Annotated in this window: 51 protein-coding genes and 2 pseudogenes; 15 read left to right on the forward strand and 38 right to left on the reverse strand. The window is 64.4% G+C overall.

Annotated features, from left to right (window positions below; genetic code table 11):
* The 5 genes and pseudogenes from LH475_RS03215 to LH475_RS03235 all read right to left on the reverse strand — a co-directional run.
* On the reverse strand, window positions 1-711 hold a 711-nt coding region (locus LH475_RS03215; protein WP_297412859.1), incomplete at its 3' end, for a molybdopterin-dependent oxidoreductase.
* 317 nt (window positions 712-1,028) lie between these two features.
* Window positions 1,029-1,355 carry a hypothetical protein gene (locus LH475_RS03220; RefSeq protein ID WP_196845319.1) on the reverse strand — a complete coding sequence of 109 codons (327 nt, stop codon included), beginning with the start codon at window positions 1,353-1,355 and terminating at the stop codon, window positions 1,029-1,031.
* A 168-nt stretch (window positions 1,356-1,523) separates the two neighbouring features.
* Window positions 1,524-1,790, reverse strand: a complete 267-nt coding sequence (locus LH475_RS03225) for a hypothetical protein (RefSeq protein ID WP_196845318.1) — start codon at window positions 1,788-1,790, stop codon at window positions 1,524-1,526.
* Window positions 1,791-1,807: 17 nt separating this feature from the next.
* Window positions 1,808-4,753 (reverse strand): EAL domain-containing protein, encoded by a 2,946-nt coding sequence (locus LH475_RS03230; protein ID WP_196845317.1) that lies wholly within the window; start codon window positions 4,751-4,753, stop codon window positions 1,808-1,810.
* Between the two features lie 333 nt (window positions 4,754-5,086).
* Window positions 5,087-5,496 (reverse strand): annotated as a pseudogene (locus LH475_RS03235) (recombinase family protein); the annotation flags it as partial.
* 396 nt (window positions 5,497-5,892) lie between these two features.
* Here LH475_RS03235 and LH475_RS03240 point away from each other — a divergent pair.
* Both LH475_RS03240 and LH475_RS14505 read left to right on the forward strand, forming a co-directional pair.
* On the forward strand, window positions 5,893-6,072 hold the full coding sequence (locus LH475_RS03240; protein WP_196845316.1) for a hypothetical protein: 180 nt from the start codon (window positions 5,893-5,895) through the stop codon (window positions 6,070-6,072).
* Window positions 6,069-6,269: an IS3 family transposase gene (locus LH475_RS14505; protein WP_366145583.1), complete on the forward strand. Its 201-nt coding sequence runs from the start codon at window positions 6,069-6,071 to the stop codon at window positions 6,267-6,269. Before LH475_RS03240 ends, LH475_RS14505 begins: the two co-directional genes overlap by 4 nt.
* Before the next feature lie 307 nt (window positions 6,270-6,576).
* On the opposite strand, the gene LH475_RS03245 is transcribed toward LH475_RS14505, so the two are convergent.
* From LH475_RS03245 to LH475_RS03265, 5 genes are all read right to left on the reverse strand, one after another.
* Window positions 6,577-7,338: a ParA family protein gene (locus LH475_RS03245; RefSeq protein WP_196845315.1), complete on the reverse strand. Its 762-nt coding sequence runs from the start codon at window positions 7,336-7,338 to the stop codon at window positions 6,577-6,579.
* Window positions 7,335-7,748, reverse strand: a complete 414-nt coding sequence (locus tag LH475_RS03250; RefSeq protein ID WP_297412860.1) for a Rho termination factor N-terminal domain-containing protein — start codon at window positions 7,746-7,748, stop codon at window positions 7,335-7,337. Before LH475_RS03250 ends, LH475_RS03245 begins: the two co-directional genes overlap by 4 nt.
* Before the next feature lie 196 nt (window positions 7,749-7,944).
* Window positions 7,945-8,325 (reverse strand): hypothetical protein, encoded by a 381-nt coding sequence (locus LH475_RS03255; RefSeq protein ID WP_196845313.1) that lies wholly within the window; start codon window positions 8,323-8,325, stop codon window positions 7,945-7,947.
* 414 nt (window positions 8,326-8,739) lie between these two features.
* Window positions 8,740-8,886 carry a hypothetical protein gene (locus LH475_RS03260; protein WP_196845311.1) on the reverse strand — a complete coding sequence of 49 codons (147 nt, stop codon included), beginning with the start codon at window positions 8,884-8,886 and terminating at the stop codon, window positions 8,740-8,742.
* A 112-nt stretch (window positions 8,887-8,998) separates the two neighbouring features.
* Complete coding sequence (locus LH475_RS03265) at window positions 8,999-9,343, reverse strand: cupin domain-containing protein (RefSeq protein ID WP_196845309.1); 345 nt, start codon at window positions 9,341-9,343, stop codon at window positions 8,999-9,001.
* Between the two features lie 411 nt (window positions 9,344-9,754).
* Between LH475_RS03265 and LH475_RS03270 the strand changes: the two genes are divergently transcribed.
* The 4 genes from LH475_RS03270 to msrA all read left to right on the forward strand — a co-directional run bounded on the left by LH475_RS03270 (window position 9,755) and on the right by msrA (window position 14,609).
* Window positions 9,755-11,878 (forward strand): phosphocholine-specific phospholipase C, encoded by a 2,124-nt coding sequence (locus LH475_RS03270; RefSeq protein ID WP_297412861.1) that lies wholly within the window; start codon window positions 9,755-9,757, stop codon window positions 11,876-11,878.
* A 158-nt stretch (window positions 11,879-12,036) separates the two neighbouring features.
* On the forward strand, window positions 12,037-13,110 hold the full coding sequence (locus LH475_RS03275) for a glycerophosphodiester phosphodiesterase family protein (protein WP_196845305.1): 1,074 nt from the start codon (window positions 12,037-12,039) through the stop codon (window positions 13,108-13,110).
* Between the two features lie 217 nt (window positions 13,111-13,327).
* Window positions 13,328-13,951: a LysE family transporter gene (locus LH475_RS03280; RefSeq protein WP_196845303.1), complete on the forward strand. Its 624-nt coding sequence runs from the start codon at window positions 13,328-13,330 to the stop codon at window positions 13,949-13,951.
* Between the two features lie 142 nt (window positions 13,952-14,093).
* Complete coding sequence (gene msrA / locus LH475_RS03285) at window positions 14,094-14,609, forward strand: peptide-methionine (S)-S-oxide reductase MsrA (protein ID WP_196845301.1); 516 nt, start codon at window positions 14,094-14,096, stop codon at window positions 14,607-14,609.
* Between the two features lie 209 nt (window positions 14,610-14,818).
* On the opposite strand, the gene LH475_RS03290 is transcribed toward msrA, so the two are convergent.
* Window positions 14,819-15,625, reverse strand: a complete 807-nt coding sequence (locus tag LH475_RS03290; RefSeq protein WP_297412862.1) for a pseudouridine synthase — start codon at window positions 15,623-15,625, stop codon at window positions 14,819-14,821.
* Window positions 15,626-15,881: 256 nt separating this feature from the next.
* Here LH475_RS03290 and LH475_RS03295 point away from each other — a divergent pair, with 256 nt between their 5' ends.
* The 4 genes and pseudogenes from LH475_RS03295 to LH475_RS03310 all read left to right on the forward strand — a co-directional run.
* Window positions 15,882-16,088, forward strand: coding sequence for a hypothetical protein (locus tag LH475_RS03295; protein ID WP_297412864.1), 207 nt, complete (start codon window positions 15,882-15,884; stop codon window positions 16,086-16,088).
* 2 nt (window positions 16,089-16,090) lie between these two features.
* Window positions 16,091-16,510 (forward strand): DUF1232 domain-containing protein, encoded by a 420-nt coding sequence (locus tag LH475_RS03300; RefSeq protein ID WP_297412865.1) that lies wholly within the window; start codon window positions 16,091-16,093, stop codon window positions 16,508-16,510.
* Between the two features lie 29 nt (window positions 16,511-16,539).
* Window positions 16,540-16,893, forward strand: a complete 354-nt coding sequence (locus LH475_RS03305; protein WP_196845296.1) for a metalloregulator ArsR/SmtB family transcription factor — start codon at window positions 16,540-16,542, stop codon at window positions 16,891-16,893.
* Window positions 16,890-17,271: pseudogene (locus LH475_RS03310) on the forward strand (cobalt transporter); the annotation flags it as partial. The gene LH475_RS03305 and the pseudogene LH475_RS03310, both read left to right, overlap by 4 nt.
* A gap of 315 nt (window positions 17,272-17,586) precedes the next feature.
* Here the strand turns inward: LH475_RS03310 and LH475_RS03315 are convergent.
* From LH475_RS03315 to LH475_RS03335, 5 genes are all read right to left on the reverse strand, one after another.
* A complete protein-coding gene (locus LH475_RS03315; protein ID WP_196845294.1) occupies window positions 17,587-17,952 on the reverse strand; it encodes a hypothetical protein in 366 nt (121 codons plus the stop codon).
* A 182-nt stretch (window positions 17,953-18,134) separates the two neighbouring features.
* Window positions 18,135-18,803 carry a DUF4386 domain-containing protein gene (locus LH475_RS03320; protein WP_196845293.1) on the reverse strand — a complete coding sequence of 223 codons (669 nt, stop codon included), beginning with the start codon at window positions 18,801-18,803 and terminating at the stop codon, window positions 18,135-18,137.
* Window positions 18,804-18,841: 38 nt separating this feature from the next.
* The gene (locus LH475_RS03325) at window positions 18,842-19,069 is read right to left on the reverse strand and encodes a hypothetical protein (protein WP_196845291.1); all 228 of its coding nucleotides are present in this window, start codon (window positions 19,067-19,069) and stop codon (window positions 18,842-18,844) included.
* A 152-nt stretch (window positions 19,070-19,221) separates the two neighbouring features.
* Entirely contained in the window at window positions 19,222-21,843 is a 2,622-nt protein-coding gene (locus LH475_RS03330) for a LuxR C-terminal-related transcriptional regulator (RefSeq protein WP_297412866.1), read from the reverse strand.
* 83 nt (window positions 21,844-21,926) lie between these two features.
* Window positions 21,927-22,178 carry a hypothetical protein gene (locus LH475_RS03335; protein WP_327012229.1) on the reverse strand — a complete coding sequence of 84 codons (252 nt, stop codon included), beginning with the start codon at window positions 22,176-22,178 and terminating at the stop codon, window positions 21,927-21,929.
* A 544-nt stretch (window positions 22,179-22,722) separates the two neighbouring features.
* Between LH475_RS03335 and LH475_RS03340 the strand changes: the two genes are divergently transcribed.
* The 5 genes from LH475_RS03340 (at window position 22,723) to LH475_RS03360 (ending at window position 28,033) form a co-directional block, all read left to right on the forward strand.
* Window positions 22,723-23,727: an extracellular solute-binding protein gene (locus tag LH475_RS03340; protein ID WP_297412867.1), complete on the forward strand. Its 1,005-nt coding sequence runs from the start codon at window positions 22,723-22,725 to the stop codon at window positions 23,725-23,727.
* A gap of 88 nt (window positions 23,728-23,815) precedes the next feature.
* Window positions 23,816-24,820, forward strand: a complete 1,005-nt coding sequence (locus LH475_RS03345) for an ABC transporter ATP-binding protein (protein WP_196845287.1) — start codon at window positions 23,816-23,818, stop codon at window positions 24,818-24,820.
* A 13-nt stretch (window positions 24,821-24,833) separates the two neighbouring features.
* A complete protein-coding gene (locus LH475_RS03350; RefSeq protein WP_297412868.1) occupies window positions 24,834-26,606 on the forward strand; it encodes an iron ABC transporter permease in 1,773 nt (590 codons plus the stop codon).
* Between the two features lie 165 nt (window positions 26,607-26,771).
* Window positions 26,772-27,743: an alpha-L-glutamate ligase gene (locus tag LH475_RS03355; protein WP_297412869.1), complete on the forward strand. Its 972-nt coding sequence runs from the start codon at window positions 26,772-26,774 to the stop codon at window positions 27,741-27,743.
* A 155-nt stretch (window positions 27,744-27,898) separates the two neighbouring features.
* Window positions 27,899-28,033 (forward strand): hypothetical protein, encoded by a 135-nt coding sequence (locus tag LH475_RS03360; RefSeq protein WP_297412870.1) that lies wholly within the window; start codon window positions 27,899-27,901, stop codon window positions 28,031-28,033.
* Here LH475_RS03360 and LH475_RS03365 read toward each other — a convergent pair.
* The 22 genes from LH475_RS03365 to LH475_RS03470 form a co-directional block, all read right to left on the reverse strand.
* Window positions 28,030-28,800 carry an SCO1664 family protein gene (locus LH475_RS03365; RefSeq protein ID WP_196845284.1) on the reverse strand — a complete coding sequence of 257 codons (771 nt, stop codon included), beginning with the start codon at window positions 28,798-28,800 and terminating at the stop codon, window positions 28,030-28,032. The two genes, LH475_RS03360 and LH475_RS03365, sit on opposite strands and share 4 nt — an antisense overlap.
* Entirely contained in the window at window positions 28,800-29,345 is a 546-nt protein-coding gene (locus LH475_RS03370) for a DUF3090 domain-containing protein (RefSeq protein ID WP_196845283.1), read from the reverse strand. Before LH475_RS03370 ends, LH475_RS03365 begins: the two co-directional genes overlap by 1 nt.
* Window positions 29,346-29,354: 9 nt before the next feature.
* Window positions 29,355-30,062 carry a histidine phosphatase family protein gene (locus tag LH475_RS03375; protein ID WP_196845282.1) on the reverse strand — a complete coding sequence of 236 codons (708 nt, stop codon included), beginning with the start codon at window positions 30,060-30,062 and terminating at the stop codon, window positions 29,355-29,357.
* Window positions 30,063-30,269: 207 nt separating this feature from the next.
* Window positions 30,270-31,598, reverse strand: a complete 1,329-nt coding sequence (locus tag LH475_RS03380; protein ID WP_196845281.1) for an NAD(P)/FAD-dependent oxidoreductase — start codon at window positions 31,596-31,598, stop codon at window positions 30,270-30,272.
* Window positions 31,599-31,963: 365 nt separating this feature from the next.
* A complete protein-coding gene (locus LH475_RS03385; RefSeq protein WP_297412871.1) occupies window positions 31,964-33,079 on the reverse strand; it encodes a lipocalin-like domain-containing protein in 1,116 nt (371 codons plus the stop codon).
* 463 nt (window positions 33,080-33,542) lie between these two features.
* The gene (locus LH475_RS03390) at window positions 33,543-34,925 is read right to left on the reverse strand and encodes a hypothetical protein (protein WP_196845279.1); all 1,383 of its coding nucleotides are present in this window, start codon (window positions 34,923-34,925) and stop codon (window positions 33,543-33,545) included.
* 209 nt (window positions 34,926-35,134) lie between these two features.
* Window positions 35,135-36,646 (reverse strand): ribosome biogenesis GTPase Der, encoded by a 1,512-nt coding sequence (gene der / locus LH475_RS03395; RefSeq protein ID WP_297412872.1) that lies wholly within the window; start codon window positions 36,644-36,646, stop codon window positions 35,135-35,137.
* Window positions 36,639-37,331 carry a (d)CMP kinase gene (gene cmk, locus LH475_RS03400; protein WP_196845277.1) on the reverse strand — a complete coding sequence of 231 codons (693 nt, stop codon included), beginning with the start codon at window positions 37,329-37,331 and terminating at the stop codon, window positions 36,639-36,641. The genes der and cmk overlap by 8 nt, the downstream gene beginning before the upstream one ends.
* 4 nt (window positions 37,332-37,335) lie before the next feature.
* Window positions 37,336-38,418, reverse strand: coding sequence for a prephenate dehydrogenase (locus LH475_RS03405; protein ID WP_196845276.1), 1,083 nt, complete (start codon window positions 38,416-38,418; stop codon window positions 37,336-37,338).
* Window positions 38,419-38,462: 44 nt separating this feature from the next.
* Window positions 38,463-39,212 carry a pseudouridine synthase gene (locus LH475_RS03410; RefSeq protein WP_297412878.1) on the reverse strand — a complete coding sequence of 250 codons (750 nt, stop codon included), beginning with the start codon at window positions 39,210-39,212 and terminating at the stop codon, window positions 38,463-38,465.
* Between the two features lie 71 nt (window positions 39,213-39,283).
* Window positions 39,284-39,925 carry an SMC-Scp complex subunit ScpB gene (locus tag LH475_RS03415; RefSeq protein ID WP_196845274.1) on the reverse strand — a complete coding sequence of 214 codons (642 nt, stop codon included), beginning with the start codon at window positions 39,923-39,925 and terminating at the stop codon, window positions 39,284-39,286.
* A complete protein-coding gene (locus tag LH475_RS03420) occupies window positions 39,915-40,724 on the reverse strand; it encodes a ScpA family protein (protein ID WP_297412873.1) in 810 nt (269 codons plus the stop codon). The genes LH475_RS03415 and LH475_RS03420 overlap by 11 nt, the downstream gene beginning before the upstream one ends.
* Window positions 40,708-41,595, reverse strand: a complete 888-nt coding sequence (locus LH475_RS03425; protein ID WP_297412874.1) for a ParA family protein — start codon at window positions 41,593-41,595, stop codon at window positions 40,708-40,710. Before LH475_RS03425 ends, LH475_RS03420 begins: the two co-directional genes overlap by 17 nt.
* Before the next feature lie 158 nt (window positions 41,596-41,753).
* Window positions 41,754-42,734: a site-specific tyrosine recombinase XerD gene (locus tag LH475_RS03430; protein ID WP_196845271.1), complete on the reverse strand. Its 981-nt coding sequence runs from the start codon at window positions 42,732-42,734 to the stop codon at window positions 41,754-41,756.
* Window positions 42,735-42,751: 17 nt separating this feature from the next.
* Complete coding sequence (locus LH475_RS03435; RefSeq protein ID WP_196845270.1) at window positions 42,752-43,387, reverse strand: NUDIX hydrolase; 636 nt, start codon at window positions 43,385-43,387, stop codon at window positions 42,752-42,754.
* Window positions 43,380-45,092 carry a CTP synthase gene (locus LH475_RS03440; protein ID WP_297412875.1) on the reverse strand — a complete coding sequence of 571 codons (1,713 nt, stop codon included), beginning with the start codon at window positions 45,090-45,092 and terminating at the stop codon, window positions 43,380-43,382. The genes LH475_RS03435 and LH475_RS03440 overlap by 8 nt, the downstream gene beginning before the upstream one ends.
* 31 nt (window positions 45,093-45,123) lie before the next feature.
* A complete protein-coding gene (gene recN, locus LH475_RS03445) occupies window positions 45,124-46,845 on the reverse strand; it encodes a DNA repair protein RecN (RefSeq protein WP_196845268.1) in 1,722 nt (573 codons plus the stop codon).
* 52 nt (window positions 46,846-46,897) lie between these two features.
* On the reverse strand, window positions 46,898-47,818 hold the full coding sequence (locus LH475_RS03450) for an NAD kinase (RefSeq protein WP_196845267.1): 921 nt from the start codon (window positions 47,816-47,818) through the stop codon (window positions 46,898-46,900).
* Window positions 47,819-47,822: 4 nt separating this feature from the next.
* Entirely contained in the window at window positions 47,823-48,623 is an 801-nt protein-coding gene (locus LH475_RS03455) for a TlyA family RNA methyltransferase (RefSeq protein WP_196845321.1), read from the reverse strand.
* A gap of 152 nt (window positions 48,624-48,775) precedes the next feature.
* Window positions 48,776-48,946, reverse strand: coding sequence for a hypothetical protein (locus tag LH475_RS03460; protein ID WP_297412876.1), 171 nt, complete (start codon window positions 48,944-48,946; stop codon window positions 48,776-48,778).
* A gap of 28 nt (window positions 48,947-48,974) precedes the next feature.
* Window positions 48,975-50,003, reverse strand: coding sequence for an HAD-IIA family hydrolase (locus LH475_RS03465; RefSeq protein WP_196845265.1), 1,029 nt, complete (start codon window positions 50,001-50,003; stop codon window positions 48,975-48,977).
* On the reverse strand, window positions 49,981-51,284 hold a 1,304-nt coding region (locus LH475_RS03470), incomplete at its 5' end, for a hypothetical protein (RefSeq protein WP_297412877.1). The genes LH475_RS03465 and LH475_RS03470, both read right to left, overlap by 23 nt.

The following is a 51,284-nucleotide window of genomic DNA, read 5'->3' on the forward strand; positions in this document are numbered from 1 at the left end:
CGGATGGTTCGTTCCCGGATTCTGGCCCATGATGATGATGAGATCGGCTTGGGCGAAGTCGTCGTAGCTGATCGTGGCCTTGCCGATGCCCAGCGTCTGGCCCATGGCCCATCCGGTTGACTCATGGCACATGTTCGAACAGTCAGGCAGGTTGTTCGTTCCGAAAGCGCGCACGAAAAGTTGGTACGCGAAGGCGGCCTCATTCGAGGCGCGCCCGCTCGTGTAGAAGGCGGCCTCGTCTGGGGACGTGAGAGCGTTGAGCTTCGTGGCCAAGACGGAGAACGCGTCGTTCCAGCTGATCGGTCGGTAGTGGTCAGCGCCGGCGGGCTTATAGACCGGCTCGGTGAGGCGCCCCTGCATTCCGAGCCAGTATTCCGACTTCTCCAGCAGGTCGTCAATAGAATACTGGGCCCAGAAGTCCGAGTCGATGGTGACCGGTGTGGCTTCCCAGGTGACGGCTTTCGCGCCGTTCTCACAGAATTCGAAGGTCTTGCGGTGAGTGGGGTCCGGCCAGGCGCAGCTGGGGCAGTCGAAGCCGTCTTTCTGGTTGAGGGCGAGCATCGTCTTGCCGGTACGGATGACGCCCAGATTCTCCAACGCCGGCTTCATGGAGTGGTATACGCCGGGCATGCCCGCGGCCCAGTCTTTGGGTTTTGTGACCTCGAGGTCGGATTCGTCTGGTTCTGCCGCCGAGAGATGCTCACGAGTCATGGGCCTTACCCTTTCCACACCCCGATTTGAGCTGTGTCCTCCAGACCTAACAGGCTTGGCGAGTTGTTGCGAGACCTCAACCCTACGTGTCAGGGTTGCCTGAAGCCAGCAGTTGATAGCAAGTTCGGCGTTTGACGTAGGGCGAGAATCAGGAATCATCACCATGCTCAGCCCGTCTGTGACCTGAGTGCTCGACGATAGTTTGGGCTGCTGGGTCGCCTCTGGTGACAGCGCGAAATCCTGCGCCATCACACCGGAATCGTAGGCCCGACAAAGGAACGACGAGAGCCCGCCCCCTCCAGGGCGAGCGCTCGTCGTTATGCCGTGCTGACCGCGCCCCATTCTGTCACCGTGACGATCCCCCCACAGATGAGGAAGACCATCACGATCAGCAGGGTGAGCGTCGCGAGGATACCGAGCTTGAGTCGCTTACGGCTCACGGCAAAGCGGATGACCACCATCGCCGCGTACAGCGCCACCACGATAACGAGTCCCGTCGTCGCGACCCCGGCTGGGCTGAGCCACTGCATAGCGAAGAGCAGGGCGCCGCAGAGGAGCGTGAGAGCGCCGCCCACCACAAGCCAGATAGCGCCCGTCGAGGTAGTCAGCGGTCGTTGATCGAATACTCGCTGTGACTCTGACACGATCGACACCCTCTCGTCTCGTCTTGCGCGTTATCCACGTTGCCACTCGCGAGAAGAAAGCGCCAGAGCCGAGAACGCATCCGCTCCATCTGCGCCCGTTCAAGTGCCACCCGGTTCTGGAGTAGTGCCCCGAACTGGGTCCAAACCAAAAAATAATAATTTGAATTTTCAACCCGGTTTGCCGTTGGCGTCACCGATGGTCCCAATCGACACCACGAGGCCCTCGTGGGCCACGGTCCCACGTGGCTTACGTCCGCGCACGAGGCCGTTCATACCCTCGAGGCGCATCAGCCGGTCGACCGAGACGGCGTCAAAAAGGGTGCGTTTGGGCGACAGCGCAGGTCTTCGAGGCACGAAGACCCAAGAAGTAACCAGGACACCCTGCGCGCGCAGGACCTCGCAGGTCACCTCGACTCCGTGGCCGTCGACTTTCATCCGAAAGATGAAAGCGACTATGGACGGTTTCGAGGATCAAGCTCCCCGTGCACGCCGCTCCCGGTTCGACCCGACAACGCCCGTTGCCCCCGGGCGGTGTCGTGTGCGGCCAACAACACCAGGTCGCGATTGCTGGATCGTTCGAGTGCTGCCGGGTCGAAGATCGCAGCAGGGCGGCCGAGCAGGTAGCCCTGCACCAGCGCGCAGCCCGATTCGGAGAGGGTGTCGAGCTGGTCAACGGTCTCCACGCCCTCGGCCACGACTTCGATATCGAGCTTCTGCGCAAGCGCGAGGATCCCCTGCACGAGGGCGACGGAGGACCGGGCAGGAATATCCATGATGAAGGTGCGATCGATCTTGATCTGATCGACCGGCAGGGAATTGAGCCACGCGAGCGTGGAAAACCCGGTTCCGAAATCATCGAGTGAGATCCGGATGCCGAGCTGGCGGAGCTCGGTGAGTCGTTCGACGACGCCGGGCAGGTCGATCAGTGCACGGCTCTCGACGACCTCGAGAATGAGGCGTCGGGGCGAGAGATGGTTTCTGGTGAGGGCGGCGCGCACCGTCGGCAGCAGCCGGGGGTCGACCAGCGTCGCGCTTGCGAGGTTGACGGCGACGTGCAACGGCTCGTCACCCGGTTGCGCCCAGCCTGCCAGCGCCGCGCACGCGTTCTCCATCGCCCACAGGTCCAGTTTGGTGATCATGCCGGTCTCTTCCGCGAGCGGAAGGAATGCGGCCGGCGCCAATAACCCCAGGCGCGGATGATTCCAGCGAATGAGTCCCTCGGCACCCACAACCCTGATGCCACCGGCGGCGGAAATATTGAGGACCGGCTGGAAGTGCAGGCGCATTTCGTTCCGGTCGATGGCGACCGAGAGCTCCGTCTCAAGCGACGGCTGTGACGAGGCGGATGCCGTTTCGCCGGAGACGGCGATCTGGTTGCGACCCGTCCTCTTCGCCTCGTACATCGCCGTGTCAGCCGAGGCGAGGAGCCGTTCACCGCGCCCGCCCTCACCCGTGTAGATGGCCACACCCACGCTCGTGGAGATACGCAGGTCCTGGCCGGCGAGATGAAAGGGCACATTGAGGCTGTCGACGATGCGTCCGGCCATTTCGAGCGCCGTCGACTGGCATGGCACATCGGTGGCGAGCACCGCGAATTCGTCCCCGCCGAGGCGGCCGATGGTATCCCCCGGGCGAACCTCGGAACGGAGGCGCGCGGCGACCTGGCGGAGCAGTTCGTCCCCAGCGCCGTGCCCGAGGTCGTCGTTGACCTTCTTGAAGTTGTCGAGGTCGCAGAACATCACCACGGTGCCCGTGCCGGCATGTGCCCGGTTCTCGCCGAGCGCCTGGTCCAGCCGCTCGGCGAACAGCACCCGGTTGGGTAAGCCGGTGAGAGAGTCGTGCAGGGACTGGTGCCGCACGGTTGCGAGCAATCTGGCATTTTGCAAGGCCGTTGCGCCCTGGCTGCTCACCCCGGCCATCCGGGTCAAGGCCGCCCGATGCACCTCTGGTGTGAGGTGACCCCGCCAAACGGCGGCCGCGATCCCCATCAGGAGATCGCCATCGAGCAATGGGACCACGACAACATTCGGGGCCCGAGTGGCGCCAAGCAACTGTACAAGGAGCGGGCTGGCCTCGTCCGCCCTGATGAGGACCGGTTCGTGGTTGGTCAGGAGTCCGATCAGCTCGGGAGTCGTCGAGGCCGGGATCGGCGTGGCGAGCAGCACCTGACGCTCATCCGGCTCAAAGCCGTCGCAGGCGACTGCCTGGAGCGACGCGAGGCCGGCGTCCCAGAGCAGGACCGCCGCGGCGTCGCACTCGACGATAGTCGGCAGGGCGGCCGCAATGATGTCCGCAACGCCGCTCGTGCTGCCGGCGGTGGCCAGTTCGTTAGCCAGCGCGAGCAGCGCCGTCGAGCGGCTCTCTTCCCGGCGGCTGTCCTCGAGCGCAGTGAAGAGGTCCAGGGCTGCCGCCGCGTGGCTGGCGTAGGCCTCGAGCAGCGCCCGGTCCGCGTCCATGGGACGCTGCCCCCGCGGGTACAGGGCCGCGAGGCGCCCGTGAACCTGGCGAGTCGACGCCACGTCGACGACAACGGCGGAACTGCCGAGGCTGTCGCCCTCGAGCAGCCGCGGCGCGAGTTCCGCGGCTCGCTCATCGGTGAGACCCAAAAAATGCACGAGCGGCGCCCCGCCGTGAGTCGGCTTAACGACAAAGAGGTAGGACGGCGCGAGGACCGCTGCTGCCGCGCGACCCACGATTCTGGCGAGCACCTCGCCGATATCGTCGCTGCTGACGAGGTCCGCCTCAGCCAGCTGTATCCGCTGGACCTGTTCACGCAAGGCTGCGAATCCACGATCGGCCGCGCGCCTACCGCTGCGCCATGACCACCAGTGCAGTCGCCGGGACCACGTGAGGCGGTATACACAGGCCGGATTTCCATCCGACTGGCACTCGGCTTGAACGATATGCGCCGATTCCAGCCCGAAGATACGTGGCACGGCAGAGAACAGGCCCTGCGCATACTCGCAATCCAGCCTGGACGGAGCGTATCCGTCGTGGAGATGAAAGCTGAGCGTCGCATCCGTGGGACCGATGGTGACGAGCGCGAGCGAAGACGTCGTGCTGAATTTCGGGACCATCCTCGGGAGCTGGTAGTACACGGCGCGGGGTGATGCGAAAGCGCTCAGAAGTTGCGCAATAGCCGGATGGAACCTGTCCGCAGCGGCAGATTCGCCAATTTTGAACATTGTCCCCGGGCCGAGGGCATCCGTCACGGCCTCAAAAAGCCGGATGCGGGTGTCGTAGCCGATCCACATGGCTTCCTCTAACTCCTCGACCGACTGGGTGATCCCGGCCGCCGCGAGTACGTCAGCGACCGCTTGGACGCCACCGCGCTCACGGACGAAGCGCAGTACCAGCATCACCGTCGCGCTGGACGTCTCACGCGCTTCCGCAAGCATTGCAACCCCCATGTTGGTGACTATCGGCATCCCCGCCCGCGAGGTAACGAGCTAGTTTCGAGTTTCTTAAAGTGCGACCGCAAGATGGAACGAGTGAGGCAGGGAGAATCTCATTGCAGTTCTTGCCTTCCGCGCTGTACTTGATTCAGTATTTCATGGTCTCGGCGTCATCGTGGTGGTGATTGAAGGCAACGACCGAGATGTCGGCGCGGGAATCGCGCCGTACATGGCCGCCCAACCGGACTGGTTGTGGAGACTCACCTCCGCGGTGGTATGAGTCATCGGTGGCTGGCTGTTTGATAACAGTCCTCCTATTTCTTCCTTGCTGAGTGGGCCCCGTCTTTTTGCCAAGGCGATGCCGCCACGTTGACGTTCGCGGATCAGCGATCGCTCGAACTCAGCACATGCTCCCATGACGTTCAGGAGCAGGGTCGCCATCGGGTTGTCGTCTCCCGTGAAGGAGGGCTGCTCTTTCACGAATGCGACCCGGACCTTCTTGGAGGTGAGCGGCGCACGATCGAACGGAGGTCGTCGAGATTGCGAGCAAGGCGGTCCATTGAGTGCACGAAAACGGTGTCGACGTCTCTGGCGAACTTGATCATCTCGTCCAGCTCGGGTCGGTTTTTATCTTTGTCTGACGCCTCTTTCTCGAACACCCGGTCGACGTCGATGCCATCAAGCTGGCGGGTGGTGTTCTGATCGAGGGTGCTGACTCGTACGTATCCAACTCGTTGACCCGTCACGGGGCTCTCCTGCCTGTTACGTCAGGTTGGATTAAAAAAAGACGGCTCGGGCTTTCTACCAATAAAAAATGACCCTATCTTGACAGTTCCAAATGCTGCCTCTTGACGTCCAGTTGGGGTGTACCCACCAGACACCCCTGTGGAAAACGACCAGTGTCGACTCCATGTTCACCAGATTCGACTCCCCCATCACTGTGATCACCCCGAGGGTGTGCGCCTGACGGGTCAGGCCGAGCGGGGGACGGTTTTCATGATGCCAGTCGGGTTGGCGAGCCGGGCACCGCTACACCCGCTGATCGCGGGATGTTGGTCGGCATCAGCTGGGCTGACCCCGGCCAGAGCGCAGGTACTGCCAGTGCCGGAAGCGAGGCGAGTACGAGTGCGTCGGTGCCGGCGATGGCAAGGAGTAGGCCCGTCGGGCTGGCCGCGCAGAATGCCATGTTGCACCGGGAGGTGCCCGCTCACGCCGGCTCGGCGGCCGGTGTCGACTTTGAGATGAGCGTGAGGCGCGGCATCGATCGCCCCGCCGGCATCGACGATTACATCGTCGCAGAGCTCGACTGCCATTTGCAGTGAGTCGTGGCCTCCGACGAGTCCAAAGAGGCCATGGCCAACACCTCCCTGGGTCCGGTCAAACGCAAAACGACATCGTCCGTTATATCGACGGGTTTTACAACAGTCGCCGGCGGCAGTCCTCGATCGGGCAGGTCAGCCCCGTGGACTTCGAGATGCAATATTCATCACAGCTGGCGGAAGTTCGAATCGCCGCTTAACCCGTGTCCACGAACCGGGGTCAAGGCCAGACCCACCACGAATTAGACAAGCGCGACCACAAGGCTGGCCTCGAGAACTGCGATGTTCACCGGACGTGGCTCCGCAGTCCGATGCGACTGGTGCAGGCGTCCAAGCACCTCGGGGGCGTTGAACGGAGCCCACGATCACCGCTGTCAGAAAGATCACAACTATGACCGCCAGCACAACGACCAACCGCCAGGCGATGACGAGCACCGCGAACCCACCCGGCCGTCACGCGTAGTGGTAATAACCGTTCGAGTCCCGTTCGACTCAGGTCAGACGCGTTCAGTTCTTACGCTTGCCCTTCTTGATCTTCACCGTCTCCTGTACCCGCCTCCACAAATCGCCGTATGCCTGCGCAGCCGGTGAGCGGTTCGCGTAGACCGCCACGGGCGCCCGCTCGGCGCCCATCCGTTCGATCTGCACCGTGGCGGGAACGACGATGTCGGTCACTACCTTGCGCGTGAGGGGCAACTGCTCGACCGTGTCGCGGTGCGACCTCTTGCGGCGGTCAACCATCGAAAAGAACCCGATGATCGGCGCCTTCGAGACGGATGCGGCCACGAACTCCATCACCTGATCCAGCGACCGCATCGACAGGGGCGACGGCACCAGCGGCACTACGACGACGTCGGCGGAGTACACGGCGTTCTCCGCGACCAGCGAAGAACCTGGCGGGCAGTCGAGGATGACCACATCGTAGTCACGGTGGATCTGCTCGAGGATCTTCGCGATCCGCTGCTCCGACTTCTTCGCGTGGTCGAAGACGAGGTCGAGATCGCGGTAGCTCGCATCCGCCGGCAGCACATCGAGATTGTCATAGGTGGTCGACCGGATCGCGGCTGTCACCCGGCTCTGGCCAGCGACGAGCGAGCCCACTCCACCCTTGATCTTCGGCTTCACCTGCAGCAGGAACGTCGTGGCGCCCTGCGGATCGAGATCCCAGAGCAGAACCCGGAACTCTCTCGCCGCTTCAAACGCTAGGCTCACGGCTGCCGTGGTCTTGCCGACACCTCCTTTGGTGCTGAAGACCGCGACGACTTTCACGCCGGCTTCGACGAATTCAGTGCAGAGATCAATGCGGACTTGTTCAGGCGCGAATACCCGGCGATCTTCTGCGCCTTCGCTTTTTCACGCAACTCGATCAGAGTGGGCGCGGCGGGCCGGGGCGAGGGCAGCGGCGGGGTGAACGGAGACTTCTTCGCCACGGACTTCGCAGCCGATCGGGTCGCGGTAGAGGCTCTCGCGGTTTCCTTGGCAAGTCGACGGGCGGCTTTTTCCTGCTTCGCCGCCAGCTTCTCGGTCTGCTTGGACAATCCTGCCGCCTTCTTGCGCAGCTTCTTGCTCGAATCGCGCACAGCCTTGTGCGCCGCCTGCACCGATTTCTCGGCGAGAGCCAAAGCCTTCTTCGCCTTTTTCTCGGTGGTTTTCTTCTTATCTGTCTTCGTCTGCGCCATCCTGCGCACCTCCAATGGGTCGATTAGATAACCTGGTCATTTCCTCCACCATAGTGATCCCTTGTCATCGATCGCGTGAACACAAGGTGAGCCGCGTCGTCTCGGAGTAAAATCCCGACCATCGAGCCGATCCGCTACCGCGACGGGACAGCCGCGCGGCGTGGTTGAACGAAGGGCATCTATCCAACTGGGAAACTCAGCTGCCCGCGACGTTGCCAATCCAGCTAAGAGGAACCCCTCCGGTCGGCAAGTTCTTACGGTCCTCGCCGAAGGCCGGATTGGCCTTCCCAAATGCTGTTACCGTCGCGTGCTTGCGCAGTGATTGTTTCAGTGCCTGTACTCCGGAAACAGCCAAGAGGACGCTCACCGCAAGCAAAATGATTCCACCCGCCACGAGCCCCAGTGAACCAGCAGAGTTCGCCACTGTCATCAATAGATACACGCCTAACGGAAGCGTCAACCATGCTCCAACGAAAGATAGCGATCCAAAAACCACGAGGACGTTCCCACGTCGAAGACCACGGATTCGGAGATCATCGGCTAAAGCCAGCTCCTGTGCCACTTGTGAAGCTTCCATGAATGTCACCTCATATTCGTCGCGCAGGGGTGAAGCTCTCCGGCGCAGGTGGGAAAGCGTCGGCGCATCGCCAAGATTGATCTATTACTTGTCCCAGTGCCGAGCAAGACCGATAGTGCAACCACATCGGCTAAACGACATGAGAACATCTGAGTTTCTTCTTGTCGACGCTCGTTGAAAAGTAGATTAGTAACGCTCGCGGAAAAGTAGATCACGATGGTTGTCTATTCTGCGGTGATCTCGGCTCTGGCGGACGGCACGGTCGTGATTCGGTTGCCCTGGAGTCGATAGCTGGTGCCTGTGAGCGAAATGGCGTCGGCGTGGGCAACGATGCAGTCGATCACGGCTGCTGCGACAGCGTTTAAGAAACAGTCCCAACAAGCCGAATGAGTCGAGAGGGATTTATCCGAAAAATCAGAATGCGACAAGCGACGTCCGCCACGAGGAGATGACTGCCCGCCAGCGTTCGCAATCCGATTTCCAGCTCATCGTGTGCTCTGCGTCGAAGTCCTCGAGGTTGACGACGTCGGGTCGGGTGACGCCGGCCGGATAGGTGTCCATGCAGGGGGTGTGCCAATCGCGGTCGCGGGATCGGGACGGGCGTCGCCCGGCGGAGACGGTTGTCCTTCCCTCACACCGGCCTTGACCTGGGCGTTGAGCGACTCGATGGAGCCTAGGGCTGCCATACGATGTCGACCGAGATCTCCACAGCCGATGTCGTGCCTGTGTTTTCGAGCCAGTGCGTGGTGTGCCTGTCTTCGGGCCAGCCCGGTCCGGGCCCGTACTCCTCAGCCGCGCCGTTTCGGTGGTCGGTGATCGTTCCCTGCAGGATGCAGACCATGCCCGGCCTACCCACGTGGTCGTGAATCGGGCCGAAGACGCCTCCAGGTTCGATGGTCACCTTGCGCATCCGGAGCTGGCGCCCCGCCATGCCCGCAATCTCGGGGCCGAGGTCGACTGCGGCAAGCAGTTCGATCGAGACGCCTTTCGAGTCCGGTGCCGCCTGTTCGTCGCTCATGGCATAATTCTCTCTCGATAGACCCGGCGTGCAGACGCGGGGAATTCATTTTTCACCTCGAACGCCAAATCGTCTACCGGCCCCACTGTCAACAGCAGACGCCGGCCCCGCCAACGCAGCCACGTCACCAGCTGATATCCCTATCGCGGTCGAAGCTTCTCCAACTGTCGACCGACGTTCTGTCGACCGAGGTTCTGTCAACCGACGTTGGCTGCCTATAGGAATGCGCTGGGTCCTGGCGGGTTTCGGAGTGTTGCGCCGGTCCAAATCAGGGCCGGCGTCAACGGAGGATGTTCATCCCTCGTTCGGGTTGCATTTGCCGCCCGTCCGGGTGTGGACGCGAAGCTGGCGTGGGAGGGGTGCGACTGTCATTCCGCGCCCTTTTTATGAATATCAATGAAAGGTAGTCGCATGTCCAGCACAGATTTTTCCCGGCGTCGGTTCCTGAGCGCTGCAGCGGCCGCAGCGGCCCTGGGGGCCGCCAATTCCCTTCTCCCTCCCTCTGTGCAGGCAGCGATGGCGCAGCCGATTCGGCCCGGCGGGATGAAGGCCATCAAGCACGTCATTGTGCTGATGCAGGAAAACAGGTCCTTCGACCACTACTTCGGATCCCTGCGGGGAGTCCGCGGCTTCGCGGATCAGGCGGCGCTGCGCTTGCCCAGTGGCACATTCGTTTTCGAACAGGCCACGGTCCACGGTGAGGTCCACGGTGAGACCGTATTGCCGTTCTCATTGCGCAAAGCTGCAGAACTGGCCGGTCGCCCGACCTCGGATATCCAGTATCTGGGCGCGTTGGATCATTCCTGGGCCGGGACGACCGCGGCTTGGGGCAACGGGTGGTACGACAAGTGGATCCCGTCCAAGAGCCCGTCGACCATGACGTACTACGAGCGTGCGGATATCCCGTTGCAGTACGAGCTGGCAGATACCTTCACCATCTGCGATGCCTACCATTGCTCCATCAACGGGTCCACGAACCCGAACCGTAACTATCTCTGGTCCGGAACGGTGGGTAATGAACCTGGTTCCGCGTCCCGCGCCGTCACCAACGCCGCCTATAGCTATGACCATGCCGGCTACGACTGGACCACCTACCCGGAACGGTTGCAGGAGGCCGGGGTGTCCTGGCAGATTTACCAGGATTGGGACAACTTCACCGACAATGCGGTGGAGTACTTTCAGACCTTCAAGAAGATCGGCCACAAGATGCTCGCCGCCGTGGACGGTCACCTGCGCACCACGGAAGAGTTCTACGACAGCCTTGCGGCTCGGACCCCGGCCGAGCAGCAGCGGCTGCTGGGCCAACTCAGCCAGGGCCGTGAGCTACTCAGCGAGGTGGAGAAGTCACTGTTCGACAGGGCAATGTGGCGCGGCAATCCGGATACTCTGTTAGATCGGCTGAGAGCTGATATTGCTGCGAACAAGCTACCCGAGGTCAGCTGGATTGTCCCTTCAGCCGCGGACTCGGAGCATCCCGGAGCCTCTACCCCGGTGGGCAGCGCGAACTTCGTCTACCGGCTGCTCGACACCATCGCCAGCGACCCGGAGACCTGGGCGACGACGGCCATCTTCCTAAACTTTGATGAAAACGATGGCTACTTCGACCATGTCCCACCACCGGTTGCGCCGCGACCGGAGTCTGGCAGTGGCGATGACTGGTTTGGCGGCTCGCCCATCGGCTTGGGCCCACGGGTGCCGATGACCGTCGTCTCACCGTGGACCATTGGCGGCTTCGTCAGCTCAGAAGTCTTCGACCACACGTCCGTGATCCGCTTTCTGGAAAGCTGGACGGGGGTTGAGGAGCCGAATATTTCCGCGTGGCGGCGCACAGTCTGCGGCGATCTGACCAGCGTTTTTGACTTCACCACGGCGGGCACACAACCCCAGGTGGATCACCCGGGCCCGGTTCCCGCCGCTACTTCCCGCTGGCTTCCCACCCCGCCGGCGGCCCAGGCCGCACCCTTCCAGGAATCCGGTAGCCGTCCGGCTCGCCCGTTGCCCTACTACCCGCAGATTTCCGCCCAGGCACGTCAGGACGGCAGCGTGACGCTGGCACTGAAGAACACCGGTCCGCGCTCCACACACTTCACGCTGTACGGCTATGCGAACGAATATTCCGTGCCGCAGCACTTCGACGTGCAGAAGCGACGGAGCGTTGACGTTCCGGTCAAGAAGGGGACGTTCGACCTCGTCGTCTCCGGGCCAAACGGTTTCCAGTACGCGCTATCGGGCACGTCCGCTGGCGCTGCTGTGGGCGTGGACGCCAGCATTACGGAGAACCGGACGACGAGCGACGTGGAACTCGCAGTCAGCAACACCGGATCCGTTGCCATCACGCTGACGCTCACGTCCCTGCAATACGTCAGCCACGCCCAGATCGAGGTCCTGCGGCCCGGACAGCAGAAGAAGCTCCGCTGGCCGGCCCCAAACGGCTGGTACGACGTTGACATCAGCACCACGGAGGACGCGACCTTCCGCCGCCGCCTGACAGGACGGGTCGAGAACGGCGCGGCCGTGCTCTCGGTCCACTCCTGAATCCGTGCCCGAGCTGCTCGGTGATGAAAACATTCGTCACGCGGGGCGTTCGTTCCGCGAGTGTTCACCAGAGGGGCGCGCTTCGGCAACCAGAATGGTGCGCCTCAAACCTATGGTTTGTGACGTTACAAACGAATTCGAATTGAGCGGAGCTCCCGATGTCCTTACGTCATGTCCTGGCCACCCTGGGCCTAATTCCCGCCTTGATGGCGCCTGTCGCGGTGCAGGCGGCCGCAGCCGACGATTCTGGCTTGCGACCCCAGCAGACCCACTTCGATCTGCAGGCCCACCGGGGTGGCATCGGCATGACCACTGAGGAATCGCTGGAGGGGTTCGGCAAGGCCATGCGTCTGGGTGTCACGACGCTGGAGCTGGACACCCAAATCACCAAGGACGAAAAAGTAGTCGTCAGCCACGACCGGCAGATCAGCCCGTCAAAGTGTCGCGACACGGCACCTGTTACGTCCGCCGACCCGATGTACCCGTACGTGGGTAAATTCATCAAAGATCTGACCCTGGCTCAGATCAAGACGATGGATTGTGGCTTCCAGCAGCTGCCCGGCTTTCTCGACCAGGAGCAGATAAAGGGCTTCCGGATGGTCGAGCTGAAAGATGTGTTATATCTGGTCAAGAGCTACCACGCTCAGCAGATAAAGCTCAACATCGAGACGAAGGTCGAGGCCGGTGCTCCCGAGCAGACTGCACCGGTAGGTCTCTTCGTCCGTCGGGTCTTCGAGGAGATCCACGCCTCCGGGATCGAGGACCAGGTCACCATCCAGTCCTTTGCCTGGGGGGCACTGAACGAAATGCACAGCCTCGCGCCGACGTGGCCTCTGGTGGCATTGACCAACCGCGACTTTCTGCAGGTCGGTCAGCCCGGTGCCTCGCCGTGGCTCGGCGGCGTCGACGCAGACACCTACGGCGGCGATCTCGTCACGACGGCTGCCGCCGCGATTCCCGGCGGCCTGACCGCAGTATCACCCAACTATGGGTTCCCCCAGAATGGCAAGGTCGGCGACCCCGGGTTCCAGTTCTACCCCGATCAGCTGATGGTATCTGCGGCACACGCCCGCGGTCTCAAGATCATTCCGTGGACCTGCGATGATCCGGCCACAGTGAAGGAGCTCATGGACCTAGGTGTCGACGGCATCATCACGGACTACCCGAATCGGGTTCGGCAGATCATGGCCGACCGCGGAATGAGACTACCGAAGGCATACGAGCCGCGCTGAGCCTCGATAACCTGACCCGACGAGAAACCGGCCAACGTGATCGAGGGGCGGTGGGGCATGTGGTCGAGACGGTGAAGTTCACCGCACCGGCCGCCGCTTGTGCGAGGTTCCACTGATCACGAGAACCTGAGGAAAACCGATCGTGCGTTGGAGCAAATCGGCTTCAGGTCAGCGGCAGCTTTCGCGCCCTGCGGGCGGGTGCACCTAAACTTGCTCGGTGCAGTTCTCTTTGTGGTTGGCCCTTCTCGGCGCGGGTACCCTGATCAGTTTCACGCCCGGCGCGGGGGCGATCAACACCATGAGCAACGCGATCAATTCGGGGTTTCGGCGCTCCATCTGGGGCATTCTCGGTCAGCAGGCCGCGATTGTCATTCACATCGTGATCGTGGCGCTCGGTGTGGGGCTGCTCGTGGCCAGTTCCCCGCTCGCGTTCAACATCATTCGCTACGCGGGCGCCGCCTACCTCGTGTATCTCGGCATCCGTCAATTTCTCGCCAAACCGGGCCTCGACGCCGAGAGCGTCCACGCGCTTCGTAATGAGCCACGCTGGTCGATGTTTCGACGCGGGCTGTGGGTCAACATGCTCAACCCCAAGGCGATCGTGTTCTTTCTGGCGTTCCTGCCCCAGTTCATTCGGGTCGACCAGCCCATGCTTCCGCAGTATCTGATCGCCGCCGCGACCGTCATCGTTATCGATGTTCTGGTGATGTGGTTCTTCTTCGCCGGAACGGCGCACTCGTTTCAGCGCTTCACCCGCAACGCTCACGGTCAGCGCGTTCTGAACCGAATCTTCGGCGTACTATTCATCGGCGTCGGCGTGCTGCTCGCCGTCATCCACTGAGACCTCGACTCCAAGCCACTTCGGCACCCGGGCTTTCAGAGTCTGGGCAGGTGCCGTTCGTATACCCGGAACATTCACGCGACGCGTAGCGTTGCATCCAATATGTCGGCTCGGGCCGGCATCACAGACCTCGAGGAGAACAATGAATACGGAACGAGCAATTCTGGCCAGCGGCTGCTTCTGGGGAGCCCAGCAACTGTTGCGCAGGCGCCCAGGTATTCTATCGAGCCGGGTCGGTTACTCGGGCGGTGATACCCCGAACGCGACCTACCGTCATCACGGCGACCACGCCGAGGCCGTCGAGATCGACTTCGATCCTGCCGTGATCAGCTACCGCGAAGTACTCGAGTTCTTCTTTCAGATTCACGACCCGTCAACCAAGAACCGGCAGGGCAACGATGTTGGCCGCAGCTACCGTTCCGCCATTTACTACACATCGCCGTCACAGAAGCAGGTGGCTGAAGAGACGATAGCGGATGTCGACGCCTCCGGCATCTGGCCGGGCCCGGCTGTCACCGAGGTTGAGCCGGCCGGTGACTTCTGGGAGGCCGAAGACGACCACCAGGACTATCTGGAGAAGTACCCGAACGGGTACACCTGCCACTTCGTGCGCCCCGCCTGGCAACTGCCAAGCCGAGCGGATGCATCCACTAACTGATCCCGCGGCCACGCCCGATTCACCGTCGTTGATACGGCGTCCCGAGGCGCCGGCGCGGCGGTGCCCAGCCGCTCACCATCATGATCGTCGGACCAACGGTGCCGGATTGGTGCACACTCCGGGAACCTCCGGTCACCGAAATGTGAGCGGGTGGCCAAAAATCGGGTCACATGACCTCAATTCGGTTCACTCGGCCGGGGTGATCAGCCTCACGCCCCGAGGGCCCCAACGCCCTCGCCAAGCAGTGGCAACCGCCGCACGCTCTCGAACTGCCGCACTCCCCCGTCGATCGGGTCGGTGAAGCTCAGTTCGCTGGCCAGAAGCTGCAGGGGTCGCTGGAAATCGTGCACCGGGACATCAAGAACCACGGGGTAGAGCGGGTCGTCGGTGATCGGTATACCCAGGCCCAGCATGTGCATGCGCAACTGGTGGGTGCGGCCGGTGCGCGGTGACAGCCGGTAGCTGCCCTGGTCGCCCTGCTCGGACTCGAGTTCGATCAGCGTCTCGGCGTTGGCCGGGGCGTCGGGCACGACCTCGCCCTGCCACTGGCCAAGCCGCGTGGCGAGGTGGTTCCGCACGGTGACGGGCAGTTCGAGACCGGGCCGAAGCGGGGCCAGCGCCCGATAGGTCTTGCCGACCTCTCCGCGTTGAAACATCGACTGATAGCCCCCGCGCCATCGCCGTTCGGTAGCCAGAATCAGCAGGCCGCTGGTGACGCGGTCGAGCCGGTGCAGCGGAGAGAGTTCGGGCAGCCCGAGCTGGGCGCGCAGGCGCACCACAACGCTCTGCACGACGTGCCGACCGCGCGGAATCGTCGACAGAAACGGCGGCTTGTCGATCACGACGATGCGCTCGTCGCGATAGATCAGGTGGATGGGCCCCGGTACGACAACCTCGTCGGCGAGGTCGCGGTGAAACCAGACGAAGGTGTGCGGTCGGTAGGGGTCGCGGCCGAACACTGGCGCGCCGGTTTCGTAGACAAAACGCGCGTCGCCGAGAAACCCGGGGACGTCCACGGACTCTGACAGCCGTTCGTGGAGCCAGGCACCCATAGTCGGCCACGGCTGCGGCTGCGCGCGCTCGGGAGTGCACACCCACGCAGCGTCGAGCCCGTGTCGCTGTAGGAGAGGAGAATGCGGGGGCACCCTTCGATCGTACGTTGCCTCACCGACAGCGTTGGCAGCCGGTGCAGCGTGTGTGTGAGCAGACCCGAGTGTACGGAGAACTACTGGCGAAGACTGGGTTGGGGTCATCGACTGGGAGAATCGGGTCATGACGACTTTCCCTATTAGTGGCACTGCCGGAGACCTTCTACGACGGGGCAGGCCTCTGGAATGGTTCACGCTGGGCTGGAAAGTGGTCGGGGTGATCGTGCTCGCCACAATCGCGATCACGGCATCGTCCGTGGCCATGGCCGGATTCGCCATCGTCTCTTACGCCGTCCGGGAATCCATCCATATTTTCCACGGGGAGGAGTAGCCGTGTCGGAGTGGTGGCAGGTTGTCCTCAGCGTTATCGCCGGTCTGATCGTGGTCTGGCTGGTGCTTGTTCTTATTCTCTGGCTCGAGCAACGCAAACATCCGGGTCGTGCGTCGCTCGTGGACCTTCTTCGTCTCGCCCCGGACGTGGTCCGCCTGCTGAAGCGGCTCGCCTCAGACCGAGCCGTGCCGATCGGGGTCCGGATCTGGTTGGGCGTGCTGCTGGTGTATCTGATCTCTCCGATCGACCTCATTCCAGACTTCATCCCGGTGCTGGGGTATGCCGATGACGCGTTGGTCGTCGCGAGCGCTCTCCGCTTCGCGACCAGGCGGGCGGGCAGCGACGCCATCACGAAACACTGGCCGGGGACCCCGGCCGGTCTGGCAGCCGTGCTGCGCCTGGCAGGGTTGGCCGCTTCCTGACAGTTCAGTCTTCAGTGTAAAGTCAGTAGATGCTGACTATTGCTTCGCGGGTGCACGTGATGAATCGATTGGGCCGAGCAATGGCCGACCCCACCCGGTCACGGATTCTCCTTGCTCTGCTGGGGGGTCCCGGATATCCGGGCACGCTCGCCCAAGACTTGGAGCTGACTCGGTCGAACGTCTCGAATCACCTGTCGTGCTTGCGCGGTTGCAGGATCGTCGTTGCCATCCCCGAGGGTCGGTCGACCCGGTATGAGATCGCCGACCCTCATCTGACAAAAGCTCTGACCAGCCTGGTTGAGGTCGTCCTCGCCGTCGACGATGGGGCCGCGTGCACCGACGACACCTGCGGCGTGCCGCTGTGCTGCGGGGCCGGCGCATAACCGCGTCGCCAGAGCTGATCGGGTTCGGTCTTGACTCCCTCGTTGAGGTGCTGTCCGCGGCCGCGGTGGCATGGCAATTCTCCGGCCCCGACCCTCAGCCTGGCTGAAAGGGGTGCCGGCCGGAAACTAGGTTCCGCCACGGCCATCGCGGACTCGAAACAAACCCTGATTTACTCCTATCTCTCGGCTGCGCTCCTGATCGGGCTGCTGCTGAACACCCTGCTCGGGTGGACGTGGGCCGACTCTGGTGCAGCGTTGGTGCTCGTCGTCTTCGCCATCCGGGAGGGCCTCGAGGCCTGGCGAGGCGATGCGTGCAAGGCCCCCGTGTCAGCCCTGACCGGCGAGCGGACCGTGGAACACGACGACTGCTGCGGCTGACCAGAAACTTCAAAGGGGCATCTGCTGGTGCTATCTGTGGCTGTGGCTGTGGGCGAGACGGCAGGAGTCGGTGCCGGGCAGCGCCGCCAGGCGCACGCCGGTCGCATTGAAATGGTTCACCGCCTGAGACTGGGTGACCGAACGTCGGATTGGCGCCGCTGGGTGCCAACGATCTACCTCTACCCACAGTTCGAGGGCGTCCCCGCCCCGTCCTAACCAGCCCGCACACGCATCTGCGAGGTCAGCGGATAGTACCGCTCCAGGGATTTCGAGCCGCGATCGCTTTCACAGTCTCACCGCGCGGTGATGGGGCGCTCAATTTAGTCCTTTGGGGGTTGGGTGGAGCAGTGCCGGGCACTCGAGCGTGCCTTGGACAAGCCGGAACGGTGGGTACTCGTCACGCAGCAGAGATGTGCAGGCGAGCACCCGATATATCCCGCGATTGATTCCCATGATCAGGTTGAACAGACCAAAACCGTACACCTTCGTGAACAACAGGAAGAGGGCGACGATGAACACCAGCAGGGCCAGCAGCCCGCCCACGGGTTGACCGTTGCACGCCGCCGACGAACCGCCGGCCAACACCGCCACAATGACCGGGTGCGGCAGGGCGAGCAGCCGCGACGTGACCAAGACCTTCCAGCGGGACAGCCGCTCCGGGTAGCGAACGTCGAATGTCACCGAGAAGGCGTTGCGACCCGGCGCTCACGAGCACCCCCAGGATGAGAAGCAGCATGTGGACGGTACTCATTTTCAGGCGGGGTGACTCCTCTGAAATTGTAGTGGTCATGATGGTGCTCCTTCGGTTCGGTGGTGCGTGGGGGTTGTGAGTTCGGCGTAGCCGGTCTTGCGCCCCCGCATCGTCAGAGCCCCGCCGTGACGGGCGACGGCTTGAAGCCCTTGGCGACCAGAAAGACGCCGAGGGAGAACTCCCAGCTGGCCAGCAACAGCGCGCCGACGCCCGACAGCAACGACGACGGACCCCAGAGCCCGAACAGCGTGCCGACCACCGACGCGATCAGAATCGGCGCCCCGATGAAGCCGAGCACGGGAAGAACCCGCGGAACCAGCCGCGACCGATACATCAGTGAACCGAGCAGCAGGGCGTTCAGCGCGGGGATGAAGCCCTGGCCGAGCACCGTCGTCCAGGTGTTCAGCGCGAGCAGGGCCTTCCCGGTGATGATGGCATCGGCCCCGGCCCCGGCCTGCCGCAGGCTCACAATGGCCATGAGGGCCACGACTCCGGCGAAGACGGTGGCAGCCTCGAGGGTTCGCGCCGCGACGAAGCCGAGCGCGACTCCCTCGTTCCGCCGCCGGACCACCGGGTACAGCGCAACGGCAGTGCCGATACAGCCCAGGGCCACGATGATCTCGAGCACGACAGCGATGATAACGGCGGTGTCGGGGCCGGCACGGATGATGTAGCCGGGGTCGGTGCGCACCGCCGCGTAGAGGCCAAGGGTGGGGATGGAGATGAAGGTGACTCGGTAGCAGATGCCCGCGGCGAGCGCGGACTTTCGCAGCGAGGTCATTCGAGGGCGATAGTTGTGGTTGACACGATGTTCTCCTTCTACGGTTCGTCGATCTGAGTGACCGGCACGAGTGCCAGTCCGGTGTCGCGCAGCTTCTGCAGCACACCGTGCAGCGCGGCCTGATCGTGAATCAGGCCATTAATGAGGGTGGTTCCGTCGCTCTGCGGGGCGAGGGTGAGCTCGTCGAACCAGGCGACCCAGCGCGGGCCGAGGTGCCCCCTGACACAGATCTCGAACCGGTGCGGTTCAGGGCCGGCTCCTGTCACGATGGGCTCCTGTCACGATGGGCTCCTGTCACGATGGGCTCCTTGGTTTCGGTGGTGTTTGAAACCTAGAAGCCGGCATGGTGAGCGGGCACCACCACGTGTGGTGATTATTGTGGTGAACCTAGGCGCTGCAGGGCTTTACGCCGCGTGCGTTACCCGCGCCTGAGCAGGTTGAGCTCAGTGGCCCGGCGCACCGCCGCACGACGGCTGGTGACGCCGAGCTTGGCGTAGATTTTCTTCGTGTGCGTACGAACAGTGTTCAGCGACACGACCAGTTCGCGGGCGATCGCCGGGCCGGTCAGCTCGGTCGCGAGCAGCCGCAGCACGTCCACTTCACGCGGGCTCAACGGCTCGATCAGCCTCTGCCGCTCGGGCGCGCTGCGCCCCCTCTCAGCGGATGCGAGCAGTCGCCTTACAAAGCGCGGCGCCATCCCCTGCTTCGTCGCGGCCCGCAGCAGCGCGACCATCGGCGCACCCTCATCGACGAAGAGCCGCACGTAGCCCTCCGGCTCGGCGAGCTCCAGCGCCCGCCCCAGCGACTCGAGCGCGGCAGTGTGGTGCCCGCGGAGATGCTCGGCGAGCGCCTGCACCACCAGAATCTCGATCACACTCCCCGTCCGCTCCCCCGCGTGGGCTGCTTTTAGCAGCCGCGCCAACAGCGGGATCGCCTTGGTGAGCACGCACTCGTCGCGCCCCGCCGCATACTCAGCCAGCAGCACCCGGGCCAGGGTCAGGTGCTCATACTCGCGCAGGTACGACAGCTCGTCATCAGCGCGCAGTCCTCGCTCCCGCGCCCAGGCCAGCGCCTCGCCCAAGCGACCCGATGCCGCCCACACCCCCGCCCGCACGGCCGCCACCGGCCGCACATTCGGAAAGAAATCACCCACATACACCCGCTCGGCTTCGTCGAGAAGGTCAACTGCGGCATCCGCTTCGCCATCAGCGAGGAGTGTGCGCGCCATGGCGACCCGCCACCGATACGGATTCTGCGGCAACCCGCCCGGCTCGCCGAGCTCGTTACTGACGCGCAGGTGCTCGCGGGCGGCATCGACGTCATCGCGCTCGCGACAGACCTCGGCCAGTCCGACGTGCATGTCGGCTGCCCCGCGCAAAGCAGAGCCGCCGGGCGCTGTCGCAGACGCCAAACCCCGCTGATAGGCAACCTTCGCATCGCCCAACCGGCCCTGTGTCACGCGGATGTCACCCAGCGCGACGGAGCACCCGGCCACGTCCGAGAGGTGCCCGGCCTGCCGCAAATGCTGCACCGCAGCAGCCCACCACTCGTGCGCCACCGCGAGATCGCCGCTGGCCCAGTGGGCCAGCCCCAGCATGCCGGAGGCCGCTCCGCGCTCGGCGAGGTCGTCGGCTCCGACCAGCTCGAGCGCTTGCCGGGAGTACGTGATGGTGGCGGGCGCATCGTCGAGCGCCCACGCCTGTGCGGCCCGATAGATCGCGATTTTGCTGAGGATGCTGCGCTCGGCGGGGTCGGTTCCACCCTGCCCCAGCAGACGCTCGGCAACCTGCAACCGGGCCTCGACGCCCTCGGTTTTGCCGGTCATCAGCAGGGTCCCCGCGTACAGAACGCTCAGCGGGGGTCGGGCGGCGAGCAGGTCGTCGGGCAGGGCCTCGAGCCAGTGCAGCAGGGTGACCTCCTGCCGGAGTGCGCCCAGCGCGGGCACGGCACGTTCGATCAGGTCGGCGGCGCGCTCAAAATGTCCGCCGGCCAGGGCATGGCGGATCGCCTCGTGCGGTTCGCCGTTCTGCTCGTACCATTCGCTCGCCCGCGTATGCAGCTCAGGAATCAACTCGGGCTGCTCATCGAGCAGTCGCGCACGGAGCACGTCACCAAACAGGTGGTGGTAGCGATACCACTGGCGGCGGTCGTCGAGCGCGACCAGAAACAGGTTTGCGCGCTCAAGCGCCTGCAGCCTGGCCCGGCCGCCGCCGTGGCCGGTCACGGCATCGCACAACGGGCCGGTCAGCCGACCCAATATAGAGGTGTGCAGCAGAAAGTTTTGCACCCCATCGGGCTGGCGCTGCAGAACCTCTTCGAGCAGGTAGTCGACGATATAACGGTCGTCGCCGGCAAAACCGGCGATGAACCCGGCGAGGTCGTCGCGGCCCTGCATCGACAGTGCCGCCAGCTGGAGGGCGGCGATCCAGCCTTCGGTGCGGCCGTCAAGCGCGGCCACGTCGGCGTGGGTCAGCGTGAGCCCCATCACCTCGCCGAGGTACTCCTGCGCTTCGATGGCGCTGAAGCGCAGGTCGTCGGCGCGAATCTCGAGAAGCTGACGGCGCACTCGCATCCGTGCCAGGGGAAGGGCCGGGTCGGAGCGGCTCGCGATGACCAGATGTACCTGTGGAGGCAGGTGCTCGACCAGAAAAGCCAGGTCGCGCTGCACGTCAGGCGACTCGATGACGTGAAAGTCGTCGAGCACCAGCACGACCTCGATCGGCAGTGACTGCAGGGCGTTGAGCAGCGGAACGACCGCTGGCTCGAGCGCCAGCCCGGTTGCTTTGTTCAACGCGGCAACCAGATACGACCAGAACACAACCGGGTCATTGTCGCTCGCGTCGAGCGTGACCCAGGCCACGGGCCTGGGGTCAGCAGCCAGCCACTCGGTCAGCAGGGTCGTCTTGCCGAACCCCGCCGGAGCCGACACGAGCAGCAGTGTGGCCTCGCCGGCGAGGCGCTCGTTCAGCCGGGTGCGCTCGACCAGGCCGTGTCGCCGCTGGGGCAGGTACAACTTGGTCTCGAGCAACGGGCCTGCCATGACCACCTCACTTCAACCGGCCGGGGTGGTCACAGCGTAGTAGCTTGTCGCTTCGCGCAGCGGATGCCGGGCTATGCTCCCCGTCAGCCCTTGGGGATGCCGTACTCGGCGGCGCTGGCGAATTCGATGCCGACGAATGCTTCGCCACCGACGACGTGGGCGTCGTGGCCCGGCGGAATAGCGTATGAGTCGCCGGCGATGATTGTGGCGGTGGCGCCATCATCGAGCACGGTTTCCAGCGTTCCGGACACGCAGTAGCCCACGTGTTGCAGCTGGCAGGACTCGGTGTGCACGACGGGCTTGATGCATTCGGACCAGGACCAGCCGGGTTCCATGCGCAGGCGGCCAATCGTCTATTCGCCGAGGTGGTTGACGCCCAGATTGGTCTTCTCGGGTGTGCGGCGTTCGTCGGGGGTGTCAAACGACTTGACGTGCATATGGCTCATGGTGTCAGACATGGGATCCTCCTTGTCGTGGAGGGCCAGCGGATTATGGGTCCGGGCACGTGGCCCAGCAGGCATCGACGGACTCAACGCCCAGAATAGTCGCCCCTCGGGATTCGGTAAGGGGTCGCGACGACTTCTTGCGCGTCATTTCCCGTGATCCGCTCGGCGCACTGAGCTATCGACACAACTTTATTATTCGAGAGCATTCGTCAATTCATCAACTCAGCAGCCTTAAGGCCAGGTGAACAAGAGGCCAATAGACCCGCCGCAGTGCACGATTTTTCGAGCCCACCAAATATGTTCGATATGGAATGTTTTTATGCCCGACGATCGGTGGCCTTCCGACGCCACCTCGTCGCGAAGAGAGGTCACAGTGCGTACACGTAACTCGAGATCAGTAGCGATATCAGCGGTTGTCCTCGGCGCTCTCGCCTTGAGCGGATGCAGCGCCCCCGAGGCGACCTCGTCGAAAGAAGCCCCCGGCACACTGATCGTGTACACGAACTCCAACTCAGATGGCCGTGGTGAATGGATCACAGAGAAAGCCGCTGAAGCGGGTTTTGCCATCGAGATAGTGGGACTCGGCGGAGCCGATCTCGCCAATCGCATTGTCGCGGAGAAGAACAACCCGGTCGGTGACGTTGTTTTCGGCCTCAACAACATGTTCTTCGAGACCCTCAAGGCTGAAGAGACCATCACTGCCTACAAGCCGTCCTGGGCGAGCGAGGTCGATGCCAACGCCGGCGACCCCATGGACGGCGCATTCTGGCCGCTCGTGGAGCAGGCCATCGTGACCGTGTACGACACAAATAAGGTGGCAGCATCCGCTGTGCCCAACGATGTTGCGCAGCTGCACAGCGAGGCCAAATACTCCGGCCGTTACGAGGTCAACCCGAGCCTGGGGCAGGCGACACCGCAACTCGTCCTCTCGGGAATCGTCGCCAACTATGCAAGCCGGAGTGGCGACCTTGGTGTCTCCGACACAGGTTGGAAAGAAGTTGCCGACTACTACGCGAACGGCTCCCCCGCCGTTGAAGGCACCGACCTCTACGCACGAATTGCTCGCGGCGAAGTGGATTATGGTGTGCTCCCGAGCAGCGGCATCACGAGTCGCGATGCTGAATATGGCACAGCGACGGGCATCGTGCCCCAGTCTGATGGCTATGCCTATGTGACCGAACAGATCGCGCTCGTTGCCGGCGGAAAGCGCCCGACGCAGAGTCAAAAATTCATCGACTGGTTCGGAAGTGCCGACGTGCAGGGACAGTTCGCGCAGCAATTCGCTGCCTACCCCGTGAATGAGGGCGCTCGGGCAGCGGCCCTTCCGGCGGTCGTCGAGCTGATCGAATCTCTCCCCCGGCAAGACATCGACTATGCCGCCGTGCGTGAGCACATCGGCGAATGGGTCGAGAAGACCGAACTCGAGTACCTTCCCTAACGAGTCGGCGCAGGCGTCTGCGGGTACACCCGCATACGCCTTTTCGATACCGAGCATCGAACGCGGGGTGATTCCCCGAGGAGCCCCAATGATCAAATACGACAAAATAGAAGTGACGTTCGGCGACCACAAGGCCATCCCCGAGCTCTCGCTCCATGTGGCCGAGGGCGAGTTCTTCACCCTGCTCGGGCCATCCGGCTGCGGCAAGACGACAGCGCTGAGAACCCTCGCCGGCTTCATTGAGCCCACTGGCGGCGAAATCTATATCGACGGCACGGCCTCGACGCGGGTGCCGAGCGAGAAACGCCGCATCGGCATGGTGTTTCAGAACTACGCCTTGTTTCCAAGTATGACTGTCGGGCAGAATATCGCCTTCGGCCTGACCGTTCAAAAGATGAGCAAAGCGGATACGAAACGGCTGGTCACCGAAATTGCCGGCCAAGTGCAGCTGTCGACCGACCAACTCGACAAGAACGTGTCTGAACTCTCCGGTGGGCAGCAACAACGCGTGGCCATTGCCCGTGCGCTGGTTCTCAAGCCGCGCATCCTGCTGCTCGACGAACCGCTCTCGAACCTCGATGCCAAACTCAGGGTTCAACTGCGCGAGCAGCTGAAAGACCTGCAGCGCGACCTCGGCATCACCACGGTATATGTGACCCACGATCAAGAAGAAGCACTCACCATGAGCGATCGCATCGCCGTGTTCAATCGGGGCGTCATTGAGCAGATCGGCACGCCAGCAGACATTTACGATCGCTCCCGCACCGAGTTTGTGTGCACGTTCATCGGTGCGATCAACCGGCTCGCGGCCCACACCGTGCGTGAACTCGTTGGCGGCGGCGCAACAGATCTCGACCCGAACAAGACCAGCTACGTCAGGTTGGAGAAGGTCTCGCTCAGGCCCTCGTCGAATTCGGCGAGCCTGCGCGGGTCGGTGCAGGAACGCGCCTACCACGGTGCCTACAGCACTTACACGCTCCGTTCCGGTGAAAGCACGATCCGGGCGATGGTGATCGAGGATGGTGCCGCTCCCCTGCCCGAGGGATCATCGGTCACGGTGCACATCGACCCGTCGTCGATCCTGCAGTACTGAAACGGAGCAGCTTATGCGCACTTCGCTGCGGACCATGTTCCGCTCACCGCTCGTCATCGTCGTCTCCCTGGCAACACTGTGGTTCATCACCGCCTTTCTGGTGTTTCCCAATGTGAACCTGCTGATGTCCACCTTCTTTCCCAACGGCCAGTTCAGCGGGCGCTCGGTCGAGAAGCTGCTCAGTTCTGAGCGAGCCATGCGCAGCCTGTGGCACAGCTTTCTTCTGGCCTTCACCCTGTCGATCACCGTCAATGTCGTCGGTATCTTCATCGTTCTGGTGACCAAGTATTTTCAGGTGCCTGGGTCCCGGGTGCTGTGGCTGGGCTATGCGACAACGCTCATCTACGGTGGAATCGTGCTCGCTGCCGGGTACAACTTCATCTACGGTCGCTATGGCTTCATCACCAGCGCCGTTCGCAACTGGTTTCCCGACGTTGATCCGAACTGGTTTTCAGGATTCTTCGCCGTCGTCATCGTGATGACCTTCGCCACGACGACCAACCACATGCTCTTTCTCTCGTCGGCGTTGGCCAAGCTCGACTATCAGACCATTGAGGCGGCCCGAATCATGGGGGCCTCGACGTGGAAGATTCTCTGGCGCATTGTGCTGCCGGCGCTTCGTCCGATGATCTTCGCGGTCACGGTCCTGACCTTTCTCACCGGGTTGGGCGCACTGACCGCACCGCTCGTGCTCGGCGGCACTCAGTTTCAAACGATTGCACCGATGATTTTGAGCTTTTCGCGCAGCTCAAGCTCCCAGGATCTTGCGGCCCTGCTCGCAATCATTCTCGGGCTGGCGACCATCATCATTCTCGCCACCATGAACCGGCTCGAGAAGTCTGGCGTGTACTTTTCAGTGGCGAAAGTCGCGACGCCGCTGCAGAAGCAGCGCATCCAGAGCCGATGGGGCAGAGTCGGGGTGAACGTCGCAGCCTGGCTGCTCTTCATCGTCTATTCGACGCCCGTACTCCTCATCATTGTGTTCTCCTTCGTTGAGTCAGCGAGCATAGTCACCGGCACCATCACGTGGGATTCGTTCACATTGCAGAACTACGCGACCGTTCTGGGCACCCCCGCTGTGCTGCGCCCGTTTCTGGTGAGCGTCGTGTACAGCGCTCTGGCCTCGGTCATTGTTGTGGGAGGCCTGCTGTTCGCGGCCCGGATTCTGCAGAAGTATCGAAACCCGTTCACGTCACTGCTCGAGTACCTGTTGCATATTCCGTGGATTCTGCCAACAATTCTGATCGCCCTGGCTTTGGTCATGACGTTCGATCGCCCGGCGCCGGTCGTGGGCGGGCAGGTGCTCACGGGAACGGCTCTGCTCCTACTGATCGCCTACATCATTGTCAAAGTGCCGTTCACGCTGAGGCTTCTGAAGGCCGGTTTCGCCTCGATCCCTGACTCGTTGGAGGATGCCGCGCGCATTTTGGGAGCAAAGTCTCTCTTCACCTTTCGGCGCGTGCTGGTTCCTCTGGTTCTTCCCGCTGCTGCTGCGGTGACCGCGCTGAACTTCAATAGCCTGCTCGACGACTACGACGCGGCCGTCTTCTTGTACCACCCACTGTACGAGCCGCTGGGCATCGCCATCAAGGCGAGCACCGAGGGAGAGAACAACCTCGATTCGATGTCGATCACCTTCGTCTACACCGTGCTCTTGATGCTGATCATGAGCCTGACCATGTATCTGGTCTACGGGCGTTCAGCGGGTAACGGAAGGCAGTCGGGCCAGCGTTTCGGCAGCCCGCTGGGCGCGCCCAAACGACGGTTCTGGCACGCCGGGCGCTGACGTTATCGTGCCGAGATCGTTGGCGGCACGGCATCCGCTGCTTTTGGGCTCATTATTCTGGTGGCAGAACAGCTCTGGGTTCGTGCACGTGGTGTGCGCTACGCGCCGTTGAACCGAATGACGGTCTGCGGCCCGGCAAACAGTCCGCGCACGTACGCTGGAGACATGACCCTGACGCCGCGCGTATACATCATTCATGAGAACCCCGACTGGTTGCCGCCGTTCACCGCTGCGTTCCTGGCCGAGGGTGTTGACGCAGAAGAGATCCTGCTGACGAAAGGCTCGATTGACCTCGACACCGAGCCGGCGCCGGGCGTCTACTGGTCGCGCATGAGCGCTTCGGCGCACACCCGCGGCAACACGCACTCCAAGGACTTCACCCGGGCCTACCTCTGCTGGCTCGAGCAGTCGGGCCAGCGCATCGTCAACGGCGGCGACACGATCAACTTCGAGGTCAGCAAGGTTCAGCAGCACCGCGCCCTCCGCACGGCGGGATTCGATGTGCCCACGACCGTGGCGGTGTTCGGCCGCGACGGCCTGCGCGAACGCTCGCGCGAGTTCGCCCTGCCGTTCATTACCAAGCACAACCAAGGCGGTAAGGGTCTCGGCGTGCGCCGGTTCGACTCCTACGACGCGTTCGACGCGTATCTCGCCTCGCCAGAGTTCGAAGAGCCCGTCGACGGCATCACCCTGCTGCAGGAGTACCTCGTCGCCGAGCGCCCATTCATTACTCGGGTTGAATTCGTTGGCGGTCGCTATGTCTACGCCGTGCGGGTCGACATCTCAGCGGGCAGCTTCGAGCTGTGCCCAGCGGATGCCTGCCTCGTCGCACCCGGCGACACTCCCGGCGACGCTCCCGGCGACACTCCCGGCGACGCCCCGGCGGCCCCGTTCTCTCTGCGGGAGGGCTTCGACGGCGACCCGCTGATTGCCCGGTATGAGGCGTTCCTCGCCGAGCAGGGCATCGAGATCGCCGGCGTCGAGTTCATCGAGACCGCTGACGGCCGCCGCGTGACCTACGACGTGAACACGAACACCAACTACAACCCCGACGTCGAGGCCGCCGCCGAGTTGCCCGCCGCCCGCGCGATCGCCCGGTTCCTGGGCAGCCTGCTCCCCGCACGCGTGCCCGCCTGACCCGCTTAGACCACGGGTAGTCGAGTGTCGGAGGCTCGGGGCAGATTGGGGCCCGGAGGGAGGCCACAAGGACTACCCAACCGACGTCGGTCGACCCGCCCCAGTCGTATCGCAGCCCAGCCCTCTCGCCGGGCAAGATTGTGCCCTCGGGGCCGATGCTCTTTGTCGGTGGGCAGAACGGAACCGACAACACCGGCGTTTTGCTCGAGGGGCTCAAAGCACAGACCCCGCACGTCATGCGCAACGTGCTCGCCGGAGCCGGCGATCGTGCGCATCCACCAGTGCCCTAGAACAGCGGCCAAGGAACGGCCGGCATCTCGCCGTGTGGGGCCGGAAACCGGGCGTCGGACCGCAATCGGGCGCAACGTGCGGCGAGAGCAGCAATTTCTTCGTCGCTGAGCAGCTCTGTGAGGGTCTCGCCGAGCTCACCGGCCAGGTGCTCGCTGACGCGGTCGATCCCAGCGAGCTCATCCGCGGTGAGATCGTCGCCCAGCCAACCCCACAGTACGGTTCGAAGTTTGTGCTCGGCGTGAAAAGTGACGCCGTGATCGACTCCGTGACGGTGTCCGTTGGCCATCGCAAGAATATGGTCGCCCTTGCGATCGGCGTTGTTCACGACCACGTCGAACACGGCCATCCGGCGCAACGCCGGCGAATCCTCGTGGATCAGCGTGACCGGACGACCCTTCTCATCCGTACCCTCAAGCACGTGGCGCCATCCGGCTTCGGGAACGGCATGCGCTGAGACCAGGTCAACGGCGTCCTGTGCTGGGTCGGCGTCCTGCCACAACTGCACCATCCCCCGGCCCATCGGGCCGTCGCGCAGCCACGTGAGCGGCACGACGTTCCAGCCGAATGATTCAGACACCAAGTACGCCGCGGCCTCGCGGCTGGCGAGATTTCCATCGGGAAAATCCCACAGCGGTTGCTCGCCGGCTATCGGCTTGTAGACCACCTGTACGCCCCCGATCTTCGCCAGGAACGTCGCATTGGAGGCTATTCTGATTCGCCCCGTGAGCTCAATCGTGCCGTCGTCCAGGTCGGCCGGGGCGATCATCAGTCGGCGGGTTTCGTGCAGTCGTGCCCGCTTGCGTCGATGGGGTTTCCGCAGAGCAGGCACATGGGCCGGCCCGCCCCCACGACCTCGCGGGTTCGCTTCGCGAATGCCCGAGCGGTGCCGACGGGCATCCGTACCAATAACACTTCTGCTGGCTCCTCGGAATCCGCTTCAAACGCCTCGTCATCGCTCTGCTCAAACCGGTACGCCTCAATCACGACCTGCACGGTGGAAGGGTCCCAGGCCAGGCTCATGCCGCTGGTTCGGAACTCCTCTTCAACGGGCTGCTCGAGTGGATCGTTGTCGACGAGTTCAACGGGAGTGGTGGTCGGGATGCTGAACGGGTTACCCTCAAAGTTGCTCAGTTGGTCGAGGATCTCGTCGATCTTCTCGGCGAGGAGAGCCGATTGTTGTTTCTCGAGGGCGACACTCACGATCTGGGCTCCGGTGCGCGCCTGCAGGTAGAACGTGCGCGCCCCCGGCAGACCGACGGTGCCCACGACGACGCGATCCGGCCAGGCGAACTCATGCACGATTGTAGGCATACGACTATTTTACGCGCGCGATTTGTGCGTCGACTGATGCCCGGCCCCACCACCGACCGGGGCGTCCTCCGAGCGGATGCTCGCAGCGAGCCAGGAGAGATCGGCGGAATCGGTGTTGGTGGCGTGCACGCTCGGGCGGTTGGTGCCGTAATGCACGATCGAGATCGACGCGGGGCCCACATTGATGCGCTGGAACAGGTCGAGGTGCATGCCGAGCGCGTCGGCCAGGATTGACTTGATGATGTCACCGTGACTCACTGCCACCCAGACGGCTCCGGGTCCGTGCTGCGCTTCGAACGCCGCGTCGAACCGCCGAATTGCGGCGACCGATCTGGCTTGCATTGCCGCCATCGACTCGCCGCCGGGAAAAACGACTGCTGACGGCTGGTTCTGCACCACCGGCCACAGGTCGTGCATGGCAAGATCGTTGAGGGCTCGGCCCTGCCAGTCACCGTAGTCGCACTCCGTGATGCCCTCCTCGATCGGCGTCACCGGGGAGCCGGCTTGGTGATCGAGGATGAGTTGCGAGGTCTGCCGGCAGCGCTCGAGGGGGCTCGAGACCACGCCGACCAGCGGTACCACGGCCAGGCGCTCACCGGCACGGGTCGCCTGGTCAACCCCGATCTGGTCGAGCCGCACCCCAGCCATGCGTCCGGCGAGGATGCCATCGGCATTCGCGGTGGTGCGACCATGCCGCACAAGAATAACTGTAGCCATGCCTACAGCCTAGGCATCCATTTCGGCGTTGCTGCACACAGAGACCGCCGACGATTGCTGGCACCCTTCGGTCGCGACGGCAACGAGTGGCAGGACACCCACCGTCACGAAGCGCTCGAGAGTGCATCTCACTGCCCGGATCGGATTCGGATGAACCAGCCAATCCGCGGGAGGGTTCTCAGGGGCACAGCCGCGGTAGGAACCGAATCAGAGCGGATGCGACAGCCCGTCAAATGTCAGCTCACGACCCAGGATGTTCTGGGCCGCACGGTGGCCAGAGCGCAGCGCCGCCGTCACCGTTGCGGGATCTTCCGTCCAGGTCGCCTCGCCCGCGAGGTGCAGCACACCATCGACCGGAGTGGCCAACCGGTCGTGGTCCGCGGGGGTCGATCCGGGCTTCATGTACGCGTACGACCCGCCGGAGTAGGGATCGTCCTGCCAGCGGGTGATCAGCACGTGCTCAGGACGCTCAACCCGCTCCCCGTAGAGACCGCGCAGGGCTTCCAGCACCGACGCGGCAATCCGGTCGTCGTCCCACTCTCGCGTCTGAATGGCGCTCGGCCCCGCCGCGAAGGTGAGAAGCGTCGGTACCCCGTGCAGGTCCGTCAGGTCGTACCAGGAGTGCCACCACTCGCCGGCCGTGCCCTGCTGGCGAATCGCGTAGACATCGTCGTCCCAGAACCTGGTCGGGAAGCGCAGAAACACCTTCTCGAAGTTGTTCATCTCGAAACCGGCGATGGCGCTGGCGAGCCATTCGGGCAGAGCGGGATCAAAGACAAGGCCACCGGACTTCAGAACGCCGATCGGAACGGTGACGACGACCTGGGCCGTGGTGAACTCACCCCGGGTGGACCTGACGGTGGCTCCGTTGTCCGACCACTCGACGCGCGTGACCACGTGCTCAAGCCTGACGTCGAGCCCCTTGGCCAGGTTCGCCGCGAGCTGGTCGAAGCCGTCGGGGAAGACGACCTCCTCACCCGCCACAGTGTCGTCATCGAGGCCGTGCGCATCAACGTCCCCGGCCCACACTCCGTACTGCTCTTCGGAGCGGTGCAGCAAGAACTCCCGCACGCGCTCGGCGCGGTCAGCATCCCAGTGCAGCCTGGCACGGGTCGAATCGATGGCTTCCTGGTACGAACTCCCCAGTGCGGAGGCGTCGATTGTGACCGACAGGTGCTTGCCGAAGTCGCGAACGTCGTCGGCGAACCCGTGGATGGCCTCATCGCTCAGGCGCTCGCCGGTTGGCCCGTAATACGCGATGGGGCGCCCGTCTGGCTGGTAGCTGCCGACAGTGAACTCGACCGTGCGCAAACCGAAGTAGCCCACCACATCGGCCAGCGGGTTGTCATCGACGCCGTGAATCCACGAGGCGCCACGGTCGCTGATGAAGCCGTCAGAGCGCTCGGTCCAGGTGCGGCCGCCGATGCGATCGCGCGCCTCGAGTACAACGACACGCTGCCCGGCCTGCGCCAGCAGCCGTGCGGCGGTGAGTCCAGAGACGCCCGCACCGATGACAACGGTGTCAAAGTTCTTCATTGGCTCAATGTAGCAACCCGCCCCCGGATACGACAAAGCCTGACGTACAGCCCCGCGGAAAAGCCCCGCCAAGGCGCGCGGCGGGCGGGCGGGCGGAGCGTTGTCAACAGTGTGCGCCCCATTTCATACAGCTGCCCGCCCTGTCCGGCCCGGCCCGGCCCCCCAGTCGAACTGCTGATTAGTCCGGGCGCAGGCTCCGCGACGCCCACCCTACTCACGCGAATCGCCGGTTCGGAAGCACCCGTTGACGATACTCCGGGTATTTTCGGCGCAGGACCGCAGCCGGCGTGATCGGGTATGGGAACGGCGAGCCGAGCATGCTGGTTTCGAGTAATGGGCTGTGGCTTCGCGGCGACGGCCACGAATCATGACTCGAGAGCGCGCGTCCTACCCAGGTACATCAGTTCCCAGAGGGCCTTGGTTTCGGTGTGTTCCTCGACCAGCACGTCGTCGAGGTAGCGGCGCAAGACGAGGGTTCCGGCGAAGCGCAGGTAGGCGGCGTCGAACCTCATCAGGCGCGCGAGCACCTTCGCGGCCGGCGGAACGACGTCGATGAACCGGGTGCGCAGCAGCGTCTGCTCCCGCTCGAAGGTGATGGTGAAGCGGTCCGGGCCGGCGCGGTAGTCGTAGGTGAGGGCATCCGCTACCGGTTTGCCGGTGGAAACGTCGATGCCGATGCGATCCGTGCTGACGGCCACCTTGGTGCCGTCGTCGGCAACCACAACGCCGTCACGGGCGAGGTGCAGGATCGTCAGCGGCTCATACCCGTAGGCCTTTTCGGCGGTGATGTGAGCGGCGATCAGACTGTACGGCCCGACCTGCGCGCGGCCCCAGTACCAGTTGTGCATGAGTTCGCGCATGGGAGCATCGCCCCAGTTGTGGTCGTGATAGCCGATGCCCGTGGCTCTTTCGACCTGCCCGTCGACCGAATATTCCGCTTCGACACGCCCGTTCGGCACCGCCACAAACCAGGCGAACGTTTTCTCGACCCCGTTGCGGGCAAACATTTCGTACCCGGTCGCGGGCCGCCAGGCCGGTACCGTGCCGGCGAGCGTCACGGTCACCGTGACGTTTTCAATGGATGCCGCCACCCGGTAGGTCTGCAGGTCACCGCTGAAACGGTTCTCACCGATGCGCACGTCGCAGCCCTCGGCGGAAGCGCTGAACTGCGTGGCGTCGGCTGCGAACGTTTTCTCGAACGACCTCCCGTCGGGCAGGTCGAGGTTGATGGTCACGAACGGAGCCAGCCGGGTGTTGGGCGTTGCCGGGTTCTTCGTGTAGAAACCGACGACGAGCTTGGCACCGTTATCGAGATTTGCGTCGAAATACCACCACTCATACGACCCACGACGGTTCGGGTCGGTGCGCAGGCCGTCTTCGAACACCTCCGCCCGAAGCGGGTTGAGGCCGAGCCGCGCGAAGTCAGCCGAATCAGAGGCCAGGCGCACGCCGGTCGCGGGGCGGACACTCGTCGTGATCATGACTCTCCTTTTACCGATGACCTAGGTATACACCGCCACTATCCGAGGCACCAGATCCTGCGGTTCAGCCTGTATGGATTGCGACGGCGCTGCCATCAGTGAAATAGGTGCAAACATGGTCAATCGTAATCGAAATCGAAATCGTAATCGTGGTCGTGGTCGACGCGATGACGCCGCGGTTGGCCAGGCGGGTGTCGGTACCTCACGTGTTGTCCGTGATGACGACGCCAGCAATGAGTAATGGCACACCCGAACACATGCTTTCTCACGTCACCTACCCGAATAAGGGTGAAAAATACGCTGGCCCTGGGCATAAAAATGCGGTCGGACCTGATGAACAGGGCCGACCGCATTCGGTTAGCGAATTTCGCTTTTACGCATCACGCAGGTGGAAGCGGGTTCAACATCGGGCGTCCTCAGCGAACACGAGAAGCACGACGTTGTCCACGGTCAGGGCGAAGGACTAACCCTGCTTGACGCTGACGAGGGCTCCATCGGGATCGTAGTGGTTGTTTGCAAAGTCAATCTTCGTTGTGGTCGGAGCAATCACAGCGCAGTCCGCCAGACGAGAATCATGGCCGAAGGTATTGTCGGTGATCGTCGCCCCTGCGATCGGGCCGTAGGACTTTTCAGCGATGTTCACGGTGCAGGCTCCACCATTGGCGAAGTTGCCGGTGAATGTGAAGTCAGAGACCTTTCCACGGTCCTGGGTGATCTGTACAGCGGCACTGTGCGAATCGGTGAGCCGACTACCGGTCACGGACACGTTGTTTCCGGCCTGGATCTGAATGCCATCGTCGTGGCTGGGTGATCCGCCCTGGTTCGGGTCATTGCTGTAATGCATGTGGTCGTGGATCCAGGAGTCCTGAATACGCACGTCGCTGCCGGTGATGTGGATGCCATCGATCACGTTGTTGATGTTCAGGCGAGTGGCGGTGAAGTTGTAGCCGTAGATGCCATTGGCATCGGGCGACGCGGTGGTCGGGGACAGCTCGGTGTCGGTGACGACAAGGTTGCTGAATCCACCCAGGTTGTTGATGAGCGCTCCGGGGCCGTTCATGGTTCCACCGCGAATGATGGAATTCTTGATCGTGACGTCGGGGGCGCTGATCTTGACCAGGCCATGGATGTCGAGGCCGTCGAGCACGGTACCGGCCTCGGTGACGTTGATGTCGCCCTCGTGCACGGTGAGCGCTGTTCCGGCCGGGACACCAGTGTTGGAGTCACCGGGCACACCACTCGTTTCCGGAGCGGGCGCGGGTGCCGGAGCAGGCGCCGGAGCGGGCGCCGGAGCAGGCGCGGGCGCCGGAGCAGGCGCGGGTGCCGGAGCGGGCGCGGGTGCCGGACTCGTTGCGGAACGCTCAAAACCCGTAACCGCGAGGTTTAGGGTGACGTCAGCGCCGCTACTGGAGGCGGTGACCTTACCGTCCGTGTTCGAGTTCACGGGAACCGTGATGGTTTTCGTAGCGCTGGTGCCCGATGGTGCGGTGAAGGAATACGCTGATGCGTTCTCCGGGCCGACGGCAATTTTGACCTTGCTGCGGCTCTTGACCCCAGAGGTGGAAAACTTTATATCAACGGATTTCAGTTCTGACGGCAGCGTGTCCAGTTGAGTGGACACGCTTCCCCCGGCCGGAATATCGATGGAGGCGCTGGTCTTGTCGAAAGCCGTGGTGTCGGCACTGGCCGGAGCTGCGGCGAGGCCGGAGAGGGCGATGACGGATACCGCGAGTGCCGAAAGAATAGCTAGTCGTGGACCCGCGTGCGGGGTGCCATCGGCGACAGTCTGCGGGGTACGAGTTGAATTTTGGTTGTTCGTTGGTGTTGGGGTGTGTCTAAAAGCCATAAGTTAGTTACGTATATTCCCTGTTATGCACAAGTTCGGAGCGTGCAGGTGATCGGCTGTAGGGAGCCACAGTGTACCCAAGAAGCATTACTCACTAATGGTGGGCACACAAATCGAGTCGACACTTTTGCGCAGTACCCGGCGGGCGCGCTGTTTCAAAAAAGCGGCCGGACCTGCGTTAACAGGGCCGACCGCTTCGAGTCTGGGATTTAGCGCTTACGCTTCTCCCGCACGCGCATGCTGAGGTTGATCGGGCTTCCCTCGAAGCCGTAGATCTCACGCAGGCGGCGTTGGATGTAACGACGGTAGCCCGGGTCGAGGAAGCCGGTGGTGAACACCACGAACGTCGGTGGGCGGCTTGAGGCCTGGGTGCCGAACAGAATGCGCGGCTGCTTGCCACTGCGCACGGGGTGCGGGTGGGCCGCGGCGAGCTCGGCCAGGAAGGCGTTGAACTTGCCGGTGGCGATGCGGGTGTCCCACGACTCGAGCGCGAGTTCGAGGGCCGGAACCAGCTTCTCCATGTGGCGACCGGTTTTGGCCGAGATGTTCACGCGCGGGGCCCAGGCCACGTGGGCGAGGTCCTGCTCGATCTCACGTTCCAGGTAGCGGCGACGGTCGTCGTCGATCTGGTCCCACTTGTTGAACGCGAGCACGAGCGCACGGCCCGATTCGATCACGAGGTCGATAACACGGATGTCCTGCTCACTGATGACCTCGGTCACGTCGAGCAGCACAACGGCGACCTCGGCCTTTTCGAGGGCAGCGCTGGTGCGCAGCGAAGCGTAGAAGTCGGCACCCTGGGACAGGTGCACTCTGCGGCGAATACCGGCGGTGTCGACGAAACGCCACACCTTGCCGCCGAGTTCAACCTGCTCGTCAACCGGGTCGCGGGTCGTGCCGGCGAGCTCATTGACAACAACGCGCTCCTCCCCCACGACTTTATTGAGCAGGCTGGACTTGCCGACGTTCGGGCGGCCGAGGATGGCTACGCGGCGCGGGCCGCCGACCTCCTGCTTGGCAACATTGGAGATTTCGGGCAGTACGAGCAGAATCGCGTCGAGCAGGTCGGCAACACCACGACCGTGCAGGGCGGAGACCGGCCATGGCTGACCGAGGCCGAGCGACCACAGGCTGGCCGCTTCGGGCTCCTGGCGCACGTCGTCAACCTTATTGGCGATCAGGAAGACGGGCTTGCCGCTCTTGCGCAGCATGCGCACGACGGCCTCGTCGGTTGAGGTTGGGCCCACGTTGGAGTCAACGACGAACATGACGAGGTCGGACAGGTCGATGGCGATCTCGGCCTGGGCGGCGACGGACGCGTCGATGCCCTTGGCGTCGGGCTCCCAGCCGCCGGTGTCGACCAGGCTGAACTTGCGCTCGTGCCATTCCCCCTTGTAGGCCACGCGGTCCCGCGTGACACCGGGGGTGTCCTCCACGACGGCCTCGCGGCGGCCGAGGATACGGTTGACCAGCGCCGACTTACCCACGTTGGGACGACCGACGATCGCTATAACCGGAACGGCCGGCAGGTACTGGATGGCGTCGGGGTCGTTCGTGACGGCCTGAAGCACGTCGAGGTCTTCCTCGTCCAGGTCGTAATTGTCGAGGTCCGTGCGCAGGGCGGCGGAACGCCGGGTGGCAAGTTCCTCATCGAGGTTGGCGAGTCGTTCCGCCAGCTCGGTGTCGAGCGCTGTGCTCGTGTCGTCGTATTCGTTACTCATTCAAAGCCCGCTTCGTGCGTGTGTGTATGACGTCGATGACCGCTTCAACGGTCTGCTCGAAGTCGAGATGGGTGGAGTCGACGGTTATCACACCGTCTGCAGCGCTCATGAAATCGACAACCTGTGAGTCAGCGCGATCACGCGATCGCAGCTGTTCTGCCACGGTTTCAGCCGATTGGGTCGTTATTTCCGCAGAGCGTCTGGCCATTCTAGCCTCCTCCGATGCCGTGAGTAGAATGCGCACCTCGGCCTCGGGGGCGACGATGGTGGTAATGTCGCGCCCTTCGACCACGACGCCCGGTCGATCCACGTTCGCGGCGAGGCTGCGAAACAGCTCGGTGAGTGCGCCCCGCACCGCGGGAACACGAGCCACAGCGCTGACCGCAGCGCTGACCTCCGGCGAGCGGATGGCGTCGGTCACGTCGGTCTCTCCCACAGTGACGAAGTATTCGTCTGGATCGGTACCGATCGAATAGTCGAAGTCTTTCAGGAGCGCGGTGACGGCATCCGCTTCGGTCGTATCGGTGCTGCGGTCAAGCACCAACCAGGCCAGCGCACGGTAGGCGGCGCCGGTGTCAAGGTAGGCGAAGCCGAGGCGGCGTGCGGCCGCACGGCTCACGCTCGACTTGCCGCTGCCGGCCGGCCCATCGATGGCGACAAGGGTGGGGAGAGAGTGACGTGCCATGCGGCTAACCAGCAATCCGCCAGCCGCGGGCGGCCAGCTCTTCGGTGAGGCGCGTGACGGCCTCGGGCAGTACAGAGATTTCGGCGAGGCCGATCTGGGCGCCCGGCGAGTGTTCCAAGCGTAAGTCCTCGAGGTTAACGCCGAGCGCGCCGATGTCATTGAGTAGCGCCGCGATTTGGCCTGGCTCGTCGTTGACCATGACGACCATCGAGGCGAACCGGCGGTCCTGCCCGTGTTTGCCGGGCAGGCGGGCCACCCCGGCGTTGCCGCCGGCGAGTTCTTCGGCGACCTTACGCTGCGCTCCGGGCGCAGCCGGGTCTTCGAGGGCGTCGATGAACCGGTCGAGGTCGTCGCGGAAGGCCAGCAGCACATCGCGCACCGGGCCCGCATTGGCACCAAGAATCTGCACCCACAGGTCGGGGTCGCTGGCCGCGACGCGCGTCACGTCGCGCAGGCCCTGACCGGCGAGGTTGAGCGAGGAATGCGCGGCCCCGGTGAGGCGGAGGGCCATCAGGGTGGAGATTACCTGCGGCACGTGCGAGACGAGCGCGACGCCGAGATCATGTTCCTCGGGGGTCATCTCGACCAGGATGGCGCCGAGGTCGAGAATGAGATCATCGATCGCACCGGCCTGCTGATAGCTGATTGCGTCGTGCGCGGCCACCACCCACGGGCGGCCGATAAACAGGTCGGCGCGGCCGGACAGCGGGCCGCCCTTCTCCCGACCGGCGAGCGGGTGCGACCCAATGTAGCGGCTGATATCGGCTCCACGCTCCCGCAGTTCGGCGAGCGGGGCGAGCTTGACGCTCGCTACATCCGTCACGATCGCGCCCGGGTAGGTCTCGAGTTCTCTGGCAACGATCTCGGCGGTGACGTCGGGCGGCACGCACACCACGATGAGCTGCGGCAGGTCGCCGGGCCGGGCGGCGCGGCCGGCGCCATAGTCGATGGCGATGCGCAGGTTGGTCGGTGAGGCGTCAGCGAGGATCGTCTCGATCTGGCGATGGCGCAGGCCGAGGCCCACGCTGGTTCCGAGTAGGCCGACGCCGACGATACGCACCGGGCCGACGAGGCGGCTTTCAGCCATGGTTCAGTCCCTGGTCTCAGTCATTGATCGGTGTCGCTGGTACGTTAGTTGGCGTCGGGCCGCGCACTCGGCGCCTGGCGGGACACGGTGAGCAGCTGGCCCAGTTCTTCGCGGGTCAGTTCACGCACGGCGCCCTGCTGCAGGGTGCCGAGGTTCAACGGTCCGAACTGGCGACGCACGAGGTCGACCACGGGATGACCGACGGCGTCGAGCATCCGTCGTACGATGCGGTTGCGACCGGAATGCAGGGTGAGCTCGACCATGCTGGAGCCGCCGCCGGGAGGGCTCGTGAGGACGCGCGCCTTGTCGGCGTGGATGGGGCCATCGTCGAGTTCGATGCCGCTCTGCAGCTGGCCAATGGTCTGCGGCGAGACTCGGCCCTCGACCTTGGCGATATAGGTCTTCGAGACGCCGAAGGAGGGGTGGGCGAGCACGTGCGCGAGGTCACCGTCGTTGGTGAGGATGAGCAGGCCGCTGGTCTGGGCGTCGAGGCGGCCCACGTTGAACAGGCGTTCATCGAACTGGTCCGTGAATTCGCGCAGGTCGGGGCGTCCGCTTTCGTCCTGCATCGAGGAGACGACGCCGACCGGCTTGTTGAGCATGAGGTAGCGGCGGGTGGTGTCGAGCTGCACGGCCACGTTGTCGACGGCGACCTGGTCGGTTTCGGGGTGCACACGGCGGCCGAGCTCGGTGACGACTTTGCCGTTCACGCGCACGCGCCCGGAGGTGATGAGGTCTTCGGAGACACGACGGCTGGCGACGCCGGCCGAGGCGAGCACCTTCTGCAGGCGCACGCCGTCGGCCGCGGCCTCGGGATTGAAGTTGGGGTCGCGAGCGGCGTCCGGGGGAAAATTGTCGTAATTGGTCACAGTAGATCCTCGAATCCATCGGTGCCGCCGTCGAGCAACGGCGAGAGGTGGGGTAACTCGTCGAGCGAGTTGATTCCGAGCTGGGTGAGCAGCAAGTCTGTGGTGGCGTAGTTGATCGCGCCGGTGTCACTGTCGGTGAACGCCTCGGTCACGAGGCCGCGACCGAGCAGGGTACGCACGACGGAGTCGACGTTGACGGCGCGAATGCTCGCGACCTGGCCGCGACTGATCGGCTGTTTGTAGGCGATCACGGCAAGGGTTTCGAGGGCCGCCTGGCTGAGCCGGCTGGGATTCTGCGTGAGCACAAAGTCGGTCACGAGCTCGTCGTGCGTGGCGCGCACGTAGATGCGCCAGCCGCCGGCCACCTCGCGCAACTCAAAACCGCGGCGAATGGTTCGGGAACCGTCGGGCGCGGCAATGCCGTTGAAATCCGCCACGAGCCGGGCAACGGATGCCGACACCTCTGTGATCGGCCGCCCCACGGCGGTTGCGAGGTGCACGAGGCCCTGCGGTTCGTCGGCGACCATGAGCACGGCTTCGAGCTGCCGGTCGAGGGTGTGGGCCGGTGTTTCACCGGCTGCGGCATCCGTTTTCGGGGTGCGTGGCCGCGTGTCGGTGGCCTGGTCCTTAATTGTCATAGTCGGCCCCCAGTGACGCCAGGTTTTGATCGGACCACGAGTCGGTGCTCCAGCGTAGGGTGAGCTCGCCGAGGGGCTCGATTTGGTCGAAGGAGACGGCACCGTGGCGGTACAGCTCGAGCACGGCAAGAAAGCGGGCGATGATGACGCCCTTCTGGTTGGCACCGGCGATCAGCTGGCGAAACGAGACCGGCTCCCCCGGCTCGAGCATGGCGACAACGTAGGCGGCCTGTTCGCGAATGCTGACGAGCGGCGCGTGCAGGTGGTCGAGGCCCACAACGGGCAGCTTGCGGGGTGCGAGGGCGACGGCGGCCACGGCGGCGAAGTCGGCGAGTGAGAGCGTCCAGACCAGCTCAGGGGTCTTCTGACGGTACTTCTCTTCGAGGCGCACCGAGCGCACGTGGCGGCGGGTCTCGGTGTCGAGCTGACTGTTGAACCAGGTCGAGGCTTCTTTGAAGGCGCGGTACTGGAGCAGACGGGCGAACAGCAGGTCGCGGGCTTCGAGCAGGGCCACGTCTTCGGCGTCGACGAGCTCGCCCTGCGGGAGCAGTCCGGCCACCTTGAGGTCGAGGAGCGTCGCAGCGACGACGAGAAACTCGGTGGCCTGGTCGAGCTCTTCGGCGGCGTCGAGGCCGCGCAGGTAGGAGATGAACTCGTCGGTGACCTGGCTGAGCGAAATCTCGGTGATGTCGAGTTCGTGCCGGGTGATCAGTTTCAACAGCAGGTCGAACGGGCCCTCGAAGTTGCCGAGGGCGACCGAAAACGCGGGCTTCTCGGCCGCGCTAGGCGACTGCGCCACGGTGGATCAGTTCGCGGGCCACCTGTAGGTAGGCCTTGGCGGCCGCGTGCTCGGGCGCGAAGTCGGTGATCGGCACCCCGGCCACGCTCGCGTCGGGAAATTTCACGGTGCGACCGATGACGGTTTCGAGAACACTGTGTCCGAACGCGTCGACGACGCGCTCGAGCACCTCGCGGGAGTGCAGGGTGCGGGAGTCGTACATGGTGGCGAGAATGCCGTCGAGTTCGATGGCCGGGTTGAGGCGGTCGCGCACCTTGTCGATGGTTTCGATGAGCAGGGCAACGCCGCGCAGGGCGAAGAATTCGCACTCAAGCGGAATCAGTACGCCGTGACTGGCGGTGAGCGCGTTCACGGTGAGAATGCCGAGCGAGGGCTGGCAGTCGATCAGGATGACGTCATAGTCGCCCGAGACCTTGCGCAGCACGCGCGCCAGAATCTGCTCGCGGGCAACCTCGTTGACCAGGTGCACCTCGGCGGCGGAGAGGTCGATGTTGGCCGGAATGACGTCGAGTCCCTCGACCAGGGTCGGCTGAATCGCGTCTTTCGGGTCGACCTTGCCGTTGAGCAGCAGGTCGTAGATGGTGGTGACGTCGTGCGTGGGCACCCCGAGGCCGGCCGACAGGGCGCCCTGCGGATCGAAATCGATTGCGAGCACCCGGCGGCCGTAGCTGGCCAGGGCAGCACCGAGGTTGATGGTCGTTGTGGTCTTGCCGACGCCACCCTTCTGGTTGCAGAGGGAGATGATGCGGGCGGGGCCGTGGCTTTTGAGCGGCTCCGGTTCGGCGAACTCGTGTTTTTCGCGTCCGGTCGGACCGACCGGTATGTCGTCGAAACCGGGAAGCGAAATTCGCTCGCTCAACTTACGCGTCACTGGCCCGCCCTTGATTTGTCCTGCACCCATCACTTGGTCGATTGTAGCGAGTGGAACGGCCGGTCGCCGAAAGGATCGCCGCGCTCCCCCTCGCGAGAGCGGAAAAATTGTTGCTTCACGGCTGCTGACGCAACCATGTACCCGCTCGCGCGGACCTATCAGCGGGCTCGGGGGTGGGACAGTGTGTACATGTCGCGCAGGGTGTCTGCGGTGACCAGGGTATAGATCTGGGTGGTGGCGACCGAGGAATGGCCGAGGAGCTCCTGCACCACCCGCACGTCGGCGCCCCCGGAAAGCAGGTGCGTCGCAAACGAGTGCCGCAGGGTGTGCGGCGACACGGGCACTGTGAGTCCGGCGCGTTCGGCCGCGGCGCGAATGATCAGCCAGGCGTTCTGCCGGCTGACCCGTTGGCCGCGCAGGCCGAGGAACAGGGCCGGCGTGGATCGTCCGCGCACCGACAAGATCGGCCGGGCCCGCACGAGATAGTCCGAGACGGCGGCGCGCGCAAAGCTGCCGACCGGCACGATGCGCTGTTTATCACCCTTGCCGGTGAGGCGCACCGAGTCGAACATCTCCACGAGCACGTCGTCGACGTTGAGATTGACCACCTCGCTCACCCGCGCTCCGGTCGCGTACAGCAGTTCGAGTAGGGCTTTGTCGCGCAGGCGCTGCACATCGTCGCCGTCGGTCGCCGCAAGCAGGGCGGTAACCTGATCGATCGAGATCGCCTTGGGCAGGCGCAGGGCAAGCTTGGGAGGTTTGGTGTCGTGCGCGGCATCCGCTTCGACCAGGCCCTCATCGAGTAGAAAGCGGTGGAATCCGCGCACGGTGGAAAGTATTCGGGCGACCGACGCCGCTGTCAGCGGCGACTCCGGGCGCTGGCGGAGATGCTGAACGAACGCTGAGATGTGCTGCCGGGTGACGGCCCGCAGGTCGGCGATCGGTCGCGGCGGGGCGGCGGCACTCGTGGCGGCCGTGGCGGCGGTCGGGTCGGCGGTCGGGTCGGCGGTCGGGTCGGCCGCCAGCCACGCCGTGTACAGCCCGAGGTCGCGACGGTAGGCGGCGACGGTGTTCGCGGCGAGGCCGCGTTCGACCGCCACGTGCCGCAGATAGGAATCCACCGCCGTAGCGATCGCCATCTTCAGACCAGGCGCTCTCAGGCCGTGATGTTTCGATTAAGCGAATGCCGCGGCCACGGCAGGTCCGCCGGCGCGAGTGTGCTCCACCCGCGTGAACGGGCCACCTGGGCGGACAGAACGCCGACGATCAGAATCGGGTTCGCGATTCTTCGCGCCATGACGGCGTCGACGCACTCGTCGAGCGGTACCCAGCGCAACTCGATATCGGCTTCCTCGTCGGTGCGGTCGAACGCAGCAACCGCAGAGACGCTCCGGGCGAGGTACACCCTAATAGCCTCATTGCTGCCACCGGGCGAGGTATAGAACTCGGTGAGCAGCGCCCACTCGGAGGCGACAACATCCGCTTCTTCGGCCAGCTCGCGCTGGGCACCGACAACGGCATTCTCACCGGTCACGTCGAGCAGGCCGGCCGGTAATTCCCAGCCACGCAGGCCGGTCGGGTGCCGGTACTGCTTGATCAACAGCACCCGGTCGTGTTCATCGAGTGCGAGCACAGCGACCGCGCCGGGGTGGTCGAGGTACTCGCGGGTGATGTTCGTGCCGTTATACGCGAACGAGTCGCGGCGCACGTCCCAGATGGCGCCGTCGTAAACGACGTCGCTCGCGGTCAACTCGACCGCCAGTACGTCATCCTGCAGGAGGCCATCAGGCACTGAGTTCTTCTTTCACCTCGAACAACCGGCTGGCCTGCTGGCGGTCGAGCGCTGCTTTGATCAGACCGCGAAACAGCGGATGAGCGTGGTTCGGTCGTGACCGCAACTCCGGGTGGGCCTGCGTGCCGACGTAGAACGGGTGCTCGTCGCGCTTGAGTTCGACGTACTCGACCAGGTGACGGTCGGGCGAGGTTCCGGAGAACCAGAGGCCGGCGAGGGCGATCTGGTCGCGGAACGCGTTGTTGACCTCGTAGCGGTGGCGGTGACGCTCGGAAGCCTCGTTGGCGCCGTACAGTTCAGCGACAAGGGAACCTTCGGCGAGGCTGGCCGGGTAGAGGCCGAGGCGCATGGTACCGCCGAGGTCGCCGCCGGCAATGATCTCGACCTGCTCTTCCATGGTCGCGATGACCGGAAATTCGGTCTCCGGATCGAACTCGCTCGAGGAGGCACCGGGCAGGTTGGCCTTGTTGCGGGCGTATTCGATGACCATGCACTGCAGGCCGAGGCACAGGCCCAGCACGGGAATTCCGTTTTCGCGAGCGAATTTGAGGGCGCCGAGCTTGCCCTCGATGCCTCGGATTCCGAAGCCGCCGGGCACGCAGATGCCGTCGAGCTCGCCGAGCAGGCGGGCTGCTCCCTCGTCGGTTTCGCAATCGTCGGAGCCGATCCACACTATTTTGACCTTGGCCTGATTGGCGAATCCGCCGGCTCGCAGCGCCTCGGTGACCGAGAGGTAGGCATCCGGCAGGTCAATATACTTGCCGACCAGGCCAATCGTGACCGCGTGCTTGGGGTGACGGACAGCTTCGAGGAGGTTCTCCCAGCCGGTCCAGTCGACGACGTCGGCCTCGAGGCCGAGGGCGTTGACGATGTACTTGTCGAGGCCCTGGTCGTGCAGCATGGTGGGGATCTCGTAGATCGATGCGACATCGACAGCGTTGACGACGGCGTCTTCGTCAACGTCGCACATGAGCGCGATCTTGCGCTTGTTGGACTCGGAGACGGGCCGGTCGCTGCGCAGCACGAGGGCGTCGGGCTGAATTCCGATGGAACGCAGGGTGGCGACGGAGTGCTGGGTGGGCTTGGTCTTCTGCTCGCCGGCCGCGCCGAGGAACGGAACAAGCGAGACGTGCACGAAGAAGACGTTGCCGCGGCCAAGTTCGTGGCGCACCTGGCGGGCCGCCTCGAGGAACGGCTGCGACTCGATATCACCGACGGTGCCGCCGACCTCGGTGATGATCACGTCGGGGCGCATCTCCGCGATCGCCTGCAAGCGCATGCGGCGCTTGATCTCGTCGGTGATATGCGGAATGACCTGCACGGTGTCGCCGAGGTACTCGCCGCGGCGTTCCTTGGCGATGACCTGCGAGTAGATCTGCCCGGTTGTCACGTTGGCCGATTGGCCGAGGTTGATGTCGAGAAAACGTTCGTAGTGCCCGATGTCGAGGTCGGTCTCTGCACCGTCGTCGGTCACGAAGACCTCTCCGTGTTGGAACGGATTCATCGTTCCCGGGTCGACGTTGAGATACGGGTCAAGCTTCTGCATGACGACTCGCAGGCCGCGTGCAGTGAGTAGGTTTCCCAGGCTGGCCGCCGTCAATCCCTTACCGAGCGAGGAGACCACTCCCCCGGTCACGAAGATGTGCTTCGTCGTGCCGTTGGGGTTGTTCTGGCCGTCTGACCTGTCCGCAATTATATTTTCCACCACGGGCTTCAATGCTATCACTTGGATTTTGTCACTTACTGTTCGGTGGAAGTTCGGTCGGAGAGGACTGCGCAAGGTCGAGCAGTTCCCGGGCATGTTCGAGGCCGCTCTTCGAGTCGGGCAAACCCGAGAGCAGGCGGGCCATTTCGGCGGCACGGTCGTCACCGCGCAGCTGGCGCACGCTCGACGCGGTGACGGAACCGTCGCTGTCTTTGACAACGCTGAGGTGGTTGCCGGCGAAGGCGGCGACCTGGGCGAGGTGGGTGACCACGATCACCTGGGCGGTCTCGGCGAGTCGGGCGAGTCGGCGGCCGATTTCAATCGCGGCGGCGCCGCCGACGCCGGCGTCGATCTCGTCGAAGACGAAGGTCGGCACCGGGTCGGTCGCGTTGATGACGACCTCGATGGCGAGCATCACCCGGGACAGTTCTCCACCGGATGCCCCGCGCGCCAACGCTCTCGGTTCGGCGCCCGCGTGCGGTTGCAACAGCAGGCGTACGAGGTCGCTGCCGGTGACGGTGAACTCCGGGCCGAGTTCGACCGCCACGTGGAGCACGGCATCCGGCATCGCCAGCGCGCCGAGCTCGGCGGTCACCCGGGCACCGAGCTGCACGGCCGCCGCTGCGCGTAACGCGGTGAGGGCGGCGGCTCGCGTGGTGACCAATTTGTGGTCGGCATCCGCTTCGGCCGTGAGCGTTTCGATGCGGTCCGAGTCGGAGTCGAGTTCGAGCAGCCGCGTGCGGCCGGTATCGAGAAACTCGATGGCTTCCCCGAGGCCGCCCGGATATTTGCGGGCGAGGATGCTCAGTTCGGAGCGGCGTTCCTGCACGATTTCGAGTTCGCGGGCGCCGTCGGCGTCGAGGCCGGCCAGGTAGCTGGAGAGTTCGGCGGCGATGTCGGCGACGACGAAACCGACATTGGCAATGGCGGCGACGAGGGGTGGCAGGGCCACATCGTGGACGGCGACCCGGTCAAGGGCGCGCCGGGCGGTCTCGAGCAGGGCGACGACGTCGGGCAGATCGTCGGGATTGTCTTCGGCGGAGATGAGCTGGCGGGCCTGTTCGCCGGCCAGACGCAGTTCTTCAAGGTTACCGAGGCGCTCGGCGCGTTCGCCCAACTCGGCGTCCTCGCCGCGTTGCGGGGCGACCGTTTCAATCTCGGCAATCGCGGCGCGCAGGTCGTCGGCCTCGCGGGCGCGCAGGTCTTGTTCGGTCTGGAGCCGGTCAAGATCGGCCTGGTTGGCCTGCCAGCGGTGGAAGGCGTGCTGGTAGTCGCCGAGCACGGCGGCGAGGTCGGAGCCGGCAAAGCGATCGAGGGCGTCGCGCTGGGCGGCGGCGGAGCGCAGGCGCACCTGGTCGCTTTGACCGTGCACGACGACGAGGTCGTTGCGCAGGTCGCCGAGCACGCTCGCGGGCGCGCCGCGGCCACCGACCATCGCGCGACTGCGCCCTTCGCTTGAGACGGAGCGTCCGAGAATGAGTTCGGGGCCGTCGAGGTCTCCCCCGGCATCACGCACCCGGTCCGCGACAGCGCTGGCGGGGTCAATGACCCAGCGACCCTGTACGAAACTCTGCTTCTGGCCCTGACGTACGGTGCCGGCATCCGCTCGATCGCCGAGCAGCAGTCCGAGAGCGGTGACCACCATGGTCTTACCGGCGCCGGTTTCGCCGGTGACGGCGGTGAATCCGGGGCCGAGCGGTAGCGTCGCCTCGGCAATGACGCCGAGGTCGCGAATGAATAGTTCGTCGATCACTCGCGGCCTCGATCCCTGGGGACCGGCCGCGCCGACCATCCGATGCGCGCGATCACTCGCGGCCGACCGGGCCGCGCCAGCCGGTGACGGGCAGGTTGAATTTATTGACCAGGCGGTCGGTGAAGGGGCCGATATGCAGGCGGGCCAGGCGCACCGGCACACTGGAGCGTCGCACGATCACGCGGGCTCCGGTCGGTAGATCGTGGGTGCGGCGTCCGTCGGCGCACAGCACGGCGCGGGCGCCGGTACGCGAAAGAACCTCGACGGCGAGCGACGATTCCGGGCCGACCACCAGCGGCCGGGCGAACAGGGCGTGGGCGCTGAGGGGAACCAGCAGCAGCGCTTCAACGCCGGGCCAGACAATCGGGCCGCCGGCCGAGAACGAATAGGCGGTCGAGCCGGTCGGGGTGGACAACACGACGCCGTCGCAGCCGAACGAGGACAGCGGGCGACCGTCCACCTCGACGACGACCTCAATCATGCGTTCACGGCTGGCCTTTTCGACGGTGACCTCGTTGAGAGCCCAGGTTTCGTAGACGACCTCGTCGGCCACCTTGACCCGGACCGATAGGGCGAGGCGTTCTTCGACCTCGTAGTCCCCCTTGAGGGCGCGGTGCACGGCCTCACCGAGGTCGTCGCGCTCACTCTCGGCGAGAAATCCGACGTGGCCGAGGTTGATGCCGAGCAGTGGGGCCGAGCAACCGCGCACGAGTTCCGCCGAACGCAAAATGGTGCCGTCACCGCCAAGCACGATGACCAGTTCCAGCTCAGCGGTCAACACGCTCTCGCCGAGAATCGCGATGTGCCCGTTGAGCTCGGGCGAGGAGGCGAGGAGATCGGCCCGTTCGTCCACGGCGAGCACCGGCACAGCGCCGCTGGCGATGAGCTGCTTGCAGACCGTCGCGGCGGCCTCAAGCGAGTCGGCGCGACCGGTGTGGGCCACGATGAGAAAGTACCGCGGGGTGTAGCTCAACTCGTCACGCTCCCACCAGTGCTTCGATCCGGTCCATCCATTCTGTCGGATTTGTGCCGGCCGTGGCGCTCATCCAGCACAGATACTCGTGATTTCCGGCCGCCCCGATGATGGGTGAGGCGATGACGCCGCAGACTTTCAGGCCGAGGTCCCAGCCGGCCCAGAGCACGCCAGCCACGGAGTCGGAGCGCAGTCCCCTGTCGTGCACGATGCCCTCACGAATGCCGCCACGGCCCACCTCGAACTGCGGTTTGATCAGCAACACGAAATCGGCGCCCGGCGCAGCCGTGGCCACGAGGGCTGGCAGCACAGTGGTGAGCGAGATGAACGACAAGTCGGCCACGACAAGGTCGGGTCGGGTGTCGATTCCAGATGCCCCGGCGAGGGTTTCCGGGGTCGCATAGCGGATGTTGTAGCCCTCGACCAGCTTCAACCGCGGCTCGGTCTCCAGTTGCGCGGCGAGCTGGCGATGTCCGACATCGGCGGCGATGACCTGGGCGGCACCGCGTTCGAGCAGTACCTGGCTGAAACCGCCCGTGCTCGCGCCGGCGTCGAGCGCCGTGCGGCCGGTGACGGTGAGGTTGAATGCGTCGAGGGCGGCGTTGAGCTTGTGGGCCCCCCGGCTGACGTAGTGGTCGGTCGCAGCCACATCAAGAACGGCGTCCGCTGAGACTTTGGTGCTGGCCTTCACGACCGGTACGCCGTCCACCGTGACGAGGCCGTCGGCAATGAGTTTGGCAGCGACCGTTCGGGAGCGAACCAGCCCACGATCGGCCAGGGCGGCGTCGAGGCGGCAGGCGGGCATCCGTTCTGGGAGGACATCAAACGGGTCAGCGTCGTTCAGGACAGCGTCGTTCAGGACAGCGTCGTTCAGGTCAGCGTCGTTCAGGTGCTCAGGCATGGGTGCGTCTGTTTCATGGTCGTGTGGGTTTTTCGGCGCGGGGGCCTCAGCGCCATTCATGCCTGGCCCGCCTGGTCGGTATCAGCTTCAACGTTGACATCAGCGTCTTCGAGCTGTGCGCGCAACCGCTCCTGCAGCTGTCCGAAGGCCTTGGCGCGCTGGTCGAGCGGCTGGCTCTCGATGTCGGCCAGTTGCGCGGCGAGATCAACCGGTACGGGATCGGGCATGACGGGCTCGGGGTTCACACTGTCTAGGCTACTGCGCGAGATAGAGTCGCTCCGGAACGTTGAGTCCGTAAATCGCCCGTCCCGATCGGTAGATCGCTGCGCAGGCGGCGCGCAGCAGGTTGATACCGCCGTCGCCGTCCTTGACGATTTGCACGTCGTTACCGTTGATGCGCACGCTCGCGCCGTTCACCGTGGCGGTCGAGCCGTCCTTGGAGAACACGGTTTCCGGGTAGGGCTCGTGCAACTGCTGGAGGTTCTCAATAATGAATGCCGGCCTCGACTCTTTGTCGGCGGCGAGGGCCTGCTTGGCCCGGTCGATGCCGGTGAGCACGAGCACAGCGGGGATTCCGGCCCGATTGGCACCCAGGATGTCGGTGTCGAGTCGGTCACCGATGAAGAGCGCATTTTGCGCGCTGAAACGGCGCGTGGCCTCCAAAAAGATGGCTGCTTCGGGTTTGCCGGCCACGAGCGGCAGTCGGCCAACGGCGGTATGAACGGCGGAGACGAGCGTCCCGTTGCCGGGTGCGATGCCGCGCGCGACCGGGATGGTCCAGTCCGTGTTGGTTGCGATCCACGGAATTCCCATGCCCACACCGTCGGCGTTCAACGCGAACGCCGCCTCGGCCAGGTGCACCCAGCCGACCTCCGGCGCGAAGCCCTGAATCACCGCGGCCGGCTTGTCGTCGGCCGAGCGGGTCACCACGAATCCGGCCTTGACGACCTCGTCAACGAGCCCGGCGCCACCAACAACGAGGATGCTCGCGCCGGGAGCCACCTGTTCCGCCAGCAGCCGCACGGCCGCTTGGGGGGAGGTGACAACATCCGCTGCCTCCACCGTCAGCCCGAGCTGAGTGAGGTGGTCGGCGACCGACTGATCGGTGCGCGAGGCGTTGTTGGTGATGTAGCCCACGCGAATGGTCTCGGCGGCACGGTTCAGGCTCTCGACTGCAAGGGGAATCGCCGCCTGGCCCGCATACACCACACCGTCAAGATCGGCCAGCAGAACGTCAACGCCGGCCAGCGGCGTCGCCGACTCAGGCTTTCGGCGATGCAGCATCCGGCTCCGTCTCGGTGTCGATGGATACGGTGTCGATGGATACGGTGTCGTCATCTCCGGCGTCAGCGGCGAAGTAGGCGAGGGCGTCGTCGTCGTCGTCTTCCATCTCTTCGATTTCGATGGTTTCGTCATCGTCGCCGGAGGCACCGATGGCGGCGTCGGCGCGGGAGGCCCGCTCGAGCCACTCGTCGGCTTCGCCCTCACGTCCGAGTTCGGTGAGCACCTCCGCGTACGCGGCAAACAGCTCGGGGCTGTAGGAGAAGGCCGTGTTGGGGTTGAGCTGCGGAATTTCGAGCTCGACGAGCGCAGCATGCGTTTCACCGAGGTCCAGGCGTGCCCCCGACATGGCGATGGCCAGGCCCACCTGCACGGCGGGGGGCAGCGTGCTGCGGTCGACCGAACGGCCGAGCTCGAGGGCACGGTCGGGGCGGCCGACGCCACGTTCGCTGTCGACCATGAGGGGCAGCTGGTCGTTCGAGCCGGAAATACGACGGTAGGTGCGCAGTTCGCGCAGGGCCAGGGCGAAGTCACCGGTGGCGTACGCGGTGATCGCGAGGCTTTCGCGCACCACACCGATGCGGCCGGCCCGGCGGGCGGCGCTCATCACGTGCTGGTGGGCGAGCTGCGGGTTTTCGTCGATGACGCGGGCGGCCATGGCCAGGTGGCGTCCGACGGTTTCGGCGTTCTCCTTTGTCAGGGTTTTGAGTTCGTTGCGTGCAATGCGGTCAAGGTCGTTGGCCGAAATGTCGTCGGGAAGTTCCGGGTCGTCGTGACGCGGACGCACCGAACGCAGCTCGCGCTGCATGCGCTGCTCTTCGGTCATCTCCTCTTCGACGACGCGCGCATCGCGGTCGTTACGAGCCGGGGCACCGTCGCGCGTCCACAGTTTCTTACCGGCATCGACCCGCGGCGCACCGGCACGGTTAGGCGAGCCGCCGCGCTGGGTCCACGGCTTGCTGTCGTTGTCGGAGCGCGGCCGGTCGCTGCTGGGCCGGTCGCTGCTGGGCCGGTTGCTGCGCTCGGGGCGTGCCCCATCCTTGTCCCAGGGTTTGCGGTCCCCGCCCTGCCCGGGATGGTCCGAGTTGCCGCGGTACGGAGCACGATCGTTGCCGCCGGACGGACGGTCCGAGTTACCCCGGTACGCCGGACGCTCGCCCTGAGCGGGACGGTCAGAGTTACCCCGGTACGGAGCACGATCGTTGCCGCCGGACGGACGGTCCGAGTTACCCCGGTACGCCGGACGCTCGCCCTGAGCGGGACGGTCAGAGTTACCCCGGTACG

The sequence above is a fragment of the Cryobacterium sp. genome (assembly GCF_026786305.1).
GTDB lineage: Bacteria > Actinomycetota > Actinomycetes > Actinomycetales > Microbacteriaceae > Cryobacterium.

Excerpts from the sequence above, each read along its gene's own strand:
- LH475_RS03225 (WP_196845318.1), bottom strand. The coding sequence starts at position 1,790 with ATGAAAGTCGACGGCCACGGAGTCGAGGTGACCTGCGAGGTCCTGCGC.
- LH475_RS03230 (WP_196845317.1), bottom strand. The coding sequence starts at position 4,753 with ATGCTTGCGGAAGCGCGTGAGACGTCCAGCGCGACGGTGATGCTGGTA.
- LH475_RS03240 (WP_196845316.1), top strand. The coding sequence starts at position 5,893 with ATGGCAAGGAGTAGGCCCGTCGGGCTGGCCGCGCAGAATGCCATGTTG.
- LH475_RS03250 (WP_297412860.1), bottom strand. The coding sequence starts at position 7,748 with ATGGCGCAGACGAAGACAGATAAGAAGAAAACCACCGAGAAAAAGGCG.
- LH475_RS03255 (WP_196845313.1), bottom strand. The coding sequence starts at position 8,325 with ATGGAAGCTTCACAAGTGGCACAGGAGCTGGCTTTAGCCGATGATCTC.
- LH475_RS03260 (WP_196845311.1), bottom strand. The coding sequence starts at position 8,886 with ATGGACACCTATCCGGCCGGCGTCACCCGACCCGACGTCGTCAACCTC.
- LH475_RS03265 (WP_196845309.1), bottom strand. The coding sequence starts at position 9,343 with ATGAGCGACGAACAGGCGGCACCGGACTCGAAAGGCGTCTCGATCGAA.
- LH475_RS03270 (WP_297412861.1), top strand. The coding sequence starts at position 9,755 with ATGTCCAGCACAGATTTTTCCCGGCGTCGGTTCCTGAGCGCTGCAGCG.
- LH475_RS03275 (WP_196845305.1), top strand. The coding sequence starts at position 12,037 with ATGTCCTTACGTCATGTCCTGGCCACCCTGGGCCTAATTCCCGCCTTG.
- msrA (WP_196845301.1), top strand. The coding sequence starts at position 14,094 with ATGAATACGGAACGAGCAATTCTGGCCAGCGGCTGCTTCTGGGGAGCC.
- LH475_RS03295 (WP_297412864.1), top strand. The coding sequence starts at position 15,882 with ATGACGACTTTCCCTATTAGTGGCACTGCCGGAGACCTTCTACGACGG.
- LH475_RS03305 (WP_196845296.1), top strand. The coding sequence starts at position 16,540 with ATGCTGACTATTGCTTCGCGGGTGCACGTGATGAATCGATTGGGCCGA.
- LH475_RS03320 (WP_196845293.1), bottom strand. The coding sequence starts at position 18,803 with ATGACCTCGCTGCGAAAGTCCGCGCTCGCCGCGGGCATCTGCTACCGA.
- LH475_RS03330 (WP_297412866.1), bottom strand. The coding sequence starts at position 21,843 with ATGGCAGGCCCGTTGCTCGAGACCAAGTTGTACCTGCCCCAGCGGCGA.
- LH475_RS03335 (WP_327012229.1), bottom strand. The coding sequence starts at position 22,178 with ATGGAACCCGGCTGGTCCTGGTCCGAATGCATCAAGCCCGTCGTGCAC.
- LH475_RS03345 (WP_196845287.1), top strand. The coding sequence starts at position 23,816 with ATGATCAAATACGACAAAATAGAAGTGACGTTCGGCGACCACAAGGCC.
- LH475_RS03350 (WP_297412868.1), top strand. The coding sequence starts at position 24,834 with ATGCGCACTTCGCTGCGGACCATGTTCCGCTCACCGCTCGTCATCGTC.
- LH475_RS03355 (WP_297412869.1), top strand. The coding sequence starts at position 26,772 with ATGACCCTGACGCCGCGCGTATACATCATTCATGAGAACCCCGACTGG.
- LH475_RS03360 (WP_297412870.1), top strand. The coding sequence starts at position 27,899 with ATGCTCTTTGTCGGTGGGCAGAACGGAACCGACAACACCGGCGTTTTG.
- LH475_RS03365 (WP_196845284.1), bottom strand. The coding sequence starts at position 28,800 with ATGATCGCCCCGGCCGACCTGGACGACGGCACGATTGAGCTCACGGGG.
- LH475_RS03370 (WP_196845283.1), bottom strand. The coding sequence starts at position 29,345 with ATGCCTACAATCGTGCATGAGTTCGCCTGGCCGGATCGCGTCGTCGTG.
- LH475_RS03375 (WP_196845282.1), bottom strand. The coding sequence starts at position 30,062 with ATGGCTACAGTTATTCTTGTGCGGCATGGTCGCACCACCGCGAATGCC.
- LH475_RS03380 (WP_196845281.1), bottom strand. The coding sequence starts at position 31,598 with ATGAAGAACTTTGACACCGTTGTCATCGGTGCGGGCGTCTCTGGACTC.
- LH475_RS03385 (WP_297412871.1), bottom strand. The coding sequence starts at position 33,079 with ATGATCACGACGAGTGTCCGCCCCGCGACCGGCGTGCGCCTGGCCTCT.
- LH475_RS03390 (WP_196845279.1), bottom strand. The coding sequence starts at position 34,925 with ATGGCTTTTAGACACACCCCAACACCAACGAACAACCAAAATTCAACT.
- der (WP_297412872.1), bottom strand. The coding sequence starts at position 36,646 with ATGAGTAACGAATACGACGACACGAGCACAGCGCTCGACACCGAGCTG.
- cmk (WP_196845277.1), bottom strand. The coding sequence starts at position 37,331 with ATGGCACGTCACTCTCTCCCCACCCTTGTCGCCATCGATGGGCCGGCC.
- LH475_RS03405 (WP_196845276.1), bottom strand. The coding sequence starts at position 38,418 with ATGGCTGAAAGCCGCCTCGTCGGCCCGGTGCGTATCGTCGGCGTCGGC.
- LH475_RS03415 (WP_196845274.1), bottom strand. The coding sequence starts at position 39,925 with ATGACAATTAAGGACCAGGCCACCGACACGCGGCCACGCACCCCGAAA.
- LH475_RS03430 (WP_196845271.1), bottom strand. The coding sequence starts at position 42,734 with ATGGCGATCGCTACGGCGGTGGATTCCTATCTGCGGCACGTGGCGGTC.
- LH475_RS03455 (WP_196845321.1), bottom strand. The coding sequence starts at position 48,623 with ATGCCCGCCTGCCGCCTCGACGCCGCCCTGGCCGATCGTGGGCTGGTT.
- LH475_RS03460 (WP_297412876.1), bottom strand. The coding sequence starts at position 48,946 with ATGCCCGATCCCGTACCGGTTGATCTCGCCGCGCAACTGGCCGACATC.
- LH475_RS03465 (WP_196845265.1), bottom strand. The coding sequence starts at position 50,003 with ATGCTGCATCGCCGAAAGCCTGAGTCGGCGACGCCGCTGGCCGGCGTT.